The following is a 55,243-nucleotide window of genomic DNA, read 5'->3' on the forward strand; positions in this document are numbered from 1 at the left end:
GGGCTGAATGTGCCGGCTACGGTCCGCACATCCAGCCCGTCCGGCGTTTGAGGACCGGGGTCTGGGGCGGAGCCCCAGTTCGGGAAGGGGCGGGTCAGGGGAGGGAAACCCCCGCCACCACCTCCGCGGCGGCCACGCCGCAAACCCGCGCCGCACCATGCGTGGCCACATGCAACGCCCCCACCGGCGGCGCCACGTTCAGGCCCATCTCGACCACGACCGTGTCCGGCCGCGCGGCGACCAGTTCGGCGAGCGCCTTCGCCATCCACCCGTGCCGGTGCACGTCGCGCACCACGGCCACGATCCGCCGGGAGCCCGCGTCCGCCAGGACGCGCCCGGCGCCCGCGTCGTACCCGTACGTGCCCGTCGAAGTCCCCGGCAGCAGCCGGGAGAGTTCGGCGGCGACACCCCACGGTGTCTCGTCGCCGACCGCGATGTTCGCGACGGGGGTGAGGGCGGCGACATGGGCGGGCCCGGTCAGGGGCTCGTACCCCGCCGACGCCGACGGAGTCACCCGCAGCGCGCGGCGGGCCGCCACGAGCCCCACTTCGGGCGCGGGGGCGGCGGCCTCCGGCCTCCGGGCCACGTCCCGCGCGAGCGCGCGTACCCGCGCCGCCGCGTCGGCGAGCCGCTCCTCGGCCAACTCCCCGGCGCGCACGGCGCCGACGAGCGCGTCGCGCAGCCGCAGCACGGTCTCCTCGTCGGCGAGCCCGCCTCCGACACAGATCGCGTCGGCGCCTGCGGCCAGCGCCATGACGCTGCCGCGTTCGATGCCGTACGTCCCGGCGATGGCCCGCATCTCCATGCCGTCGGTGACGACGAGGCCGTCGAAGCCGAGGCCGCCCCGGGTGACGGGGGCGCGCAGCAGGCCGTGCAGGGCGGCCGGGCTGAGGGTGGCGGGGAGGGCGGGGTCGAGCGCGGGCAGCAGGATGTGCGCGCTCATCACGGCCTTGGTGCCCGCGGCGACGGCCGCCCGGAAGGGCACCAACTCCCGTACGTGGAGCGTCGCGAGGTCCGCGTCGATGCGCGGCAGGTCGTGGTGGGAGTCGACGGCGGTGTCCCCGTGGCCGGGGAAGTGCTTGGTGCAGGCGGCGACGCCCGCGGCCTGCATGCCCTCGACGTAGGCGGCCGTGTGCCGGGCGACGAGGGCCGGGCCGGCGCCGAAGGAGCGGACGCCGATGACCGGGTTGTCGGGGTCGGAGTTGACGTCCGCGGAGGGCGCCCAGTTGAAGTTGACGCCGCAGGCGGCGAGTCGGCGCCCGAGCTCCAGCGCGACGGCCCGGGTGAGCGCGGTGTCGTCGACGGTGCCGAGCGCGAGGTTGCCGGGGAAGGAGGAGCCGGTGCGGACCTCCAGGCGGGTGACGTCGCCGCCCTCCTCGTCGATGGCCACCAGTACGTCGTCGCGCTCGGCACGCAGTTGCGCGGTGAGGGCGGCGAGCTGCTCCGGCGAGGCGATGTTGCGGCCGAACAGGCCGACCGACGCCAGCCCTTCGCCGAGTCTGCGCAGCAGCCAGCCGGGGGCGGAGGTGCCGGTGAATCCCGGCTGGAGGACCGTGAGGGCGTCCCGGGTGAGCGTGTCCATGATGGTAAGTGCTAGCCCTTCACTGCGCCGGACGTAAGGCCACCGACCGCCTTGCGCTGGAGGATGACGAACAGGACGAGGATCGGGAGGGCGAAGAGCGAGGACGCGGCCATGGTGGCACCCCAGTCGTCGCCGAAGGTGGAGCGGAAGCTGGTGAGCCACAGCGGGAGGGTCTGCGCGCCCGGGTCCTTGTTGAGGATCAGGACCATCGGGAACTCGTTCCAGACGGTGATGAAGCCGAACAGCGAGGTGGCCATCACGCCCGGTGCGAGCAGCGGGAAGATCACCCTGATGAAGGCCTGGGTGCGGGTGCACCCGTCGACCATCGCGGACTCCTCCAGCTCCTTCGGCACGGCGGCGACGTAGCCGCGGAGCGTCAGCACGGTGAAGGGCAGCACCATGACCGTGTAGATGGCGATGAGCGGCGGGAGGCTGTTCAGCATCTCGGCGTCGCGCACGATCATGTAGTACGCGATGACCATGACCTCCCAGGGGGCCATCTGGGCCATCATCATCACGAGGATGAAGCTCTTGCGGCCCTTGAAGCGCATCCGCGCGACGGCGAACGACGCGAGCAGCGCGATCACCAGCGACAGTCCGACGGCGACCAGCGTCACGGTGAGGGAGTTGCCGACCAGGGTCCAGAAGCCGTCCGCGTCCACCGCCTTGCGGAAGTGCTCGAACGTGGGGCTCGTCGGGAACCACTGGGGGGTGTCGCTGACGATGTCCTTGTTGGCCTTGAAGGCCGTGGAGAACATCCAGTAGACGGGGAACGCGAAGACGACGAAGAGGACGACGGCGGCCGCCCCCGGCCAGGTGCGGCCAAGAAGGGAGCGCTTCACAGCTCGTCCTCCTCTTGCTTGAGGACCAGGCGCAGGTAGTACGCCGTGAGGGCCAGCAGGATCACGATGGTGAGGATGGAGATCGCGGCGCCGACGCCGAAGTGCTGGTTGCCCATGCCCTCGACGAACGCGTAGACCGGCAGGGTCTCGGTGAGCCGGTCGGGCCCGCCCTCGTTGATCGCGAAGATCTGGGTGAACGACTTGAAGACCCAGATGACTTCGAGGAACGTCGTGGCGAGGAAGAACGGCTTGAGGAAGGGGTAGGTCACCGAGGTGAACTGCTTCCAGCTGCCCGCACCGTCCAGCGAGGCGGCCTCGTAGAGCTCCTTGGGGATCGTGGTGGTGGCCGCGTAGAGGTTGATCGCCACGAAGGGGATCGACTGCCACACGATGAGCACGGTCACCACGAAGAAGGTGGAGAACTGGCCGCTGGTCCAGTTGTAGTCGGCCATGGAGTGCCAGCCGAGCTGGTCCAGCACGTAGTTGACGACACCGAACCGCTGGGCGAACAGCCACTGGAAGACGGTGGTCGCGGCCACGACGGGCATCGCCCAGGCGAGGACGAGACCGAGCGACAGCAGCAGTCGCAGCTTGGTGCCGAGGCGGGCGAGCAGCAGTCCGATCAGACAGCCCAGGAGCATGATCAGGACGACATTGGCGGCGGTGAAGACCACCGAGCGGGCGGTGACCTTCCAGAAGTCGGAACTGCCCAGCTGCTCGCTGTAGTTGTCGAAGCCGATCCATTCGGTGACGTGCCGGATCAGCTGCCGCTTGTTGATGTCCTGGAAGGACAGCAGCCCGTTCTTGAGCATCGTCCAGCCGAGCAGCAGCACAGTGACGACGCCGGCCGGGAGGATCAGCAGATACGGGACGGCCGTCGTGGCGCGGTTGCGGCGGGGTGGCGGCGGCGCACCGCCCTTGCCGCCCCGGGCGGCGGATCCGGCCGCCGCCTCTTCGATCTGCGCTGACATCGTCGTCCGCCTTCTCCCGTGTCGAACCGTGGTGCGTTGCGCGCGGCGCGCGGCGTACCGGTGTGTTCGGCGCGCCGCGCGCCATGCGTGGTGTGTGACGCGCGTGGTGCGTCGCGTACGTGGCGCGTCGTGCACGATGTGCGGCTTACGCGGCGGTAGGGGGCCAGGCGTGGGCCCGGCCCCCTACGGCGTGGAGTGCCTGCCGCCGCTCAGGGCACCGCTTACTGCTTCTTGCTCAGGCGCTTGTTCATGTCGCCCTCGACCTGCTTGGCGGCCTCTTCGGGGGACTTGCCGTTGAGGACGGCCGTCATGTACGCCTTGATCGGGTTCGGGGCGTTCTCCACCTCGGCCCACTCGGGGATCAGCGGGGTGGTGCCACCGCCCTTGGCGGCGGGGGCGGCGGCCTCGGCGGCCGCGTTGCCCTTGACGTTGGTCAGCAGGGATTCCTTGTTGGGGATGTTGCCGACCTCCTTGGCCAGCGCGCCCTCGTTCTTGTCGGACAGTGCGATCTTCAGGAACTCCTTGGCGAGGTCCTGCTTCTTGCTGCCCTCGGCGATGGCCAGGTTGGAGCCGCCGAGGAAGACGCCCTCGGGCTTGTCGGCGGTCTCACCGGGGATGGTGAAGTAGCCGAGGTCCTTCTCGATGGCCGGGTTCGCCTTGATGGCGGTGGCCGCCTCCCAGCCCATGCCGATGAAGGCGCCGGTCTTGCCCTTGGCGAAGATGTCGGCCTGCTGCGGGGTGGCCTCGTCCTTGTCCTTGGGCGCCTTGCTGAAGGCCTGGTACTGCTTGTAGATGTCCATGGCCTTGGCGACCTTGGGGTCGGCGAGGTTGGAGACGTACTTGCTGCCGTCCTTCTTCACCAGGTCGGCGCCGGTGCCGATGGTCAGGCCGTCGAAGAAGTACCAGTTCTGGCCGGGCAGGTAGAGCGGCTCGGCGTCGCCCTTCTTCTGGATGGCGTCCAGGTCCTTGAAGAATTCGTCGCGGGTCTTCGGGACGTCCTTGATGCCCGCGTCCGCCCAGATCTTCTTGTTGTAGATGACGACGCGGTTGGCGGCGTACCACGGGGCGGCGTACTGCTTGCCCTCGAAGACGGACGGCTTGTTGAGGGACTCGGTCCAGTCCCCGCCGATCTCCTTCTTCAGGTCGCCGAGGTCGGCGAGGCCACCGGTCTGGGCGTACGAGGGAGTCTGGGTGTTGCCGACCTCGAAGACGTCCGGCGGGCTGGACTCGGAGAGGGCCGTGGTCAGCTTCTGCTGGATGCCGTCCCACTTCTGGATCCGGATGTTGAGCTTGGCGCCGGTCTTCTGCTCGAACTCGGCCTGCACCGACTTCGTCCAGCCCGCCGGGTTCGAGCCGTCCATGAACCAGACCGTGAGGCTCTTGTCCTTGGAACCGCTGTCGCCCGATCCCTTGTCACTGTCGCTGGACCCACAGGCAGCAACACTCACCAACATGGCCGCGACACCCGTCGCCGCTATGAGCCCACGCTTCACAGCACTCTCCTCAAGGACCGAAAGTGGTCTTTAATGGTTTAGACCAGTGCCCGCAGCTTGGCCTAGACCTTTTGGGGTGTCAAGGGTGTATAAGAGTCGCTGTCGGCTCCGTTACCGGACCGACACCTCGAGGTCGACCTGGGCGTCTCCGGGCTCCTCGGGCTCTGCCCGTGCCACGATGTGACCGCGACAGACGGAGGAGCCGGTGACAGCAGCAGGATCGGAGTCGGGAAGGCCCACGATGGTGACCGACGGTGGTACAGCGGGTACGACGGAGAGCGGCAGCGCGTCGGGCGGCGCGCGGACCGCGCGCGTCCCCAAGTACTACCGCCTGAAACGCCACTTGCTGGAAATGACCGAAACCATGCCCCCGGGCACCCCGGTCCCGCCGGAGCGGACCCTGGCCGCGGAGTTCGACACTTCCCGTACGACCGTCCGCCAGGCCCTCCAGGAACTGGTCGTCGAGGGCCGGCTGGAGCGTATCCAGGGCAAGGGGACATTCGTCGCGAAACCGAAGGTCTCGCAGGCGCTGCAACTCACCTCCTACACGGAGGACATGCGCGCCCAGGGCCTCGAACCCACCTCGCAGCTCCTCGACATCGGCTACGTCACCGCCGACGACCGCCTCGCCTCACTCCTCGACATCACCACCGGCGGCCGCGTCCTGCGCATCGAACGCCTGCGGCTCGCGAGCGGTGAGCCGATGGCCATCGAAACCACCCATTTGTCCGCGAAGCGGTTCCCGGCGCTACGCCGGAGCCTGGTGAAGTACACCTCCCTCTACACCGCCCTGGCCGAGGTCTACGACGTCCGCCTGGCGGAGGCAGAGGAAACCATCGAGACGTCCCTGGCCACCCCGCGGGAGGCCGGCCTGCTCGGCACGGACGTGGGCCTGCCCATGCTGATGCTGTCGCGCCACTCCCTGGACGCCCAGGGCGAGCCGGTGGAGTGGGTGCGGTCGGTGTACCGGGGCGACCGCTACAAGTTCGTGGCACGGCTGCAGCGGCCGGCGGAGTAGCGGGCGGTTCGGCCTATCGGCCGCGGCATGTAATAATTCATGTCGCGCGCCGCTAGCTCAGTTGGTTAGAGCAGCTGACTCTTAATCAGCGGGTCCGGGGTTCGAGTCCCTGGCGGCGCACCTGACGAAGGCCCTCATCGAGCGATCGGTGGGGGCCTTTTTCATGCCCACCGGGGTGGGTCGGATGCAATCCTTGCCCTTGAGCCGACCCGCAACTACCGGGAGGGGAGCGCGTCCATGCTTCTCGTGGGTGACGACTTCAACCAGCTGTTCCAGAGCTTCGTGTCGTCGGCCTTCAAGATGGAGACGAGGGACCGGTACGACGTCGAGGGCGAGCGCGAAGAGTTCGCCTCCTTCATGGCCGGTGGCGACATGCCCGAAGAGTGGGAGGACAGCCCCTGGGTCCGCTCCATGGCGGACGCCGGCAAGAGCCTCCGAAGGGTTCACATCCTGCGCTCCCCACTGAGCGACTACCTCCGCTTCGAACTCGGCTGGGGGTACGTCGGCAACGCCAGGGCCGGGGAGGACATCCGGATCGTCGACCTCGCGTCGCACCAGAAGACCGAGGAGCTACCGGATCACGACTTCTGGCTCTTCGACGACGCGAGGGTCTACCGGATGCACTACACCGAGGACGATCAATTCCTCGGAGCTGAACCGCTGAGCGAGGAGGTACTGCCGCGGTACCGCGCCTATCGCGATGTGTCGTGGCGGGACGCGGTTCCCTATGTGGACTACTACAGCCGACAGGGGGATATGGGGTGAGCCCCGCAGGCCTTACGGACGGCCGCCAGCTATTGCTCATCACCCAATAGCCCGGTTTCAAGAAGGAATTGTCGAGCGCGCCGCCTCGACTCCTCGGCAGTTCGCCGTGCCCGCTCTCGTACTCCGCCACCAGCTCACGCGCGGCAGCGCGGCTCTGGGTATGAAGGACGGCGATCCGCGCCTTCTCGACAGCCACCTCGGGCGGCACTGAGGACGACGGCTTCGGTGCGGTCACGCATCCACAGTAGAGCGCGGCAGGAAGGCATCCCTACCGTTCCCGGCGCCCCTGCGTGCGCAACCGCAGCAACCCGGAGAACGATCGTCCACTTCATGACCGTTTCATGAGCATTGCGCAAACATGCGTACGACGGGAGGCCCGATGTCAGTGCCTCCCCATAGCCTGGGGCCATGTCACGTAACACGGTCCTCGACGAGCTGAACGAGGAGATCCGCACGTTCCTCGCCGTCCGGCGCGGGCGCGCTCTGACGGTCGCGGAGCGCAGGGTCTACGAGCGGCTGCGCTCGGAGTGGCTGGCGGCCGGGCGGCGGGCGCGATACGGCACGGCCGGCTGCTCCGGCCGCATACGCTCGTCGGTATGACACTCCCCGACCACGCCGTGGTGACGACGACCACCGACGCCGAGGAGGCGGCCCGCACCCTGGCCGCCGAGCTGATCGACGAACGCCTCGCCGCCTGTGCCCAGGTCTACCCGATCTCCTCCGTCTACCGATGGGAGGGCAAGGTCGAGCAGGCACAGGAGTGGCGCGTCGACTTCAAGACCCGCGGCGACCTGGTGAACCAACTCGCCGCGCGCATCGGCGAACTGCACGCGTACGAGACACCGGAGATCATCGCGGTCCCGGTCGTAGCCGGGAGTGCGGCGTATCTGTCCTGGGTCACGGACGAGACCCGGGGCTAGGGCGCATACGGGGAGATCGACGCGGTGGCACGGCCAAGGATCACCAGGGGGTTCCGGCAGACATCGTGGCCCGCTCTGCGGGAAGCCCGAACTCGCCACCCACGTCGTCGTGCAGAGCGAGAAGGCCCCGCCAGATCGGCGGGGCCCAACACCTCAAACGTTTGAGATGCCTCGGTGATCCACCCACGCCTGAGACGCATCCGCCATGGCCCTGAGCCACGCCTGATCGGGACGCTGGGCGGCGACAGCCCGGTACATACGCAGATCGGCCGCAGCGAACACGTCGATCGCTTCAGGGTCCGCGTTCGCCCACGCTGTACAGCGTGCCGCCCACCTTTCAGCAGACTCCGGGCTGTGGCCGGCTGACACCAGCTGCACGACGAAACAGGCCGGATCGATGAACGCTGCCCCACGTGTGGGCCATGACCAGTCGATAAGCCACGAGCCCGCATCCCCCACCCTTATATTGGACGGGTTGATGTCGGTGTGAAGCAGAGCATCACCACGGAAGAACGCCAACTCGTCTTCACTGCTCGCGTAGGCATCCCACCGGTCTTCCCGCCAGTCCCGTGCGACGTCAGGCAACCCCAGGCTCGAAGCCCGGTTGAGGAGGTCCACGGCAATGTGGAGATCTGACGAGCCCGGCTCGAAGTCCAGGCCGCGCGCGTCGATGACTTCGAACCCGAGGATGATCCACCCGGCGTCGTCTCCGTCAACGCTCCACAGCAGCCGAGGCGAGAGCGACTGTACGTAGGGGTTGATCGCTCGCTCCCGAAGGATGGAGTCCCGTCGTCCTCCTGGCCGGTTGAACATGGCCTTGACGAAGAACGACCCCTTCTCGCTGTCGATGATCGCAGCGAATTCCGTAGTGAACCCCTGCTTCGGAACGTGTACTTGAGCGACTTCGCCAGTGTACGGACGGACCAGTTCGCGGAAGTGCCCGTCGGGCAGTTCGGTCATCAGTTCCTTTCGGACACGCTATACCCTGGGATTGCAAGTAGTTGGCGTTCCCGGACGGCACGCATCGTTCGGTTCGCACCTCGGGTCGCACGGGTTCTTCGGGACGCAGTCAGGGTTGCAAGGCTGGTTCTGACCCTGGTCGCTGTCCTTGTCCTTGCCTTTACCCCACCCCCATACCTCTCGGAGGGAGTCAACGGCCCCCGACAGCGCGGGACCGCTCAGGATAGAGGCCAGCGAATCCTCGCGGACGTTACCGACACCCATCCAGGTGGAGAGGACGCAGGGCGAGACGTTACCGCTTGGGTCGATCGAGGCCCTGCCGTCGCCACACCCGCCACACAGATTGGATGCGTCCGGCTTCTGGCCGCAGGAGGCCCGTCCGAACTCCCTGATGTGGTCAGTTCCGATCCGAGTGACGCCGATCGACTTCAGGTCCGTCTTCGCCGCCTCAATGACCTGCTCGTTGTCTCCAACGATTCCGGCTCGGATCGGGACACCGAGCTCGATGGCCTTGATGACGTTGGCGCGAGTCCTGGCGTGACTCGGGCGGCCGGTGATCTTGTTGTGCTCCGTGGCCTTGTTCGAGTAGTACGACGTGGCGAGGGACATTCCCTCGCGCTGGAGCAGTGTCCACCATGTGTCCGTCACGTGAACGAGATTGCTGTAGACCTCCACCCTGATGCCGAGTGCCAGAGCGTGGTCCGCGATCTCGATCGTGTGCGGGTACATCATCGGCTCTCCACCGATGAGGGTGACGTTCTCAACGCCCACCTTGGCCGCCTGGTCCAAGACCTCGACCCAGTCGTCCCGGGACATCGCGCCGTGGCCACCTTGCGGCCCTGACCCGTTGTAGCAGTGCGTGCATTCGAGCTGACACTTCCGCGTCATGTCCAACCACAGGTAATGAGTGGTGGTCCGCTCGGCGGGCAATGCGGTCGCCATGCTGTTCCCTTTCACTCGTTGATGTGGATCGACGTGCACTTGCTGACCCGCCCGGCCATCGACAGCCACGAGGACAACCGGGCGGGGCGTCTGAGCCTGCCCCCGGGCATCGGGGGACGACCGAGCCGGGAGCCGCGAACCAGCGGCCGAACTGTTCTGTCCACGCCAGGTAGAGGGCGTGCGGACCTGCCTGCATCTCGCGTTCGATGATGAGGCGGTGCGGGCGGTCCGACAGATCGGGAACACGGAAGGGCCCGCTGTTCATGGCGGTGCTCCACTCTGCATGAAGGGCCAGGACCGCGATCACCGTAAGGGGTCGCACCCGCGCCGGGTCGAAGACACTGAGCCTGGCACCAGTTGATCCACCGGACAGCCCGTAGTCCCAGCCGACCCCGGGTCCTGAGCACGCAACACGGCGGCTACTACCGTCGACTGCTCTCCCGCACGCAGTCGAGGCAGACCCATCCTTTTCGGGCAACCAGCCGGGTGCGTTCCTTCGGGTGCCTGCCGCACCACTCGGAGGCGCCCGCCCTGTCGGGCAGATCCCGCTTGATCAGTAGCCCGATCATGAAGCGGTTGCTCGGCGGCTGTTCGTCCGAGGCAGGGGTGTCGGTCATTGTCGTCAGGCTGCGGCGACCAGGCCGCGTGCCCGCTCGTCGAAGTCGGCCACGAGGCGGTGGTGGCCGAAGGGCCTCATTCGGCGTTGCACCTCCTGCACGGCTTCGACGCACCGGGACGATTTCACCTGCCGCGCAAGCGACAACGTGCGCAGGCCCGCCGAGTAGGCCGATTCGAGGTCTCGGCGTTGCAGATGTGATGCGGCGAGTGCGGCCTGGGACATCGCGCCTCGGCGGGCGCGCTTTTGCCGGGTGGCGATGTCGATCGAGCGCCTCGCGTGATCCTCCGTGTTTTTCGCGTCGTCCAGGTCGCGGAAGGTGTTGGCGTGTTCGCCGTTCAGATAGGCGCCGTCGATGAACTTCGCCCATTCCTGTTCTTCGTCGGTGCGTACGCGCCCGAAGTTCTCCTCCGATTTCGCCACCGCTTGCGCGGCTTCCCGCTTTTCGCCGAGCCGGGCCAGTGCCCGTACTTCCAGGCACCACAGGTCGGCCATGCATGCCGGGGACGTTGCTTTGCCCAGTCCCTGCCTGCCGGCTTGCGCCAGCCGACGGCCTTCCGCGGGATTTCCGAGCAGGGTCGCCTGGTCTGCCATGCCCGCCAGGACATGGGCCCCGAGCGCCGCGTTGCGCGACTCCTCGGCGAGCCGTAGCGACTGGATCAAGTAGCGCTGGGCGGTGCCGTGCTCGCCGCTGTCGTAGGCCATCCAGCCGAGGAGATAGGTCTGTTCGGCCGCCGCCTCGCAGAGTGCGTACCGCACCTTGTCCGTATGCGTCCGGCGGAGCAGTGGGAAGACGTGCTCGTTCATATAGGCCGTGAGGGCAAGGCGTCCGGAGCCGCCGCCCTGGAAGATGTCCATCTGCTGGAACGCGCCGAACATGTTCTTCACCGCTGCGACATCTTCGAAGCGCACGCGCGGCCCCGCTTCAGGGGTCTGGTCGAGAGTGTTCAGCAACCAGTCACGGGAAGGACCAACTCCTGCGAAGGCGGCGAACGGTGCTGCTGCAAGGAACTTCCGTCGGTCCACGTCGGCTCTCCCCAAATCGGCAACCGTCTCCACGGTAGCCGCGTATGCCGAGTTGTACATGAGGTAGCCGTCGGCGGCGGCGCCCTCGCCGAGCCCGAGATCGTACGTTGTGACGCGGTATCCGAAGTGGTCCGAGAAGACATCAGCGAGGATGTCGGGGATCGGATGCCGCGGCGACTCGCCCGCGAGCCAGCGCCGGATGCCGGTGCAGTCGGGGGCGACGTGGGGTTGCCCCCACTCGCGGGCCTTGCTCCTGACACGCCTGGCCAGTTCCCCGCGGCTCATGCCGGACCGGTGCAGCCATTCCGCGAGCTCGTCGTTCGTTTTCCGCATCCCTCACGACCTTCTGCTACGGGCTGTAGCGAAAGCGACACCATCCGACACCCTTGATGACGGTACCTCCGAACGGTCGGCGCGTGTTGCCTGGACGTACGAAATGACCAGCCGACGCGGGGAGTGCGTGACGATGGTGGACAGTGCGGTGCACGGCGAGAGCCTGATCAACCTCCGGCGCATTGAAGCCGTACGGGCGTTCCCCCGGAAGCCCGCCTCCGTACAGGCCGCCCGCGCCTTCATCCGCAGGGTGTTGGGCACGGTCGAGACCGGGTCGCTCGACGAGATCCTCCTGTGTGCCTCGGAGCTGGCGACCAACTCCGTGCGGCACAGCGCGCCCGAGGCCGGACGGTTCCTGCTCAGGGTGGATGCCGACGCCAACCGTGTACGCGTCGAGGTCCACGATCGTGAGCTGCGGAATCCCCGGCTGCGCAACCCGAAGCCCTATGAGGGCACCGGCCGTGGGCTGCTGATCGTCGCCGGTCTCGCCAGCCGCTGGGGAGTTGCGAAGCAGCCCTTCGGTAAGTACGTATGGTTCGAACTCGACCGACAACTCCCCATCGTGAGCGGATGAATCATCCCGTTGGAGGATCTCCTTGCGTCATGAAGAAGGCCGCACCTTTCGCGAAGCGTGGATCGCCGGAGTCAAGAAGTACTACCCGGGTGAGCCCAAGCCCGGCTATATCGCCCCGTGGGACGAGACCCCGGAGTGGGAGCGGCAGGCTGCCGCCGCCGTGTACGAGCAGGTCGCCGGCTTCGTCGAGGTCAGTGGTGGCAGTACGGCCAAGCTCACCCGGGAGCAGAAGGGGCGGTTCGTCGCGTTGTGCTGGATCGCGCAGATCCATAAGCACATCGAGGAGCCGAAGCCCGGTTACGTCGCCGATTGGGAGAGCCTGCCCGAATGGCAGCGCGAGACCGACTCCGACATCTTCGAGGCCATCGAGCGCGACCACCGTCATAGCGGGACCACAGCCCCGGCAACGGGCCTATAGCCCATCGAAGGGACTCCGGTGGCCAAAACGCACAACTCGCCGTAAAAATCCTGAAGTTCCCGCTCGGCGCGCTACCGTTGCGCTGAAACGTGAGCGACCCCCGACGCCGGCGGCAACCGGCGACCGGGGGTCTACACCCACTAGGGAATCGGACTCCCCAAGAATGCTCAGGCATGTTATCGCCCCTACGGGCTTCTTCTCGCAGATCTCGAACGAGATCCTTCGTCATCCGCGGCTGTCCTCCGACGCCGTCCGCCTGTTGACCTGGCAGTTGTCCCTGCCGGACGGGGTGGACGAGCCGCTGTCGAAGACCGCACAGCAGGCCGGGATCAAGAAGACCGCGCTCACCCGGGCGAAGCGGGAGCTCGCCGCCGAGGGGTACTTCCACGAGTGGCGGCAGCAAGGGTCCGACGGGCTGTGGACCACCCGGCAGTTGATCTCCAGCGTGCGGCTGACGGCCGACCAGGCCGTGGCCGTACGGGACGGTGGCGACCTGCCGGCAGAACCCGAGCCCGAGGCCGGAGAACCGGCGGTCAGCCCACCGGCCGTCGGTCCGCCGACAGGTCGGAGCGTCGGTCGTTCCCATGAAAACACTGAGGGGGAAACAACCTCCCACCCTCCCCACCCGCTCGCCGAGCGTGGCGCGCAGGCGCTCGCCGCCGTGTGTCACACCGAACGGCGCCTGCGTCGGATCTCCGGGCGGGACGTCACGCGGCTCGCGCCGCTCGTCGGGGAGTGGCTGCTGCGGGGCGCGACCCTGCGGGATCTCCGGGAGGCGCTCACCGACGGGCTTCCCGAGCGCATCCATCACCCCGCCGGGATCCTCCGCGACCGCCTCACCCGCAAGATGCCCGACCCCGTACCGGAACGGCTGCCGCAACCGCTCCCCCAGCCGCTGCGCGCCTGTTCAGGCGGGTGCGGCCGGATGTTCCGGCCCGTCGCCGACGAGGGTCGCTGCCGTGGCTGCCGTACGGGGGCGGCCGCGGCGGCCCATGACACGTCCGGGGCGATCGCGGCCACCAGGCGCGGCGTGAACGCCGTCCGCGAGGCCATGTACGGCGCCGTCAGCCCACAGCGATCCTGAAGTGGCTCCCGTTGAAGGGACCCAGCGCCGCCCGCGCCCGGAGCCGCGGAACCGAGTCGTCCGCCGTGAACTCCTTACGGCCCAGCCCCAGTCGCGCCCTGCGCTGGCCCCGGTAGCGGAAGTACACGGCCATCTCGTGGGGGCCGGTCCCTACGGGGATTTCCGTCGTGCCCCAGCGTGCCTCCGACTCGACACCGTCGATCTCCACCAGCGGCCTGGTGAAGAGGAGATGGAAGGGGCGCGCCACCAGCGAGGGGCGTATGTCGACGAGCAACTTCATCATCATCGGATCCTTGAACTTACCTGCGCGCGGCGCAAGTTATTTTACGGCCGTTGCCATACCGATATGCGGACAGGGGGTGACGCCCGCCACTCCCCTGACCTAGATTTCCTGCGCATCACGTAGTGATCATCTAGGGGGGAGTCGCCGTCATGACAGAACCACCGATGGAGCCGCCGGAGAGCGGCCGCAGGGCCGCTGTCGTCACCGTGCCGCTGGTCGTGGCGGGGATATGCCTGGCCATACCCTTCGTCGCGATGTTGTGGGTCGGCTCCTACAACCGGCTCACGCCCGCGTTCATCGGGATTCCGTTCTTCTACTGGTACCAGATGGCGTGGGTCTTCGTGTCCACCGCCCTCACCACGATCGCGTATGTGATCGTGCGCCGGCAGGAGCGCATCCGCAGGGCGGGTGAGCAGCGGTGAAGAACGGCGTGAACGGCGTGGCACTCGCCGTGTTCATCTTCTTCTTCCTCGTCGTCACGGTCATGGGGTTCGTGGCCTCGAAGTGGCGGCGCGCGGAGAACGCGGACAATCTTGATGAATGGGGACTGGGCGGGCGCTCGTTCGGTACCTGGATCACCTGGTTCCTGCTGGGCGGCGACCTCTATACCGCGTACACCTTCGTCGCCGTGCCGGCGGCCATCTACGCGGGCGGTGCGGCGGGCTTCTTCGCGGTGCCGTACACGATTCTCTGTTATCCGCTGGTGTTCACCTTTCTGCCGCGTCTGTGGTCGGTCGCGCACAAGCACGGCTATGTGACGTCCTCGGACTTCGTCCGCGGCCGGTTCGGGTCGAAGGGGCTGTCGCTGGCGCTCGCGCTGACCGGGCTGCTCGCGACGATGCCGTACATCGCGCTCCAGCTCGTCGGCATCCAGGCCGTGCTGGACGTACTGGGGGTCGGTGGCGGATCCAACTGGTTCATGAAGGACCTGCCGCTGCTCATCGCGTTCGGCGTGCTCGCGGCATACACCTATTCCGCGGGGCTGCGGGCGCCCGCGATGATCGCGTTCGTCAAGGACGCACTCGTCTACATCGTGATCATCGTGGCCGTCATCTACATCCCCATCAAACTCGGCGGCTTCGACCACATCTTCGCCAAGTCGGCCGAGGCCTTTGCGGTCAAGAACCCCGAGACGGGAAAGCCGCGCGGTTCTCTGGTGGCCGGCGCGGACGCGCAATGGGCGTACGCGACGCTGGCCATGGGCTCGGCGATGGCGCTGTTCCTCTATCCGCATTCGGTGACCGCGGTGCTCTCCAGCAAGAGCCGCAACGTGATCCGCCGGAACACCACGATCCTGCCGCTGTACTCGCTGATGCTGGGCCTGCTGGCCATGCTCGGCTTCATGGCGATCGCCGCCGGGGTCAAGGTGAAGAACGGCCAGCTGGCCATTCCGCAGCTCTTCGCGGACATGTTCCCCGACTGGTTCACGGGCGTGGCCTTCGCGGCGATCGGAATCGGCGCGCTGGTGCCCGCGGCCATCATGTCCATTGCTGCCGCGAATCTCTTCACGCGCAACATCTACAAGGACTTCATCAGGCCGGACGCCTCGCCCGAGCGCGAGGCGAAGGTCTCCAAGCTGGCCTCGCTGCTGGTGAAGGTCGGCGCGCTGGTCTTCGTCCTCACCATGGACAAGACGGTCGCGATCAATTTCCAGCTGCTCGGCGGCATCTGGATCCTGCAGACCGTTCCGGCGCTCGTCGGCGGGCTCTTCACCCGCTGGTTCCACCGGTGGGCGCTGCTGGCCGGCTGGGCGGTGGGCATGGCGTACGGGACATGGCGGTCGTATGACACGCCGAGTGCCACGCAGGATCATTTCGGGAATACCAACCTGATCCCCTTTATCGGGGAGAAGGGGTATATCGGGCTTACCGCCTTTGTTCTCAATGTGGTCGTGGCTGTGGTGCTGACGTTCGCCTTCAAGGCGTTCCGGGTGCCGGACGGTGTCGACGAGACGTCGGCCTCGGACTACACGGCGGATGCCGGCGATGCCGGCGTTCGGGGCGATCTGCCTACGGCGGGGCATTAGCCCCGGGGCCGGGCCCCGGGCCGGGCCCGGACCCGGTGCCGCTTCCGTCCGGCGGCCCGGCGGCCCGCCGTCGCGCGCTGCGCCGAAGCGCCGTTCGGCCGCGGCGCGGGTCGGCGACTGCGGGTCGTCTGCGGTTGCTCGCGCCCACGCGGCGGAGCCGCATATCGATACAGCCCCGCGCCCCTTACGGGGCGCCCCGGCACCGTCGACAGCCCGGCGGCCGCGGCCCGTCAGCGGTTGCTCGCGCCCACGCGGCGGAGCCGCATATCGACGCAGCCCCGCGCCCCTTGCGGGGCGCCCCGGCGCTGTCGGCACCCGTCCTCCCGACGGGGCGCCCCGGCACCGTCGCCCCCGAAGCCACCCTCCGGGGCCCCCGCAGCCCCTCCCGCGGGCCGTCGGGCACCGAGGGTCTCCCAGGGCCGCCACGCCCCCGACAGGGGCGCGGCGGCCCTTCGCCGCGCCCTCGCCATCCCCCGTACCCCCAGGCCCCGTTAGCACATTTCGACTCGCTCGATTACCGCGCGACACAACATGTGGTGGTGCATGCGACGGCCAGCACTAGATGTATGCTCGTCCTCGCTGTCGTCGCAGGGGAATCCGGTGGAAATCCGGAACTGTCCCGCAACGGTGCATGTATGCCGTAATGACGCATGCAGGAGTCCGAGTACCTGCCGACAGCACGCCCACCGCTGAGCCGTCCCGGCCCCGCACGGGCGTTTTGTATTCGTCCGGGCCTCGCGGGTTGGGTCGATGGACGCTACGAGCATGCCCTGGTGCTGTCAGGCATGCCCGTACGCGCCCGTCGCGCGCCACCCGCCCGGCCCTCTGCCGAGCGAGGGAGAGCCTCAGTGACCATCGCGCCCGCCGATCCGGTCTCAACGTCCGCGGAAGCGACCGGCGGCCCCGGGACCGCGCTGCTGCGCACCCTGACCGACCTCACCGCCGATCTGCCCGCCACCGACCCCGGGAAGGTCGCCGCCGCCGCGCTGCGCGGCCGCAGCGCGGGTTCGGACGAGGCCGAACTGCGGTCCCTGGCCACCGAGGCCGCCGCCGGTCTCATCGCCGAGGAGCCCGAGTACTCCAAGCTCGCGGCCCGGCTGCTCACCCTCGCCATCGCCGAGGAGGCCGCCGGACAGGGCGCCACCTCCTTCGCCGCCTCCGTCGCGACGGGCCACCGCGAGGGCCTGATCGCCGACGACACCGCGGCCTTCGTGCGGACCCACGCCGAGCGGCTGGACGCGCTCGTCGACACGGCCCTCCTCGACGGCGCCGACGACCGCTTCGGCTACTTCGGCCTGCGCACCCTGCACAGCCGCTACCTGCTGCGCCACCCGATCACCCGGCAGGTCATCGAGACCCCGCAGCACTTCCTGCTGCGCGTGGCCTGCGGCCTCGCCGAGGACCACTCGGAGCGCGCCCTGGCGGAGGTCGCCGAGCTCTACGGGCTGACGAGCACCCTCTCGTACCTGCCCTCCTCCCCCACACTGTTCAACTCCGGCACCCGCCACCCGCAGATGTCGTCCTGCTACCTGCTGGACTCGCCGCTGGACGAGCTGGACTCGATCTACGACCGCTACCACCAGGTGGCGCGCCTGTCGAAGCACGCGGGCGGCATCGGCCTCTCCTACTCCCGCATCCGCTCGCGCGGCTCGCTGATCCGCGGCACCAACGGGCACTCCAACGGCATCGTGCCGTTCCTGCGCACGCTCGACGCCTCCGTCGCGGCCGTCAACCAGGGCGGCCGGCGCAAGGGCGCGGCCTGTGTCTACCTGGAGACCTGGCACGCGGACATCGAGGAGTTCCTGGAGCTCCGCGACAACACCGGTGAGGAGGCCCGCCGCACGCACAACCTCAACACCGCGCACTGGATCCCGGACGAGTTCATGCGCCGCGTCGAGGCGGACGCCGACTGGTCGCTGTTCTCCCCGGCCGACACGCCCGACCTGGTCGACCTGTACGGCGACGAGTTCGACGCCGCGTACCGCCGCTACGAGGCCGAGGGCAAGGCCGTCAAGCAGATCCCGGCGCGCGTGCTGTACTCCCGGATGATGCGCACCCTCGCGCAGACCGGCAACGGCTGGATGACCTTCAAGGACGCGTCCAACCGCACCGCGAACCAGACCGCCGAGCCCGGCAAGGTCGTCCACTCCTCGAACCTCTGCACCGAGATCCTCGAGGTCACCGACGACGGCGAGACGGCCGTCTGCAACCTCGGCTCGGTCAACCTGGCCCAGCACCTGGGCGCCGACGGCGAGATGGACTGGGAGAAGCTCGACCGTACGGTCCGTACGGCCGTGACCTTCCTCGACCGTGTCGTGGACATCAACTTCTACCCGACCGAGCAGGCCGGGAACTCCAACAGCCGCTGGCGTCCGGTCGGCCTGGGCCTGATGGGTCTCCAGGACGTCTTCTTCCGGCTCCGCCTGCCCTTCGACTCCCCCGAGGCGAAGGAGCTGTCCACCCGGATCTCCGAGCGGATCATGCTCGCGGCGTACGAGGCGTCCGCCGACCTCGCCGAGCGGCACGGCCCGCACCCGGCCTGGTCCGCGACCCGCACCGCGCGCGGCGTGCTGCACCCCGACCACTACCCCAACGCCGAGCAGGCGTGGGCGGACCGCTGGGCCGCGCTGCGCGCCCGCATCGCCGAGGTCGGCATGCGCAACTCGCTGCTGCTGGCCATCGCGCCGACGGCCACCATCGCGTCCATCGCGGGCGTCTACGAGTGCATCGAGCCGCAGGTGTCCAACCTGTTCAAGCGCGAGACCCTCAGCGGTGAGTTCCTCCAGGTCAACACCTACCTGGTGGAGGACCTCAAGCAGCTCGGCGTGTGGGACCGCACCACGCGGGACGCGATGACCGACGCCAACGGCTCGATCCAGGACATGCAGTGGATCCCCAAGGAGGTCCGCGACCTCTACCGCACCGCCTGGGAGATCCCGCAGCGCGCCCTGATCGACATGGCCGCGGCCCGTACGCCGTACCTGGACCAGAGCCAGTCGCTGAACCTCTTCATGGCCTCGCCCACCATCGGCAAGCTCAGCTCGATGTACGCGTACGCCTGGAAGCAGGGCATCAAGACGACGTACTACCTGCGTTCGCGCCCGGCCACCCGCATCGCGCGCTCCGCCGGTGCCGCCGCCACCGTCCCCGTGCAGCAGGCCGTGCCCGACGCCGACGCCGTCGCCTGCTCCCTTGAGAACCCCGAGTCCTGCGAGGCCTGCCAGTAATGCCCGCCCGCCGCCCGACCACCACCCCTGAAGGACAGCACTCCGTGCCGGAAGCTTCAATTCAGAAGAACCTGCTGGACCCGGGTTTCGAGCTCACGCTGCGCCCGATGCGGTACCCGGACTTCTACGACCGCTACCGCGACGCGATCAAGAACACGTGGACCGTCGAGGAGGTCGACCTCCACTCCGATGTCGCCGACCTGGCGAAGCTGTCCCCGGGCGAGCAGCACATGATCGGCCGCCTGGTCGCGTTCTTCGCGACCGGTGACTCGATCGTGGCCAACAACCTCGTGCTGACCCTGTACAAGCACATCAACTCCCCCGAGGCGCGGCTGTACCTGTCGCGGCAGCTCTTCGAGGAGGCCGTGCACGTCCAGTTCTATCTGACGCTGCTGGACACCTACCTGCCCGACCCGGACGACCGCGCCGCCGCCTTCGACGCGGTGGAGAACATCCCGTCCATCCGCGAGAAGGCCCAGTTCTGCTTCAAGTGGATCAACGAGGTCGAGAAGCTGGAGCGGCTGGAGACGAAGGCCGACCGCCGTCGCTTCCTGCTCAACCTGATCTGCTTCGCGGCGTGCATCGAGGGCCTGTTCTTCTACGGCGCCTTCGCGTATGTCTACTGGTTCCGGTCCCGCGGCCTGCTGCACGGCCTGGCGACCGGCACCAACTGGGTGTTCCGTGACGAGACCATGCACATGAACTTCGCGTTCGAGGTCGTGGACACCGTCCGCCAGGAGGAGCCCGAGCTCTTCGACGACGAGCTCCAGCAGCAGGTCACCGACATGCTGAAGGAGGCCGTCGAGGCGGAGCTGCAGTTCGGCCGCGACCTGTGCGGCGAGGGCCTGCCGGGCATGAACACCGAGTCCATGCGCGAGTACCTCCAGTGCGTCGCCGACCAGCGCCTCCAGCGCCTCGGCTTCGCCCCGGTCTACGGCTCGGAGAACCCGTTCTCCTTCATGGAGCTCCAGAACGTCCAGGAGCTGACCAACTTCTTCGAGCGCCGCGCCTCCGCGTACCAGGTGGCGGTCGAGGGCACCGTCGGCTTCGACGAGGAGTTCTAGCAGCAGCGCGAAGGGCCCGTACGGAGCGATCCGTACGGGCCCTTCGGCGTTCCCTCAAGCCGCGTGCCGCGGTCAGTCGTTGGCGACGACCGGGTAGCGCGGAGTGCCCTCCGCCATCTGCCGGAGGGCGTCCTTGCGGTCGCGCTTCGAGAGGCGGTCGATGTAGAGGTAGCCGTAGAGGTGGTCCGTCTCGTGCTGGAGGCAGCGGGCGAAGTAGCCGGTGCCCTCGATCACGACGGGGTTGCCCTTGGCGTCCTGGCCGCGGACGACCGCGTAGTCCGGGCGGGCCAGCTCGGCGTAGGCCGTCGGGACGGACAGGCAGCCCTCGTTGGAGTCGTCGAGGACGCGGCGGTCGGCCGGGAGCTCGTCCAGGACGGGGTTGCAGACGGCGCCCACGTGGCGCACGCCCTCGTCGTCCATGCAGTCGTAGACGAAGACCTTGAGGTCGACACCGATCTGGTTGGCGGCCAGGCCGACGCCCTCGGCGGTGCGCTGGCTCGCGAACATGTCGTCGATGAGCTGCGCGAGCCCGTCGTCGAACTCGGTGACGTCCTTGCACTCCTTGTGCAACACGGGGTTGCCGACGACGGTGATCGGACGGGACGTGCCACGCTCGCGGTGCGCGAGCTCGCGCTCCTCGCAGTCCTCGGTGTCCACGATGAATTCGGTGGTCACCGACTGATCGGTCTCTTGCTGCGCCATGCCGCGGTTACGCCTCTCTCAAATGCCCGAAAAGGATGCCTGTACAGGGTACGGGGGCCACGGACGGACCTCAGCAGACTTCTTCCAGATCCCGCCACTCGCGGGTCTCCGGGCTGTCCGCGACCCAGCCGTCGAGCAGGCCACGGACCAGCCCGGCGGGGGCCGCGATGCCGCATTCGCGCTCGGGGACCCAGAGGGAGCCGGAGCCTGCCGTGCGGTGGCCCAGGGGCCCGGGGTGGCCGGGCTCGCTGTGGTCGTGCGGGTCGAGGTGCTCGCCGTCGCCCTCGTCGCTGGGCATCCGGCTCTCGGAGCACGTGCGGCACAGCAGCCGCACGGACGAGGACCAGTCCTCGGCGGCGAACCCGGCGTCGGCGGCGAGCCGCTCCAGGGCGTCCCGGTCGGCCTCGGTGGCGGCCTCCAGGAGGACCACCCAGGTCGGCACGGGCGACGGGGCCCACAGCTCGATCTCGTCGAAGACCGGGTAGGAGGGCCCGGCGGCGGTGACCCGCTCGCCGTGCGGGACACCGTCGTGCAGCACGACCTCGCCCCAGCGCCGCCCGGACGACGGCAGCGGGATGGAGAGGACCTCCATCCGGGCCGGGTCGAGACGGCGGCCCCAGACGACCTCGGCCTCGCCCTCCGGGGAGAGCCGCACGGCCGCGCTGCCCAGTTCCATGCCGACCGGCTCACCGGCCGGGGCGGCCTCGCCGGGCACCCGCAGGCCGTACGCCTGCCAGGCACGGCGGGCCAGCGGCCAGTCCTGGAGGGCGGTGGCGGCGATGCCCACGTTCCACCAGTCGGGGGCGCCCGCCTCGCGGTCCAGCAGGGCGACGGCCCGCAGCCCCGCGGCGCGGGCCTGCTCCCAGTCGTGCCGGAACTTGTGCAGCAGGGCGAGGTTGAACCACGACTCGGACAGCCACGGCTCCATGTCGGCGGCACGGGTCAGCAGCGCGCCCGCGTCCTCGTACCGGCCGTCGCCGATCAAAGTGAAAGCACGGTCGGTGGCCTGCCGCCACGAGGCGGAAGGCCGATGCCGTACCTTGCCGAAGATCCTCACGATTCCCGCCTGCCGGTTTCTGCGTGCGACCACGCCGGATGACCCAGGTGACGGCCGCCGTCCTCCCTGACGACAACCTGCCACATCTCTCTTGCTCCGGGAAGCCGCGGCCGCCACTCGTCGATGGCGACGCACGCGACACCCCCCGTAGTCGGTGCTCTGTGTGTCGTTTTCTTCTCTTCGCATCCAACCATGCCCCTTTGGACGCCCGCTCATTACCCGTGGGTTCAGCGGCTCACTCCGGCTTTGCCCGGACTCTTACGGGTCCGGGCGGCCGGCTCCCCGGCCCCGGGCAGGGCGCCCGCGCCAGGACGCGCGCCAGCGCCTCCACGACGCGCGGGTCGTGCTCGTGGGCGGTGGCCAGCCGGAGCCGCTCCAGGGCGCGCAGCGGGCCGCAGGCGGCGGCCCCGGCGAAGTCCTCGTAGGCGTTGGCCGTGCGGACGATCCGGGCGGTGACGGGCTGCTCACGGAACGGGTCCGCCTGCCGCTCCACGACCACCGCGACCTCGGCGGGGACCCCGGCCTGCCGGACCACGGCGCCGCCCAGCAGGGCGATACGGCGGCGCTCCGCGGACGGCAGCGGCTCGGTCGCCCCGGCGGGCAGCGGGTCCAGGAGCGAGAGCTGGCCGATGTCGTGCATCAGGGCCGCGTACTCCAGAACGGTGAGGTCCGCCTCGGCGAGGCCCAGCTCGCGGCCGGTGGCACGGCTGAGGGCGGCGACCCGGCGGGCGTGCCCGGCCGGGGTGTGGCCCGCGATCTCCGTGCAGCGGGCCAGCGAGGCGATCGTCTGGCGCCGGGTGGCGCGCACGGCCGTGTAGCGGCGGAAGGACAGCTGGGCGAGCAGCAGCGGCAGGCAGAAGACCGGCAGGGCCCACAGTCCGGCGACGGCCACGGCGAGGGCCATGACCACACCGGTCGCGCAGATCGCCGTGCCGATGCCGGGCAGGGCGCGCAGTTCGTCGCGGAGGGCCGGGCCGTACGGGCCGCCCGTACGGGCTCGGGTCAGGGCCGCGGCCAGGACGGCGTCGCACAGGGCGGTGAGGGCCAGGAGCAGCAGCAGGAACGGCACGTAGGACGGGCTGTGGCCGGGCCAGTGGCCGAGGGCGGTGGTGTGCAGGGGCTGGAAGCAGACGGCGGCGAAGCCGGTGGTCAGCAGGCGGCGGGCGAGGTGGTCGCGGGCGGGCGGGCGCCCGAGGGCGCCGGCGAGCGTGGCGGCGAGGACGACGGCGACGACCTGGGCCGGGCCGTGCGTGGCGGGCCGCCCGCCGACCTCGCCGAGCAGGGCGTACGCGAGGGCCCCGGCGGCCCCCACGGGCGCCGGCTCGCGGGCTTCGGCGCAGGCCGCGGGGCGGCGCCGGACGGCCTCGCCGACCGTGATCAACACCCCGTACGCGAGGGCCACTTGGGGCTGTTCGAGGCCGTGCCGGGCGGTCCGGAGGAGCCCGGCGAGGGCGACGGCCGCGGCGGCGGCGTGCGTCCAGCGGACGACCAGGGCGGCGTTCAGGTGTACGGCCCGTGCGGTGCGGACGGAGCGTGCGGCCGGGGCGATGCGGGCCGATGCGGTGTGCGCGGTGGGTGCGGTCATCCCTCGCCGCCGTGACGGGTCGCTCCGGTGACCGGATCACACGCAGAAGGGACGTTTCCGCTGGGCAGAATTATGCATTCGGTGAGCGGGGAGCCCGGAGGGCCGTCCGAGGTGACGGCGGGGTGCCAGCCGTGGCGTTCGAGCGCGGCCTCCAGCGCCTCGACCATCAGGGGGTCGAACTGGGTGCCGGAGCAGCGGTGCAGTTCGGCCATCGCGACCCCTACGGGCCGGGCGCGGCTGTAGCTGCGGGTGGAGGTCATCGCGTCGAAGGCGTCGGCGACCGCCACGATCCGCGCGAACTGCGGGATCTGCCGGCCGCTGAGCCCGTACGGGTAGCCGCTGCCGTCCAGCCGTTCGTGGTGGTGGAGGATCGCGGCGCGGGCCTCGTCGAGGAAGCCGATGCCGCGGACCATCTCGTGTCCGTACTCGGGGTGGAGTTCGATGATGCGCCGCTCCTCCGGGGTGAGGGGGCCGTCCTTGCGCAACAGCCGGGTGGGGATGCCGAGTTTGCCGATGTCGTGCAGGATGCCCGCGAAGCGCAGGGCCTCCAGCCGTTCGCCCGCCATGCCCAGTTCGCGGGCGATCAGCACCGAGGCCCGGCCGACGCGTTCGCTGTGGCCGCGCGTGTAGCGGTCCTTGAGGTCGACGGCCTGCACCAGGGCGCGGACGGTGGCCTGGTGGGCGGCGCGCTCGCGCTCGCAGCGGTCCAGGAACCAGGACGAGACGGACATCGGCAGCAGGACGAGGAGCGCGGCGGGCGGGCCGTACGCACTGCGCCAGAGCACCGCCGTCATCAGGCCCGTCGGCCCGTGCACCAGCGCGGGCAGCAGGGGGGCGGGCAGCAGCCCGCGCCAGACGGCCCGGGGTGAACGGCCCTCCGCGGCCACCCTGATGACGCCGTCGAGGGCGGCGGCGACGAGGGACAGGACGAGGGCGGCGGCGAGCGCGGGCGGCAGCGCGGCGGTGAACCGGTCGGCGGACGCGGCGCCGAGGGCGAAGACGTACGAGGCGGCGCAGGTGGCGAGCGAGAGCTGGGCGGCGTGCCAGCAGCGCCGCACCCACTCGGGGCGCCGGTCGACGCGTCCGGCGAACGCCCCGGGCACCGCGACGAGCGCGGCGGCGGCCGGGGGCAGCAGGAAGGCCCCGGCCAGCAGTACGGGGAGCGTGAGGGTGCGGCGGGGCAGCCGCTCGCAGGCCGCACAGACCGCGGCGAGCAGGGCGACCACGGTCCAGGGCACCGGGGCCGCGGCCCGCGTGACGGGCGCGGCGCAGAGGGCAGTGGCGACCAGGGCGCACACGACACAGCCGCGCGCCGCCGCCGGAAGTGACCGCATGGCGCATCCTCCCCGTCCCGTACGAAGCCGACCAGCTTGCCGTCAGGATGGGGAGAATAGGCTGAGGGGACGCCGCGGAACGGCGCATTCGAGTATTACCCCGGCCGAGCCGACCGGTTGCACACCTTCGGGTGATGTTCCCCGGGCAGGGCGTTTGTCCTGGGGACGGGGTGGATCCGGACCTCCGGCACGGCCGGACACGGATCGGTCCTGGTCGGCCCCTGGGTCGGCCCCGGTCAGTCCTGGGCGACCTTGCGGGCGGCCTCCGCCGCCTTCGCCTCGGTCACGACGTCCTGTTCGGGCACGGCCTGTCCGGCGCGGATCAGCTCGATGCGGCCCATGACCTTGGAGCGGAGGTCGGCGGGGACGTCGTCGTGGCCGCAGCAGCGCTTGACGAGTTTCTTCACCGCCTGTTCCAGGCCGTACTTCTCCAGGCACGGGGAGCACTCGTCGATGTGCACCTCGAACTTGGCGCAATCGCCGTCGGGCATCTCGTGGTCGAGGAACTCGTAGAGATGGCCGAGGACTTCAGAGCAGTCCGTCTCGTGCGGGTCTCCGCAGCTCATGAGTCCGAGCCTTTCCGATTGTGCGACTCGTCGGAACCGTTCGGCGCCGGGGCCGTGCCCGCCGGGACCAGACCGCGCTCGCGGGCGTAATCCTCCAGCATTCCGCGCAGCTGGCGGCGGCCCCGGTGCAGCCGGGACATGACCGTGCCGATGGGCGTACCCATGATGTCCGCGATCTCCTTGTAGGCAAAGCCCTCCACGTCCGCGAGGTAGACCGCGATGCGGAATTCCTCGGGAATGGCCTGGAGGGCCTCCTTGACATCGGAGTCGGGGAGGTGGTCCAGCGCCTGGGACTCGGCGGACCGCAGGCCGGTCGACATGTGCGACTCGGCACGGGCCAGCTGCCAGTCCTCGATCTCCTCCGACGCGCTGCGCAGGGGCTCACGCTGCTTCTTGCGGTAGGAGTTGATGAACGTGTTCGTCAGGATGCGGTACAGCCACGCCTTGAGGTTCGTACCGTCACGGAACTGGTGGAAGGACGCGTACGCCTTGGCGTACGTCTCCTGGACCAGGTCCTCCGCGTCTGCGGGATTGCGCGTCATGCGCAGGGCGGCCGAGTACATCTGGTCGAGGAAGGTCAGCGCGTCCCGCTCGAAACGGGCATTGCGTTCTGCGGCGCTTTCGGTGGCGGATTCGACACCGACGCCGTCATCGGTCGTCCCCTCGTCGGTCCCAGTGACCGGACCCACCTCCTCCAACACCCTGGCGGAACCGGAAACAGGTCCGCTCGAATCGGAGAATAGACGACGATCCGGTCCGTCCGCCGCTCCAGCCGGGGCGGGCTCCGCCACATGCAGAACGGACCATCCCAGGTCAGCGCTCTGCGGGCGGGACAGGCAAGCGGTCGAACCCATGCGACGAGCTCCCATTCCTCTGTCGTGCCGGTGTCGTGGTGACGTTGTGCACAACAGCGGTATCCGGTCGCGCATTCCCGGAATGCGGGACGGTTTCGACCGGGTCGGCCGAACGGGTCAGCCGGGCAGTCCGGCCGCCCACGCCGCGACCGCCTCGGTGATCACGGCGAGCGCGCCGTCCTGGCCGATCGCCGCCTTCTTCGGCACGGCGAATCCGTGATCGCCGTCCGGTACGGGGACGATTCCGGTGCCCGCCGGGAATTCCCCGGGACGCCCGAAGGGGTCCTTGGCGCCCTGGACGACGAGGGTGGGCAGCGGCCCGGCGGCGGCCAGTTCGTCCGCGCGGGACTTCTCCGGCCTGCCCGGCGGGTGCAGCGGGAAGCTCAGCGCGAGGACGCCGACCGCGCCGAGCTCCTTCGCCGTGCGGCAGGCGACGCGGGCCCCCGCGCTGCGGCCGCCCGCGACGACGGGCAGCCCCCGTGCCACCAGCGCGGGCCAGAGGGCGGTCCAGGCGGCGTCCAGGGTCCTGGGCGCGGGGGCGACCTTCTTCCCCGCGACGCGCCAGGGTTGTTCGACGAGGGCCACGGTGATGCCGTGCGGCGGCAGGGCGGTGGCGAGCGCCTGGAGGTCGCGGGCCTCGATGCCACCGCCGGCGCCGTGGCCCAGGGCGAGGGTGAGGCGCGGCTTCTTGGCGGGGTACCAGTGGATTCTGGCTTCGCCGGTGGGGGTGGGCACTGTCTCGATCACGGGTCCATCTTCCCTCGGGATCGTGTCCGGCCGCGGGCCGGTTCGCACGGGGCTGCGCCCCGGACCCCGCAACACGGCTTCGCCGCGTTGTCCTCAAACGCCGGACGGGCTGAATTTCGCGGACCGTAGTCCGCACACTGCGGCCCCGCAGGCTCAAGACCACGGCCGGCAAAACCAGCCCGTCCGGCGTTTGAGGACGCGGCCGCAGGCCGCTCCCGCCGCAGGCGGCGAACGACCCGCACCAGGGCCCCGGTCAGAACAAGGTCGCCTCCTCCGGAGCTTCGAGCTCCGTCAAGAGTTCCGGGCCGTTGTTGCGGACGTCGCTGACCGCCGTCGTCACCGGGTAGGCCCGGACGGAGTCCCCCGGCGGGGACAGGAGCGGCAGCAGGTCGGGGGGCGGGACGCGGGACGGGTCCAGCCAGTCGTCCCACCGGTCCGGTGGGAGGACGAGCGGCATGCGGGGGTGGATGTCCGCCAGGGCCCGCGGCCCCTCGCCGCCCGCATGGGCGAACGGTTGCGAGGACGCCTCCGTGGTGATCACGGAGCAGGTCGCCCACCACGCCCGCGGATGGTCCGGCGGCAGCCCCGGGTCGCGCCAGAACTCGTAGAGCCCGGCCATCGCCATCACCGACCCGTCCGCCGGGGTGACGAAGTACGGCTGCTTGCGGGTGCGCTTCCTGCGGCCCTGTTCCTCCAGTTCGCGCTCCGCCGCGCCGGTGACCCACTCGTAGTAGCCGTCGGCGGGTATGAGGCAGCGGCGGGCCTCGAAGGCCCGCCGGAACGACGGCTTCTCGTGCACCGTCTCCGCCCGAGCGTTGATCATCTTCGCCGCGCCCTCGGGGGATTTCGCCCAGGACGGAACCAATCCCCACCGCAGCGCACGGAGCTGGCGAACCGGACCGCGTTCCCTGGCGTCTTTCAGAGGACGTTCGAGCACCGCGTACACGCTCTTCGTCGGCGCGACGTTCCAGTCCGGAGCGAGCGTCTCCGCCGGTTCCCATTTCTCGACGCCGAAGAGTCCCACGAGATCCTCGGGACTCCGGCCCGCCGCAAATCGACCGCACATGTCCGCCACCTTGCCACGTACCTCCGAGGAGCCGCGCCCCCATGGACACCAGCAACACCAGTGCCACCGCCCTCTGGGACCGGGTGATCTCGACGCAGCCCGATCCCACGCTGTGGCTGGTGATCGCCACCGGGGTGGTCGCGCTCGCCGCGGTCGTCCCGCGCGGTGTGTGGCTGATCACCCGTAACGCGATCACCATCGCGCACGAGGGCGGGCACGGGCTGATGGCCCTGCTCAGCGGGCGCCGGCTGGACGGCATCCGGCTGCACTCCGACACCTCGGGCCTGACCGTCTCCCGAGGCAGGCCCACCGGCCTCGGCATGATCCTCACCGCCGCCGCGGGCTACACCGCCCCCTCGCTGCTCGGGCTCGGCGGCGCCTGGCTGCTCGCCTCCGGGCACATCACGGCACTGCTGTGGGGCGCCACGGCGCTGCTCGCCGCGCTGCTGGTGATGGTCCGCAACGCCTTCGGGGTGCTGACCGTGGTGGTCACCGGCGCCGTGTTCGTGCTGGTGTCGTGGCTGACGGGCCCGGCCGTGCAGGCGCTGTTCGCGTACGGGGTCGTCTGGTTCCTGCTGCTGGGCGGGGTCCGGCCCGCGTTCGAGCTGCAGGCCAAGCGGCGCCGCGGCGGGGCCGGGGACTCCGACGCGGACCAGCTGGCGCGGCTGACCAGCCTGCCCGCGGTGGTGTGGCTGCTGTTCTTCCACGTCGTGTCGCTGTGCTCGCTGACCGGAGGGGGCCGCTGGCTGCTCGGGCTGTGACCCGGGACGAGCCACTAAGGTAAAGACATGACCGAGAGCCCCGCGCACACCGACCTCTGGCCTGCCCCCTTCGCGACGGGAGCGGTCGACGCGACCGTCACCGTGCCCGGATCGAAATCGGTCACCAACCGTGCCCTGGTCCTGGCCGCCCTCGCCGCCGAGCCCGGCTGGGTGCGCCGTCCGCTGCGGTCCCGGGACACCCTGCTGATGGCGGAGGCGCTGCGCGCCCTGGGCGTGGGCATCGAGGAGACCGTCTCGTCGAGCTCGGCCGGCGCGGGTCCGGGCGGCGGGGCGTGGCGGGTGATCCCGGCCCGGCTGCACGGCCCGGCCACCGTCGACGTGGGCAACGCGGGCACCGTCATGCGCTTCCTGCCGCCCGTCGCCGCGCTCGCCGACGGCCCGATCCGTTTCGATGGCGACCCGCGCAGCCACGAACGGCCGCTGCACGGCGTGATCGACGCGCTGCGCGCCCTGGGCGCCCGCATCGACGACAACGAGCGGGGCGCGCTGCCCCTGACCGTGCACGGCGGCGGGGCGCTGGACGGCGGCACGGTCGAGATCGACGCGTCCTCGTCCTCCCAGTTCGTGAGCGCGCTGCTGCTGTCCGCGCCGCGCTTCAACCAGGGCGTCGAGGTCCGGCACACCGGTGCCGTGCTGCCCTCGATGCCGCACATCCGGATGACCGTGGACATGCTGCGCATGGCGGGCGCCCAGGTCGACACCCCGGAGTCCGGCGGCGAGGCCAATGTGTGGCGGGTCTCCCCCAGTGCCCTCCTCGGGCGCGATCTCGTCGTCGAGCCCGACCTGTCGAACGCGGCGCCGTTCCTGGCGGCGGCCCTGGTCACCGGTGGCCGGGTCACCATCCCCGACTGGCCCGAGCGCACCACCCAGCCGGGCGACGCGCTGCGGGAGATCTTCACGGCCATGGGCGGCAGCTGCGAGCTGACCGACGCCGGGCTGACCTTCACCGGCACGGGCCGGATCACCGGCATCGAGGCCGACCTGAACGAGGTCGGCGAGCTGACCCCGGTGATCGCGGCGGTCGCGGCGCTCGCCGACTCGGAGTCCGTGCTGAGCGGCATCGCCCACCTGCGGCTGCACGAGACGGACCGGCTGGCCGCGCTCGCCAAGGAGATCAACGAGCTCGGCGGCGACGTCACCGAGACCGAGGACGGCCTGCGCATCCGCCCGCGCCCGCTGCACGGCGGCGTCTTCCACACCTACGAGGACCACCGGCTCGCCACCGCGGCCGCCGTCATCGGCCTGGCCGTCGAGGGCGTCCAGGTGGAGAACGTCGCGACGACCGCCAAGACCCTGCCCGACTTCCCGGAGCTGTGGACGGGGATGCTCGGGCCCGTCGCCGGGGCGACGACGGTGACGAGAGTCTGAGAAGAGCGGAAGAGCACCATGCGCCGCTACGGCAAGAACCCCGACGAGGACGACATCCGCGTCCGCCCCAACCGCAAGGGCAACCGGCCCCGTACCAACATCCGTCCGAAGCACGAGGACGCGGCCGAGGGCTTCGTCCTCACCGTCGACCGGGGGCGGCTCCACGTCCTCGTCGAGGACCGCACCATCGTCGCGATGAAGGCGCGTGAGCTGGGGCGCAAGGGGGCGGTGGTCGGGGACCGGGTCGCGGTCGTCGGTGACCTGAGCGGCGCCAAGGACACCCTGGCGCGGATCGTCCGCGTCGAGGAGCGCTCCTCCGTGCTGCGGCGCACGGCCGATGACGACGACCCCTTCGAGCGGGTCGTCGTCGCCAACGCCGACCAGCTCGCGATCGTCACCGCCCTCGCCGACCCCGAGCCGCGGCCGCGCCTGATCGACCGCTGCCTGGTGGCGGCGTACGACGCGGGCCTGGAGCCGCTGCTCGTGCTGACCAAGTCGGACCTCGCCTCGGCGGACAAGCTGCTGGAGTCGTACGGCGCGCTGGGCGTGCCCTATGTGGTGACCAGCCGCGAGGAGCTGGCGAGCGGAGGGGCCGCCGACCGGGTCCGCGAGCGGCTCACCGGCCGGGTCACCGCCTTCGTCGGCCACTCCGGCGTCGGCAAGACCACCCTGGTCAACGCGCTGGTCCCGGACCGGCAGCGGGCCACCGGCCATGTCAACGCGGTCACCGGCCGCGGCCGCCACACCACCACCTCCGCGCTGGCGCTGCCGCTGCCCGGCGGTTCCGGCTGGGTGATCGACACCCCGGGTGTGCGGTCCTTCGGTCTGCACCACGTGGACCCCGCACGGGTGATCCACGCGTTCCCGGACCTGGAGCCCGGCACGGAGGACTGCCCGCGTGCCTGCAGTCACGACGAGCCGGACTGCGCGCTGGACCAGTGGGTGGCCGACGGGCATGCCGATCCGCAGCGGCTCTACTCCCTGCGACGGCTGCTTGCCACGAGGGAGCGGCGCGAAGGCGATTGATCGCCTACGTTTGCGAGTGACCGTCGGTGGCAAGTGCAACAAGCACACCGGGACGGACGGCGGTCACCGAGACACGGGAGGCAAACTGATGGCGTGGCTGCTGGTCGTGGTCGCCGGTCTGCTGGAGACCGGCTTCGCCGTCTGTCTCAAGCTCTCGCACGGTTTCACCCGGCTGTGGCCCACGATCGCGTTCGCGTGTTTCGCGCTGGGCAGCTTCGGTCTGCTGACGCTCTCCCTGAAGAAGCTGGACGTGGGCCCGGCCTACGCGGTGTGGACGGGCATCGGCGCGGCGGGCACGGCGATCTACGGCATGATCTTCCTGGGCGACCTCGTGTCCACCTTGAAGCTGGTGTCCATCTGCCTCGTCATCCTGGGCGTCATCGGCTTGCAGCTCTCCGGCTCGGCGCACTGAGGGCTCCGCCTCGGCCCGGGTCCGAAGACCCGGGCTGGGGAAAATGACACGCCACCACCCCCACCGGCCGCTCCCGCTCGCAGCGGACCCGCTCGTCCGCGCCCAGCTCCGCGTACACCGGGCAGCGCCCCACGAACCCGCACCCCTCCGCCCGTACCACCGGACTCGGCGGATCCCCCGCCAGCAGGATCCGTTCCCGGGCCCGCTCCCGTGCGGGGTCCGGCACCGGCACCGCCGAGAGCAGCGCCCGCGTATAAGGGTGCCGGGGCCGCTCGAAGACCTCCTCGACGGTGCCCGTCTCGACCGTGCGCCCGAGGTACATCACGCTCACCCGGTCCGCGATGTGCCGGACGACGGACAGGTCGTGGGAGACGAAGAGGTAGGCCAGCCCCAGTTCCTCCTTCAGTTCGCGCAGCAGGTTGAGGACCCCGGCCTGCACGGAGACGTCCAGCGCGGACACCGGCTCGTCCAGCACCAGCAGCCGCGGCCGTACGGCGAGCGCCCGCGCGATGCCGATCCGCTGCCGCTGGCCGCCGGAGAACTCGTGCGGGAAGCGGGCCGCGTGCGCCGCCTCCAGCCCGACCAGCCGCAGCAGTTCGGGTATCCGGCGGGCCACCTCGCCCCGGTCGGCGCCCTGCGCGCGCAGCGGCTCGGCGACGATGTCGCCGACCGGCATCCTGGGGTCGAGGCTGGCCATCGGGTCCTGGAAGACGAGCTGCGCGGAGCCGCGCAGCTCCTTCACCTGACGTTTCGTCAATTTGCTGGTGTCGTGGCCCAGCAGTTCGACCTCGCCCGCCTCGGGAGCGGCCGCCCGCAGGATCTCCAGCAGCGTGGTGGACTTGCCCGACCCGGACTCCCCCACCAGGCCGAGCGTCTCGCCGCGCCGGATGTCGAGGTCCACGCCGTCCACCGCGTGGACGCTGCCGACCCGGCGCCTGAACACGGTGCCCTTGAGCACGGGAAAGGTCTTGGCGAGCCCCGTCACGCGCAGGACGGACGGGAGTTCGTCGCGGGGCACGCCGGCGCGTACGGGCGCGGGCCCGGCCACCGGGTAGAGCTCGGTGGCGGTCAGGCCGCGCGCCGTGACCTCCGGCGCCTTGACGCAGGCCGCCCGGTGGCCCCCGGCGCCGTCGAGCCGTGGTTCCGCGGCGCGGCAGGCGTCGTCGGCGAGCGGGCAGCGGGGCGCGAACGGGCAGCCGCGCGGCAGCAGTCGGAGCTCGGGCGGCGCGCCGGGGACCGGGGTGAGCACCCGCGCCCCGGGCCGGGGCACCGCGCCCAGGAGGCCCATGGTGTACGGCATGCGGGGCGCGGCGAACAGCTCCGGCGCGGGCGCGCTCTCCACGACCCGGCCTGCGTACATCACCGCGACCCGGTCGGCCATGCCCGCGATCACGCCGAGGTCGTGGCTGACGAGCAGCAGGGCGGCGCCGGTCTCCCGCTGCGCGGTCCGCAGCACGTCGAGGATCTGCGCCTGCACGGTGACGTCGAGGGCGGTGGTGGGCTCGTCGGCGAGGATGACGTCGGGGTCGTTGGCGACGGCCATGGCGATCACCGCGCGCTGGCGCATGCCGCCGGAGAACTCGTGCGGGTAGGCCCGGGACCGGTGTTCCGGGTCGGGGATGCCGACGAGGTCGAGGAGTTCGACGGCGCGGCGGCGGGCCCGGTCGCGGGTCGTGCCCTGGTGGATCCGTACGGCCTCGGCGATCTGGTCGCCCACGCGGTGGACGGGGGTGAGCGCGGACAGCGGGTCCTGGAAGACCATGGCCATGCGGCGGCCGCGCAGCCGGGACAGCTCGCGCTCGCCCGCCCCGAGCACCTCGTCGCCGCCGACGCGCACCGAGCCGCGTACGTGTGCGGTGCGCGGCAGCAGGCCCATGGCGGCGAGGGCGACGGTGGACTTGCCGGAGCCCGACTCGCCGACCAGGCCGAGGACTTCGCCGCGGCGCAGCGCGAGGTCCACGCCCCGTACGGCGGGGGCTCCGTCGAAGTCGACGTGCAGGCCGGTGATGCCGAGGACCGGGGGTTCCGCGTCAGTGTGCGGCGCGGTCATGGGTGGTTCCCTTCCGGCGCGTGCGGCGCCTGTGCTGTCCTGAGGTGGGGTCCAGCGCGTCGCGCAGGCCGTCGCCGAGGAAGTTCACGGCGAGGACGAACAGCACGAGCAGTCCGGCGGCGAAGAAGAACATCCACGGGTAGGTGAGGGCGGCGCCGGAGCCGTCGGCGATGAGCGTGCCGAGGGAGACGTCGGGCGGCTGCACGCCGAAGCCGAAGTACGACAGCCCGGTCTCGCTCATCACGGCGCCGCCGACGGCGATGGTGGCGTCGACGATGAGGAAGGACGAGACGTTCGGCAGGATGTGCCGGAAGACGATCCGCAGCGGGTGCACCCCCATGAGCCGGGCGGCGCGGACGAAGTCGCGCTCCTTGAGGGAGCGGGTCGTCGAGCGCACCACCCGGGCCGTGATCATCCAGCCGAAGACGGCGAGGAGGCCGACGAAGGCGAGCCAGCCGGTGTCGCGCAGCCGGGGCGAGACGATGGCGATGATCAGGAACGCGGGGAAGACGAGCAGCAGGTCGATGCAGAAGGTGACGATCCGGTCGGCCCAGCCGCCGAAGTAGCCCGCGCAGGCGCCGACGACGGAGGCGAGGACGGTCGCGAACAGGGCGGTCAGCAGCCCGATGAGCAGCGACTTCTGGAGGCCGTGCAGCACCTGCGCGTAGACGTCCTGTCCGATGCGGTTGGTGCCCCACCAGTGGGTCGCGGAGGGGGCCTGGCGGAGCGCGGTGTAGTCGATGTCCGTGTGGTTCCAGGGGGTCAGGTACGGGCCGACGAAGGCGAGCAGGAAGAGCAGGAGGAGGACGGCGGCGCCGACGACGGCGTTGGGGCCGGCGGCGAAGCGGCGCAGGGCGACGCGGCCCCGGCCGGGGGCGGGCAGCGCGTCGGAAATGGTGGTCATGGGGTTCCTAGCTGGTGCGGACACGGGGGTCGAGCGCGGCGTGGAGCACGTCGGCCAGGAAGCCGGAGAGCAGCACCATCACGGCGGCGAACACGTTGACGGCGACGACGGAGTTGACGTCGCTCTTGCCGATGGCGTCGATGAACCAGGAGCCCATGCCGTGCCAGCCGAAGATCTTCTCCGTGAAGGCGGCGCCGGTGAACAGCGCGAGGAAGCCGTAGGCGAAGAACGTCGACATGGGGACGAGGGCGGTGCGCAGCCCGTGTGTGAGGACCGCCTTGCGGTGGGTGAGTCCCTTGGCGCGGGCGGTGCGCAGGAAGTCGGAGCCGAGGACGTCGAGCATGGTGCCGCGCTGGTAGCGGCTGTACGCGGCGGCGGTGCCCAGCGCGATGGACAGGGTGGGCAGCAGCAGGTGGACGGCGCGGTCGCCGAGGAGGCCGGCGGCGGAGCCGGTGAGTCCGGGGGTCTTCTCGCCGGTGAAGGCGATGAGTTCGCTGCCCGTGGCCTGGTTGACCTTCATCGCGCCGAGCTTGAGGAGGACGGCGAGGAGGAAGGTGGGGGTGGAGAGCAGCAGGAACGCGAAGAGGGTGACCGCCCGGTCGGAGAAGCGGTACTGCCGTACGGCTCCCCAGGCGCCGAGGAGGATGCCCGCCGCCGTGCCGAGGACGGTGCCCGCGAGGAGCAGCCGCAGGCTGACCCCGATCCTCCGTCCGAACTCCTCGCCCACGCTGCCGCTGTCGATGGTGCGGCCGAAGTCGCCGCGGAGGGCGTGCGAGGCCCAGGTGGCGAAGCGGTCCAGGAGCGGGGTGTGGTCGTTGATGCCGAGCGCGGTCAGCTGCGCCTCCACCGAGGAGGCGGGCGGGGGCGGCTGGCGGCCCTCGAAGTAGCCGCGCGGGGACAGCGCGAGCGAGGAGAGCACGTAGGACAGGAAGACTGCCACGGCGAGGAGAACGGCGTAGTAGCCCAGCCGTTTGGTCAGGTAGGCGAGCACGGTGCGTGACGCTATCCAGCGGATTCGACGGCCCTGTTGCGCCATGTGACGGCTCTGTGGCGGCTGGGATAAATGCACTGGCCCGGGGCTTGAGTGCCTGTCGGGGCGCGTGGGGACGTGCGTACGGTGACCGGGCTCCGTCCGACGCTTCGCCCGATGTTCGTCCGACGTTCCGTCCGACGCTTCGTCCGACCAACGCACGTACCCCGAGAGGAAATCCGTCATGATCAAGGCTGCCAGAGCCGCCGCCGTCGTCGCCGCGACCGTCTCCGCCGCCCTGGTGCTCACCGCTTGTGGCGGCGGCGGGGACGGTTCCTCCGGCGACGACGGCGCGCGGGGCGAGGCGGCCCCGGCGGTCGGCGCGCAGGACCTCAACCCGCACCCGGTGGGCGACCTCAAGCAGGGCGGCGTCCACAAGGTGTCGATCGAGCAGTGGATCAACCAGTTCAACCCCAACCAGACGGACGGCACCCAGGGCGACGCCTCGGCGATCACGCAGCTGGTCGAGCCCGACCTGTTCACCTTCGACGCCAAGGGCGTGCCGCAGGCCAACCCGGACTTCCTGGCCTCGGCCCGGGTGACCTCGACGGACCCGCAGGTCGTGACGTACGAGCTGAACCCGAAGGCGAAGTGGTCCGACGGGAAGCCGCTGGGCGTCGCGGACTTCGAGGCGCAGTGGAAGGCGCTCAACGGTACGGACGACCGCTTCCAGGTGGCGAGCACCAGCGGCTACGACCAGATCGACAAGGTCGAGCAGGGCAAGGACGCCCACGAGGTGCGCGTCACCTTCAAGGCGCCGTACGCCGACTGGCAGGGCCTCTTCGACCCGCTGCTGCCCGCCTCGCTCGACGCGACCCCGGAGAGCTTCAACACGGGCTGGACCGGGAAGATCCCGGTGACCGCCAACGCCTGGAGGATCGGCGAGTACGACAGGACGGCGAAGACCATCACCGCGGTGCCGGACCCCGCCTGGTGGGGCGAGAAGCCGAGGCTGGACAAGTACATCTTCTGGGCCATGGACGGCACGGCCAAGGTCGACGCGTACCTCAACCGGGAGATCGACGACACCAGCGCCGCCTCCCCGGAGGCGTACCAGCGGCTGAGGAAGGACAAGGACACCGACTTCCGCGTCGGCGCCCGCTGGGACCAGGTCACGCTCAGCCTCAACGGCGGGCGGGGGCCGCTGCAGGACGTCAAGGTACGGCAGGCGGTGACCCTCGGTGTGGACCGCGAGGCGCTGGCGAAGGTCGCGGGCAAGGACCTGCCGTTCCAGCCCAAGGTCGTCGGCAACCACTTCTTCATGCCGAACCAGGAGGGCTACCGCGACAACGCGGGGAGCTTCGCCAGGCGGGATGTGGAGCGCGCGAAGAAGCTGCTGGAGGAGGCGGGCTGGAAAGAGGCGGGCGCGGACCGGCCCCGCACCAAGGACAGCAAGCCGCTCACCCTCGACTACGTGATGCCCTCCGACGCCGCCGGCCTCGCCGAGGACCAGGCCAAGCTGACGCAGCAGATGCTCGGCGAGATCGGCGTCAAGGTGGAGCTGCGCAAGGTGCCCGGCGACGACTACTTCGACAAGTACGTCCACCGGGGCAACTACGACCTGACGCAGTTCCGGCAGGTCGACCGGATCTACCGGTCCAGTGCCTACCAGGACTACCGCATGCCGCAGGGCAAGAACTCCTTCGGCAACTACGGCCGGGTCAGCTCGCCCGAGGTGGACAGGCTGATGGTGGAGGCCGCCCGGACCACCGACGCGCGGAAGCAGATCGAGCTGTACAACGAGGCCGACGCCAAGGTGTGGGAGCTCGGGCACTCGCTGCCGCTCTACCAGCGCCCGCAGATCATCGCGATCCGCAAGGGGCTGGCGAACACCGGCGCCCCCGGCCTGGGCGATGAGAACCCCATCCGGATCGGCTGGCTCAAGTGACGCGGTTCAAGTGACGCAGCCGTCCTGCTCCGGGAGTTCGCCCGCGTCCTGCCGCGGGCCGTATCCGTCGCCCAGAAGGGCGCGGACCAGACGGGCGACTTGTCCGGCCGCCTCCTCGGACGAGGCGGCCGGGGCGATCACGTAGGACAGCGTCAGCCGGACGGCCGCCTCGCAGGCCCGCAGCACCGTGTCCGAAACGGGCACTTCCGGCGCCGGTGCGGTGTGGCCGGCGCCGCCGGTCACGGCTCTGGCCGCGCGGTCGCGGATGGCGTCGGCCAGCGCCCAGGGCGTGGGGGTGCCCCGCACCGGCGGGGGCCCGGAAGGCCCGCGCGGGGCCGGGAGGGCGGGTGCGGCGACGACGGGGAGCCGCTCGCCGCGGCAGCCGGTGAGCGCGGCCCGTACGAGCGGGTTGGTGCGGGCCGCGCGCAGGATCCAGCCGGTCGCGGCGGCGCAGCGGGCACCGGCGTCCGCGTCGGCGCCCGCGTCCGCGAGGGCGCGGTCGACCCCGGTGAGCAGGGCCTCCGTCTCGCGGCGCACCAGCGCGCGGGCGAGACCCGCCTTGCTGCCGAACTCGTTGTAGAGCGTCTGCCGGGAGACCCCGGCCGCGGCCGCGACGTCGACCATGCGGACCCCGTTCCAGGGCCGTCTGTCGAGCGCCGCGTAGGCCGCGTCCAGCAGGAGTTCTCGTGCCGCGGGCATCGTCGCCTCCCCGGCCGTGCGGCCGCACGGCGGTAGTGGCCACAGAATTGACGGGCCGCCGGACGGTGTCAAGAGTCCCGGGCGGGCCGCCGGTGCCCCACGGGTGCCCACAGGTACTGTTCAGCCATGTCCGACTACCACGATGATCTGCGCCTTGCCCACGTCCTGGCGGACGCCGCCGACGCGGCGACCATGGACCGGTTCAGGGCCCTCGACCTCAAGGTCGAGACCAAACCGGACATGACTCCGGTGTCCGAGGCGGACAAGGCCGCCGAGGAGCTGATCCGCGGCCATCTCCAGCGCGCGCGGCCGCGCGACGCGGTGCTGGGCGAGGAGTTCGGCAGCGAGGGCACCGGCCCGCGCCGCTGGGTCATCGACCCCATCGACGGCACCAAGAACTATGTGCGCGGGGTGCCGGTGTGGGCCACCCTGATCTCCCTGACGGTGCAGGTCGAGGGCGGCTTCGAGCCCGTCGTCGGCGTGGTGTCGGCGCCCGCTCTGGGCCGTCGCTGGTGGGCGGCGAAGGGCTCGGGCGCGTTCACCGGGCGCAGCCTGCTGTCGGCGCAGCGGCTCCAGGTGTCGCGGGTCGGCCGGATCGAGGACGCGTCGTTCGCGTACTCCTCGCTGACCGGCTGGGAGGAGCGCGGGCTGCTGCCCGGCTTCCTGGACCTCACGCGGGACTGCTGGCGCACCCGTGGCTACGGCGACTTCTGGCCGTACATGATGGTCGCCGAGGGCTCGGTGGACATCTGCGCGGAGCCGGAGCTGTCCCTGTGGGACATGGCGGCGAACGTGGTCGTCGTCGAGGAGGCGGGCGGCCGCTTCACCGGACTGGACGGACGGCCGGGCCCGCACAGCGGTGACGCCGCGGCCTCGAACGGGCTGCTCCACGACGAGCTGCTGGGCTATCTGCGCTCGTAGCGGTCGCACTGCCCGGTCGTGCTGCCCGGTCGCGCTGTTCGTTCGCGCTGCCCGGTCGCGTTCCCCTCTGACGTTAAGACGCGCCGTCGGTTCAAACATGGCCACCGGAGCACGCGGAAGCGGAAGTCGGGCTCCGCACGCCCCTTGTTGTGCCCGCGTGGACGTGTGACGATGAGAGGCCCCACGCTTGTGAACTTGTGAATCCCCCTGTGGAGTTCACGGCGGAGTTCACAATCGCCAAGGAGGTGGCTCCGACCATGCTCGTCCGCGACGCCATGAGCACGGTGGTCCTCACCATCGGCCCCGCACACACCCTCCGACAGGCAGCGCGGCTGATGTCCGCGCGCAGGATAGGCGCGGCCGTCGTGCTCGACCCCGACACCTGCGGGATCGGCATCCTCACCGAGCGCGACATCCTCAACTCCGTCGGCGCGGGCCAGGACCCGGACCGGGAGACGGCCCACGCCCACACCACCACCGACGTCGTCTTCGCGGCGCCCGAGTGGACGCTGGACGAGGCCGCGGCCGCCATGGCGAACGGCGGCTTCCGGCACCTGATCGTCCTCGACGGGCAGGGGCCGGTGGGGGTGGTGTCGGTGCGCGACATCATCCGCTGCTGGGCGCCGGTGCGGGCCCGCGCGGGCGCGTTGTCGTACTGACGGCCCGTCGTCGTACCGACGGCCCGTCCGGTCCGGTACGCAGCCGGAGAGGCCGGAGCCCTCTGGCATCCGGCCTCTCCGGTGTGGGTACGGCAAGCGGCTGGTTGGGACAACCCCCGGTGGGGGCTAGCCGCGCAGGGCCTGGACCGCGGCTTCCAGCCGCTTGCCGTAGTCGGGGTCCGCCTTGCGGAAGTTGCCGATCGCGCGCTCGGCGATGTCGTCGCGCGACACCTTGGCGATGAAGCCGGCGAGGTTGTCGATCAGACGGCCCTTCTCCTCCTCCGACATCAGCCGGTAGAGGTTGCCCGCCTGGACGAAGTCGTCGTCCTCGGCGTGCGAGGGGGCCTCGGTGCTGCCCGTGACGCCGGAGACGGCGAGAGGCTGCCACAGCGGCCGGCCGGTCTCGGTCGGGCCGCCGAAGCTGTTGGGCTCGTAGTTCTTGGCACGGCCGTGGCGGCCGTCGTACGCGTAGCCGTCGCGGTTGTTCGTCCGCGCCTCGGTGGCGTGCGGGCGGTTCACCGGGAGGTGGTCGGCGTTGATGCCGACGCGGTAGCGGTGGGCGTCGCCGTAGGCGAAGAGGCGGCCCTGGAGCATCTTGTCGGGCGACGGGCCGATGCCCGGGACGAAGTGCGCGGGCGAGAAGATCGACTGCTCGACCTCGGCGAAGATGTTGTCGGGGTTGCGGTTGAGCTCCAGCCTGCCGATCTCGATCGGCGGGTAGTCCTCGTGCGGCCACACCTTGGTGAGGTCGAACGGGTTGAAGCGGTACGTGGCCGCGTCGGCCGCCGGCATGATCTGCACCTGCACGGTCCAGCTCGGGAAGTCACCGCGCTCGATGGCCTCGCGGAGGTCGCGCTGGTGGCTGTCGGGGTCCTTGCCCGCGAGGACCTCGGCCTCCTGGGCGGTGAGGCTCTTGATGCCCTGGTCGGTCTTGAAGTGGTACTTGACCCAGAAGACCTCGCCCGCCTCGTTGTTCCACTGGTAGGTGTGCGAGCCGTAGCCGTTCATGTGGCGGTACGAGGCCGGGATGCCACGGTCGCCGAACAGCCAGGTCACCTGGTGCGTGGACTCCGGCGACAGCCCCCAGAAGTCCCAGACGTTGTCCGCCTCCTGCGAGCCGGTGTACGGGTCGCGCTTCTGGGTGTGGATGAAGTCGGGGAACTTGATGGCGTCCTGGATGAAGAACACCGGGGTGTTGTTGCCGACGAGGTCGTAGTTGCCCTCCTCGGTGTAGAACTTCAGCGCGAAGCCGCGGGGGTCGCGCACCGCGTCGGGCGAGCCGAGGTTGCCCGCGACCGTGGAGAACCGCAGGAACGTCTCGGTCTGCTTGCCGACCTCGGAGAGGAACTCGGCCCGCGTCCACCGCGACACGTCGCGGGTCAGCGTGAAGGTGCCGTACGCGCCGGCGCCGCGGGCGTGCACGACGCGCTCCGGGATGCGCTCGCGGTTGAAGTGCGCGAGCTTCTCCAGCAGCAGCTGGTCCTGGACCAGGACGGGGCCGCCGACGCCCGCGGTCTCGCTGTTCTGGTTGTCCGCGACCGGAGCTCCGGACTCCGTGGTCAGCGGGCCCGTCTTCGTCCTGGCCTCGCCCTGAACCGACACGTTCGCCTCCGTCTGATCGTCCTGCCAACCTTGGCCTCAACCTTGGCCTGAGCCGAGCTCGATCCTACATTGGACTCTGTCTAAGTCAAGATGAAAGCAATGGCGATATCGGATCCAGGGGTGGACGGGACTCGCTGCTACGCTGGTCCTATCTGACTGATAGGTGAATGGCATGAGTGACCTGCTGGAACGGCTCCGGGGACGCGGCTGGCGACTGACCGCGCAGCGACGCGTCGTCGCCGAGGTCCTCGACGGGGACCACGTGCACTACACGGCGGACGAAGTGCACGCCAAGGCGGCCGGCCTCCTGCCGGAGATCTCGCGCGCGACGGTGTACAACACCCTCGGGGAGCTGGTCTCCCTGGGCGAGATCCTGGAGGTGAGCACGGACGGGCGCGCCAAGCGCTACGACCCGAACGCCCACCACGCGCACCAGCACCTGGTGTGCTCCCAGTGCGGCACGATCCGGGACGTCCACCCGTCCGGCGACCTCCTCGCGGAGCTCCCCGCGGAGGAGCGCTTCGGCTTCCAGGTCGCCGCGGTCGAGGTCACCTACCGGGGCATCTGCCCGAACTGCGCGGCGAGCTGAACGACGAAGGCCCGGATCCTGAGGATCCGGGCCTTCGTCTTCAAGTAGCGGGGACAGGATTTGAACCTGCGACCTCTGGGTTATGAGCCCAGCGAGCTACCGAGCTGCTCCACCCCGCGTCGGTAAAACCAACTCTAACCCGCCGGTCACCCCAGAAGCAAACGGCCCCATGGGGGCCGGGCGACCCACGGACCCTCGGGCCCTGGCAGGCCGGGGTCCGGGGCGGAGCCCCGAGGTGGGGGCTCGGGCACGGCTCCTCGCTCCGAGCCCGGCGGTACCCCGGAGCGGGGGCCGGGGGTGCAGCCCCCGGTTTCGGGAAGGGGTGGGGTGGGGAACAGGCTCGCCGCAGGCGACAACGGCAACCCCGTCGAGCGGCCCAGGCCCACGGGCCGACGGCTACGCCGTGAGTTCCTGCTGGAGCGCGTCCCGCAACCGCGCCGCCCGCTCCGAGACCTCGGCAGGCCCCAGCCGGACGGCGCAATCGCACCAGTGCCGCCCCTCGGTCAGATCCCCCCGCCGAGCCGCCAGCAGGGCGAGCCGCAGCGCGGCACGCCCGTGCCCGGACTCCGCGGCCCGCGCCCACCAGAGCGCGGCTTCCGGTTCACTGCCCTCGCGGGCCAGCAGCAGCCCGAGGTTGAAGGCACCGTTGCGGCTGCCCGCCTCCGCCGCCTCGCGGTACCAGTGCGCGGCCTCGACCACGTCGCCGCGCTCGGCGACGAGCATGCCGAGCCGCACCTGGGCACGCCGGTGCCCCTGCCGGGCGGCGAGCCCGTACCACTCCTCGCACTCCTCGCGCGCCTCGTCGTCGCGGTCGAGCAGCGCGCCCAGCCGGAACGCGGCCTCCGCGTTGCCGCCCCGCACGGCGACCCGCAGATGGCGCTCCGCGGCCTCCTCGTCGCCGTCCCGCAGCAGGGCCATGGCGACCTGGAGGGCGGCGTCGGTGTGCCCGGCGGTGGCCGCCCGCTCGTACCACTGGAAGGCCATGCGCTCCTCGTCGCGCCCGGCGTAGAGGATGCCCAGGTTGAACGCGGCGTCGACGCTGCCCGCCTCGGCGGCCTTGGAGAACCAGGGCTCCGCGCCCGCCGCGTCGCCGCCCTGGAGCAGCAGCACGGCCAGCGCGTTGGCGGCCTCGCGGTGCCCCGCGTAGGCGGCGCGGCGGTACCACTGCTCCGCCTGCGCCGTGCGGCCCTGCTCGGCGCAGAGCAGCCCGAGGTTGTACGCGCCGTTCACGTCCCCGTGGTCGAGCGCCTGCCGGTACCAGCGCTCCGCCTCGCCGGACTCGCCGCGGTCGGCGTGCAGGGCGCCCAGGGCGTTGGCGGCGTTGCCGTCGCCGTCCTGGGCGGCGCGGCGCCACCAGACGGCGGCGCTCTCGGAGTCACCGGCGTCGCGCAGCAGGAAGCCGAGCGCGCAGGCGGCGCGCGACTCGCCGTCCTTGGCGGACGTCAGGTACCAGCGCGCGGCCTCCTGGGTCTCGCCGCGGCCCTCCAGCAGCGTGCCGAGGTGCAGGGCGGCCCGGCGGTGGCCCCGGGCCGCGGCCTGCCGGTACCACTGTTCCGCCTCGCGGGCCGCGCCGCCGTCGCGGCCGTCCGCGGCGGCGGCCCGCAGCTCGCGGACCGAGGTCTCCACGCCGCCGGGGCCGAGACCGGCGCCGGGCCCGCCGGGGCGGGTGCGCGGCGCCCGGCCGCCCAGGATGCGCGCCAGGCGGTACGCGGCCTCCCGGTGCCCCCGCTCGGCGGCGGCCCGGAACCAGCGTTCGGCGCCGACGTCGCTGCGGTGCTCCAGCAGGTCGGCGAGGGCGTAGGCGCCCAGCGCGTGACCGGATTCGGCCGACTGCCGCAGCCAGTACTCGGCGGCGGGCTCGTCGCCCCGTTCGCGGTGGTAGCGGCCGAGGGCGTGCGCGGCGGCGGCGGAGCCGGCGACGGCGGCGATCCGCCACCAGCCCGCGGCCTCGTCGCCGTAGCCGCGCTGGTGCAGCAGTACGCCGAGGTTGTTGGCCGCGGAGCGGTCCCCGTCGGCGGTGGCGGCCCGCAGGTGGCGCTCGGCGCCGTCGAGGTCGCCGCGGCGCAGCAGCAGCGCGCCGAGCATGCTCAGGGCGGCGGGGTCCCCCGACTCCGCGGCCCGGCGGCGGGCGGTCTCCAATTCGAGGTCGGCGGGGTCGCCGGCGTCGGCGGTCGCCGCCGCCACCGGCTCATACGCCGTCAGATCCTGTTCGCTCCCGTCACCGGGAGCCTCTACAAGCCGACGTGTCTCCCACAGCCTCGTCCTGTCCCCCATAAGCCCCATCGTCGCACCACCCGCAACCCGCGTACACCTGGTATGCCGCAGCCAGTGAGGTCACTTCAGCGTTTTGTCGACTTCCCGACTTCCCGACACGACGGGGCTCCAAACTCTCCACAGAAGCCCCGCACACAACCCGCACACGCCGCGTCCTCCCGGACACCTCGCGGTCGACCGACCGTCCGGGTCCGGGTGCACGACAAGGCCCGGAGTCCGAGGACTCCGGGCCTTGTCTTTAAGTAGCGGGGACAGGATTTGAACCTGCGACCTCTGGGTTATGAGCCCAGCGAGCTACCGAGCTGCTCCACCCCGCGCCGTTGTGTGACAACCGTACCACGGCGCGGGGCCGGTCCTTCCGGACCGTCCGTCAGCTGCCCGGCCTGCCGCCCTTGTCGCCGCCGTTGCCCTCCGCCTTGAGGAAGCGCTCAGCGGCCTCCCTGAGGGCGTCCTGGGCCTTGGCGTAGGCCGCCAGGTCCTTGTTCTCCAGGGCCTTCTGGCCGGCCTCGTAGGCGTCCTTGATGTCCTTCGCGGCCTGGTCGGCCGTGGGGTTCTTGGACGGCTGCTGGGTGCCCGTGTTGCCGCCGCTCGGCGGTGGGGTGCCACCCGGGGCCTTCCCGCCGAAGACCTCGTCGAGGGCCTCGTCGAGCGTGTCCTTGAACGCGATCTTCTCGCCGTAATTGACGAGCACCTTCTTGAGCAGCGGGTAATTCGTGCCCGCGCCGCGCAGATAGACCGGTTCGACGTAGAGCAGCCCGCCGTCCAGTGGCACGGTCAGCAGATTGCCGTACTCGACCTCGGAGTCGCCCTTCTTCCAGATGTTGATGGCATTGGCGACGGCCGCGTCACTGTTGAATTTGCTCTGTGCCTGCTGCGGGCCCCAGACCGTGGTCTCGGACGGCAGTTTGAGGACTCTGATGGCGCCGTAGTCCGGGCTCTTGGCATCGGCGTCGACGGCCATGAAAGCACCGAGGTTCGGCCGGCTCTTGGGCGTGAAGGTCGTGGTCAGCGAGAAGGTCTGCTTCTGCTGGTCCGGCATCTTCATGCTCAGGTAGTACGGCGGGACCGCATTGCCCTCCTTGGTGGTCGGGTCGTCCGGCACCTGCCAGCGCTCGCTGCCCGTGTAGAACGTGCCCGGGTCGGTCACGTGATAGCGGGTCAGCAGCTCGCGCTGCACCTTGAAGAGATCCTGCGGATAGCGCAGGTGGTCCATCAGCGCCGGGCTGATCTCGCTCTTGGCCTTCACCGTGCCGGGGAACGACTTCATCCAGGTCTTGAGCACCGGGTCCTTGGTGTCCCACTGGTACAGCTTGACCGTGCCGTCATAGGCGTCCACGGTCGCCTTCACGGAATTGCGGATGTAGTTGACCTGGTTCTGCTGGGCCACCACCGCCCGCTGTCCGGTCGTCAGCGAATCCGCCGTCGAGTCCCCGAGCGTGGTGCGGGAGGCGTACGGATAGCCGTTCGTCGTGGTGTACGCGTCGACGATCCACTGGATACGGCCGTCCACCACCGCCGGATAGGCGTCGCCGTCGATGGTCAGCCACGGGGCGACCGCCTCGACGCGCTCCTTGGGCGTGCGGTTGTAGAGAATGCGCGAACCCTCGCCGATGGCGCCCGCGTAGAGCATCTTCGGCTCGCCGAACGCCACGGCGTACGCGGCGCGGTTGAGCGGGTTCGCGAGGTTCACACCGCTCTTGCCCTGATAGCTGTAGCTCTTCTCGCCCTGGTCGCTGGAGTAGTCCAGCTCCTTCTGCGGGCCGCCCACGATCGAGTACTGGGTGGTCTTCTCGCCGTAGTAGACCCGCTGCTCGTACTTTCCGAGCATGCCCTCGGTGGGCAGGTTCTTCTCGGTGAAGTCCGGCTCGCCCTCACCGGTGATGGAGGTGCCGTTCGCGGTGATGGCGCCGTAGCCGTGGGTGTACTTGAAGTGGTCGTTGATCCAGTTGCGCTCGGGAATTCCCTTGATGTTCAGCTCGCGCAGACCGATGACCGTGTCCTGCTCCTTGCCGTCCTTCTTGTAACGGTCGACATCGAGCGTGGACGGGAACTGGTAGTAGCCACGGACCTGCTGTTGCTGCTGGAACGTGGGCGAGACGATATTCGGGTCCAGCAGGCGCAGGCTGGCCGTCGTGTTCACGTCGGCGCGCAGCTTGTCCTTGTCCTTCGGATCGCCCTTGCCCGCGTAGTCCTTCACGGAGGTGCCGTCGATCCCGTAGGCCTCGCGCGTCGCCGTGATGTTCTTCTTGATGTACGGCGCTTCCTTGGCCTGCTCATTGGGCTGGACCTGGAACTTCTGCACGATCGCCGGGTAGAGCCCGCCGATCAGCACCGCCGAGAGCACCATCAGGCCGAACCCGATCACCGGCAGCTGCCAGGTGCGGCGCCACAGCGTCGCGAAGAACAGCACGGCGCAGATCAGCGCGATGATGAAGAGGATCGTCTTGGCCGGCAGATACGCGTTGGCGTCCACGTACCGCAGCCCGGTCCAGCCGTCGGTCGACTTCAGCCCGCTGGACTTCACGGCCAGGCCGTAGCGGTCCAGCCAGTAGGCGATGGCCTTCAGGCCCACGAAGAGGCCCAGCAGCACGGACAGGTGCCCGGTGGCCGCGGCGGTGGCCCGGTGGCCCGGACTGGTGAGCCGCAGTCCGCCGTAGAGGTAGTGCACCAGGGCGGCGGCGATCAGCGAGAGCACGACGGCGGCGAAGCCGAAGCTCAGCAGGAACCGGTACCAGGGCAGGTCGAAGGTGTAGAACGAGATGTCCTTGTGGAACTGCGGGTCCTTCTGCCCGAAGGACACCCCGTTGACCCACTGGAGCCACGTACGCCACTGCCCGGCCGCGGACGCCCCCGAGACGAGCCCGACGAGCGTGGAGACCGCGAGCAGCGCCCACCTCTTGTACGGCGCGACGCGCATCCGGTAGCGGTCGAGGTTCTGCTGTTCCATCGACATCGCGCTGAGCGGCGGCCGCAGCCGGTGCGCCAGCCAGATGTTGATCCCCACGGCGAGGGCCATCAGTACCCCGAAGACGGCGAAAAGGCCGACCTTCGTGCCGAGGGTGGTGGTGAAGACGGACGAGTACTTCACCGACCGGTACCAGAGCCAGTCCGTCCAGAACCCGGCGAACATCACGAATGCCATGACCAGCGCGGCCAGCACGCCCAGGGTCATCAGCAGGGTCCGGATCCGCCGGGACGGGCGGCCGACTCTGATCCGTGGCCCTGTCGGGCCTCCGCCGCGGTCCGGCATCTGGAAAGCCAAGGTGCGCACCTCGAAGTTCGCTGTCAGTGGAGCTGTCGATCAGGGCCCAGCGATCCTAGGGCCCAAGGTGGCAACTTACCGAGGCTTTACTCAGTTCCCATTTTTGGTCACTCTCAGGGCACGATATTGAGCATGTCCAGCACTTCCAGCATTCCCGACCCCGACGGCTCCTCCGGGCCCGCGCTGCCCAATACCCCCATGGCGGCCAGCCCGCTCACCCGCGCCGTGCTCGAAATCGACGAGTACGCGTCCACCCTCGGCTGGGACCAGCCCGCCCGGCTCTTCGCCCTGGTCGACACCGCCAAGCTGCGCTCCCAGGAGCCCGGCCTGGCCGCCCAGCTCGGTCTCGACGGCGACTCCCCGCAGTCCTCGCTCACCCCGATCGAGCAGGACGAGGTGCCCGCGGGCACGGCCCTGGACAAGTTCCTCGGCACCATCGCCTGGCCGGACGCGGTGGCCGGCTGCGCCCTGACCGTGGAGCGGCTGATGCTGCCGCCGTCCGCCGAGGGCACCGTGCCCAACGGGCTGAGCGAGAAGCAGCTCGCCAAGTGGGTCGCGGCGCACCCGGAGCGGCAGGAGGTGCGGATGACGGTCGCGGTCCTGCGCGACGGCGCGCGCGAGTCCGCCGTGCGACTGCGCGAGAAGGACTCCCCCACCGAGGTCCTCACGGGCGCCGACCTCGTCCCCAACCTCGCCGAGGCCCTGGCGGCGACGTTCGAGGACTGATCCTCGGTCCTCCCCTGGTCCTTCCCTGATCCTTCCCCGATCCTCAAGGGCCGGGCGTGCTGGATTCCCCAGCCCGCCCTGCCCTTGAGGACACCGCGTGCCCCGGCCGCTTCCCGGCTATTTCACGGTGCACTGCGGCAGCGCCGCCGTGTCACCCTTACGAATCTTCTCCAGCGCCGACAGCGCGTCGCCTATCGAGTCCACCTTCACCAAGGTCAGCCCCGAGGGCCGGTCCTTCGCCGCGGAGGCGCAGTTGTCCTTGGGGGTCAGGAAGTACTGGGCCCCCTTCGACCGGGCGCCCACCGTCTTCATCTCGACGCCGCCGATCGGCCCGACCTTGCCGTTGTCGTCGATCGTGCCCGTACCGGCGACGAACTTGCCCCCGGTCAGATCGTCCGGCGTGAGCTTGTCGACTATCCCGAGGGCGAACATCAGCCCGGCGCTGGGGCCGCCGACGTCCGCCAGCTTGATGTTGATCGAGAACGGGAAGGTGTGGTCGGTCCCCGCCTGGATGCCGACGACGGCCCGCTTGTCGTCGGTGGCCTTGGTGGTGGTGAGGGTGACGGTCTCCGTCCCCTTGGGCTCCCGTTTCTCCTTCTCCGCGGCCGCCGCCTCCTTGGCCGGGACGATCTCGAAGGAGACCTGCTCGCCCGGCTTGTGCTTGGTGACCAGCTTGGCGACGTCGCCGGGCTGCTTGATCTCCGTGCCGTCGACGGCCTTGATCACGTCGCCCGCGTGCAGCCGTCCCTCCGCGGGGCTGCCCTTGACGACGGACGACACGACGACGCGGGTGCCCACGGGGATCTTCAGCTCCTTGAGCGCCGCGACCTTGGCGCTCTCCTGGGACTGGCTGAACTCCTCGGCGGTCTCCTGGTTGAGCTGGTCGGGGCTCTTGTCGTCCGGGTAGAGCGTGCTGTGCGGGACCACCAGGCTGTCGTGCCCGAGCCAGCCGACGACCGCCTCGACCAGGTTCATCCGGTACTGCGAGCCGGTGACCCGGACCGTCGTCATATTGAGGTTGCCGGTGGTCGGATAGGTCTTGTGCCCGGCGATCTGCAGCACCGGCTCACCGCCGTGCTCACCAAGGGTGTTGACCGTGGGCCCCGGCGACATCTCGGAGTACGGCACGGGGATCAGCACGCCCGCGCAGAGCAGCGCGATCAGCATCAGGAGGGACGCGAGCATCGTCGCGGTGCGGCGGGGCATGGAACGACAGTACGGGACGGGTCCGACAGTCCACCTTCGGGGCGGTCCGTCCGGGGAAGCAGAGAGGGGCGCGTACCTTCACGGCCGGGCGCCCGTGGTCGATCGGGCGCGACTTCGCACGGCGCTAGGAGACCCCGCTGCCGGTGTCCGAGCGCTCCATCGCCTCCCGGAAGCGCGCGTACCCGGCGAGTTCGGCGACGTCCCCCGACTTGCGGTTGCGGGACGCCCAGGCTGCCCAACTGCCCCACAGGACGGCGACAACGGCCGCGAGGACAGGAATCAGCAACCACACGAGCGCTGCCATGCCACCCTCCCGGCCCCATGCACCACCATGACTGACTGATGAGCAGATTAATCTTCCGTTGCCTCAACGCTTACGTCAGGGGCTCGGTTACGCAACTGGGGCCAGTCCGTCAGGGGTGGCGGATGTGACGGAAGAAAAACGAGTGACGCACTACGGGGCGGCGCACCGACACCCGGGAGCGCACCCCAGCGCCCAAGGGCATGAAACGGCGCCCGAGCAGGCGCCTACGCCCCCGGCTTTCCTGCTCGACGGCGCTACGCGCCGACCCTCCCCCAGCTACCGCTGGGAGGTACCCCCAGTTTTCCTGCTCGACGCTGCTACGCGCCCACCCACTCTTCTGTCCCGTCCGAGAACCGCTGGTGCTTCCAGATCGGCACCTCGCGCTTGAGGTCGTCGATCAGCCGTCGGCAGGCCTCGAACGCCTCCGCCCGGTGCGGGCAGGACACGGCGACCACGACCGCCAGGTCACCGACGGAGAGCTCGCCCACGCGATGGACGGCCGCCAGCGCGCGCACGGGGAAGTCCGCCACGACCTTCGCGGCGATCCGCCGCATCTCCGCCTCCGCCGAGGGATGCGCGGAATAACCGAGCCCGGCGACGTCCGCGCCACCGTCGTGGTCCCGCACGGTGCCCACGAACAGCGCGGTCCCGCCCGCGGCATCGTCACCCGCAGCGGCGAAGACCTCGTCCACGGACAGCGGGGTGTCACGGATCGCCAGCAGACGGATCGGATCCGGGGCGGCGAGCTCGCCGGGGTGCTCGTACATGGGGGGCATGCGGCCCATCGTGCCGCATCCGGCCGCGCGCCGGAGCGGGGGCGTGACCAACCGCACGAACGCCCGTACGGACGCTCCTACGGCCGTACGCGCGCCTCCGGGTCCGCATGAGCCTCCCGGGCGCGCAGACGGTCCGTACAGGCCGCTACAGCCTGCGGCGGGCCTTGCGGGCGCGGCGGACCAGGGCGGCGGTGCCGAGCAGTGCCACGGTCGCCCCCGCGGCGCCCGCGGCGGTGGCGTCCTTGCGCCCGAGCCTGCGGCCCGCGACGGTGTGGCGCCCCGCGACTTCCTCCAGCAGCTCCGCGAGGACCTCCTCGTTGGTCCACAGGGGCCGCCAGCCCGCGTCGTGCAGCCGGCTGCCGCTGACGACCCACGGGTGCATCGTGTACTCCAGGTCGCCCGCGGGCGACGGGGTCAGACCGAGGCGGTGCAGCCGGGAGGCCGCGCCCAGTGCGACCGCCGAGGGCAGCTCCATGCGCCGGATACCGCTGAGCTCCTCGACCTCCTCCTGCTCCAGCCAGCCGTCGCAGCCCACCGCCAGCTCGCCCTCCGCTTTCTCCAGGGCGGCGAACTCCAGCGCGCTCACGAGGTCCTCGACGTGGCAGAACTGCCACGTCGGCCGGGACCCGGCGACCACCAGGAGGCGGGGCGACTCGAAGTAGCGCGTCAGGGCCGTGTCGGTGCCGCCGACCAGGACGGCGGGCCGCAGCACCGTGACGTTCAGCCCGGGATGCGCGCGCGGCGCACGCCGGGCGAGCCGCTCTATCTCCAGCAGGTCGCCCACACAGGTCGCCTCCGCTGTCGCGCGCAGTTCCGCGTCCTCGGCGAGCGGGACGTCGTTGTCCGGCAGCGCGCCGTAGACCATCGCGGAGGTGCACAGCACCACGCGGTGCACCCCGGCCGCCGCGGCGGCCGTCAGCACGGTCTGGGTGCCGCGCACGTTGTAGGCGGTGCGGGCGGCCGGGTCGCTCTCCAGGTCGAGGTCGAGCGCGAGGTGCACGACGACATCGGCGCCCCGCAGCTTGTCGGCGATCACCGGGTCCCGTACGTCCAGGACGTGCCACTGCGCCTCGGTCACGTCGCCGCGGCGCTCGTCGATGGCGACGACCTGCTTGACCTCCTCGGAGGCCGCGAGGCGCCGCGTGAGCAGCGCGCCGACCCCGCGTGCGGCGCCGGTGACCGCGACGACTGGCCGCCTGCGGGCATGCGGGCTCGTACTGTCACGCGCGGAACCGTTTCGCGCTGCGCGAACTTCTCGGTCAGGGGAACTCACCGGGCATCTCCAGCGGTTGTCTTCAGTACGTACGGGTCATGACACGTACGTACCAGGTGACGTCCATCCTGCCGCAGGCCCAGGGTCGGCGAAGCACCAAGCCCGGATACGGGGCGGGGTGTCTACGCTGGGTGGTGTTGTCGGGCATTCGCCGCCGGTCCCGCGCCGGTGGCCCTACGAGCCGAGGAAACCCGTGAGTGACACCCCATTCGGATTCGGTCTGCCGCCGGAGGAGCCGGAGAACGGCGGCGACGGCAAGAAGAAGGGCGATGGCCAGGGCGGCCAGGGGCCCGCGAATCCGTTCGGGTTCGGCGGCCCCGCAGGCGCGGGGGACAACCCCTTCGCCGCGATGTTCGGTTCCCTGAACCCGAACGACCTGGGCGCGGCCTTCCAGCAGCTCGGGCAGATGCTCTCCTACGAGGGCGGCCCGGTGAACTGGGACATGGCCAAGGACATCGCCCGCCAGACCGTCGCCCAGGGCACGGCCGACGGCACGAAGGACGCCAGCGTGACGTCCGGCGAGCGCGCCGCGGTCGAGGAGGCCGTGCGCCTGGCCGACCTGTGGCTGGACGGCGTGACGTCGCTGCCGTCCGGCTCGGGCACGGCGGTCGCCTGGAGCCGCGCGGAGTGGGTCGAGGCGACCCTGCCCGTGTGGAAGGACCTGGTCGACCCGGTCGCCGAGCGTGTCGGCGCGGCCATGGGCGATGTGCTGCCCGAGGAGATGCAGGCCATGGCGGGCCCGCTGCTCGGCATGATGCGGTCCATGGGCGGCGCCATGTTCGGCACGCAGATCGGCCAGGCCGTGGGCGTGCTGGCGGGCGAGGTCGTCGGTTCCACCGACATCGGCCTGCCGCTCGGCCCCGCGGGCAAGGCCGCGCTGCTGCCGCTGAACGTCGCGGCCCTCGGCGCCGGCCTCGGCGTGCCGCAGGACGAGGTCCGGCTGTACCTGGCCCTGCGCGAGGCCGCGCACCAGCGGCTCTTCGCCCACGTGCCGTGGCTGCGCTCGCACCTCTTCGGCGCCGTCGAGGGCTACGCCCGGGGCATCAAGGTCGACACCTCCAAACTGGAGGACGTGGTCGGCCAGCTCGACCCCTCGCACCCCGAGCAGCTGCAGGACGCCCTCCAGCAGGGCATGTTCCAGCCGGAGGACAGCCCGGAGCAGAAGGCCGCGCTGGCCCGCCTGGAGACCGCCCTGGCCCTGGTCGAAGGCTGGGTGGACGCGGTGGTGCACGCCGCCGCGGCCCCGCACCTGCCGTCGGCCGACGCCCTGCGCGAGACGCTGCGCAGGCGGCGCGCTTCCGGCGGCCCGGCGGAGCAGACGTTCGCCACGCTGATCGGCCTGGAGCTGCGCCCGCGTCGGCTGCGCGACGCCTCCCGCCTGTGGGCGTCGCTGACGGACGCGCGCGGCCTGGAGGGCCGTGACGCCCTCTGGGAGCACCCGGACATGCTGCCGACCGCCGCCGACCTGGACGACCCGGACGGCTTCGTCCACCGTGAGCACCTGGACTTCTCCGAGCTCGACAAGATGCTGGGCGAGGCCGCGAGCGGCACGGCGAAGCCGGACCTGACGAAGGACTCCGGCGAGGACTCCGGCACCGACGGCGAGCCCGGCGGCTCCGACAGCGGCAAGGACGACGACAAGAAGTGAGCCTGCACGAGAACGCCGTCCGCGTGCTGGAGCAGTACGAGGACCAGCGGGAGCTCCGCGGGCTCTATCTGGAGCACCTCGGCCGGCACCCGGACGGGATGTGGAAGGCGTGCGACGCCGGGCACCTCACGGCGAGCGCGCTGGTGATCGATCCGGCGCGCGGCCAGGTGCTGCTCACGCTGCACCGCAAGCTGCGGATGTGGCTCCAGATGGGCGGCCACTGCGAGCCCGGCGACGGCACGCTCACCGAGGCGGCACTGCGGGAGGCCACGGAGGAGTCGGGGATCACGGGCCTGACGCTCCTCCCGGGCGGCCCGGTGCGCCTCGACCGGCACCCGATCCCGGCACCCTGCCACTGGCACCTCGACGTGCAGTACGCGGCGCTGGTCCCGGCGGGCGCGGTGGCGGCCATCAGCGACGAGTCGCTGGACCTGCGCTGGTTCCCGTACGACGAGGTGGCCGACGTGGCGGACGACTCGGTCGTCCAGTTGCTGAAGCGGACGCTGGCGCGGCTGTAGCGAACTGATGCATGGGTAAGGGGCGGCCGCCATGGCGACCGCCCCTTACCCATGGGTTCAGCGGTTGGACCAGGTGTTGCCCTGGTTCTGCCCGTGCGCGCCGTTCTGGCCGAGGCCGTACTGGGCCATGACCCCCTGGCCGATCTCCGCGCCCTGCGGCGGGAGCAACTCGCTGGGCTGGACGAGCGCGTAGCCGTGTCCCTGGAAGTTGAGCTCCCAGCCCTCGCCCGTGCTGCCGCGCCGCCGCCAGACGCCCGACGAGGAGGTGGGTGCCTGCATCTGGACGACCAGCGAGGTCGACCAGGCGACGACGGCGTCCGCGTCGGCGTTGACGTACTTGTCGGGGGTGACCTGGAGCATCAGCGGCAGGCCGGAGGTCATCAGGGCGACCTTGCCCTGGCCGCTGATGACGAGGTTGTACGCGCCGGTGCCGGAGATGCCGAACTGGCTGTCCACGGCGATGGTCTCCCAGTGCAGCGCGGAGTCCAGTGCGAGGACGTAGGCGCTGTCCACGGTGAGGCCGTTGTGGTCCACGTCGACCACGTGGACGTGCTGGGCAAGGTTCGCGAAGTAGACGGTGCCTTGTCCCGAGCAGCGCATCAGGTCCAGGCCCTCGCCGGTGTGGGTCCGGGAGTCGCGCTGTCCGCTGGTCCGGTACTCCCCGTCGAACTCCACCATCCCCTGGTAGGCGACCATGGAGCCCTTGCGGGCGAGGACGTCGTCGTGCCCCGTGAGGGAGACCCGCAGCAGCTGCGGGTTCTGCAGGGCGTAGCGGTCCTGCGTCTGTGCCTCGGTGTGGGCGAAAAGCGGGCTCTGCATGCTGTTCTCGTTCCCCCTCAGCCCCGCGCCCGGAGCCGGTCGGTGCTGTCCTCGCTGGGCTGGACGACCACGAATCCCTGGCCGGAGAAGCCCAGTTGGTACGCCTCGCCGCTGCCCCGGCCGATCAGGGAGGACGCCTTGAAGCTGCTCCTGCCCTTCATCCTGAGACCGGTGGACCAGGCGACGAGCGCGTCGGGGTCCACGTAGGTCTCGTCGTCGCCGCGGCCGCAGTCGACGACGACGGGGGTGCCGCGGGAGGTCAGGGCGACCCAGCCGGTGCCGGAGACGGCCACGTTGAACAGGCCCTGGCCCGCGAACTTCGCCATGCCCTTCACCCGCTGCACGCCCCACTGCAGGTGGGCGTCGAAGGCGAGGACGTTGGTGCCGTTGACGGAGAGCGAGTCCCCGTCGAGCTGGAGGCAGACGATGTCCGCGCCGTAGTCGGCGAGGTA

The 55,243-nt window shown here is 70.6% G+C and carries 52 protein-coding genes, 3 tRNA genes and 1 riboswitch (1 of these 56 cut by a window edge); of the genes, 23 read left to right on the plus strand and 32 right to left on the minus strand.

Features of this window, described 5'->3' with window-relative positions:
* Positions 1-94 precede the first annotated feature (94 nt).
* The 4 genes from ACWD4A_RS10575 to ACWD4A_RS10590 all read right to left on the minus strand — a co-directional run bounded on the left by ACWD4A_RS10575 (position 95) and on the right by ACWD4A_RS10590 (position 4,888).
* Positions 95-1,582 (minus strand): glycoside hydrolase family 3 protein, encoded by a 1,488-nt coding sequence (locus ACWD4A_RS10575; RefSeq protein WP_451192034.1) that lies wholly within the window; start codon positions 1,580-1,582, stop codon positions 95-97.
* Between the two features lie 11 nt (positions 1,583-1,593).
* Positions 1,594-2,424 (minus strand): carbohydrate ABC transporter permease, encoded by an 831-nt coding sequence (locus ACWD4A_RS10580; protein WP_451192037.1) that lies wholly within the window; start codon positions 2,422-2,424, stop codon positions 1,594-1,596.
* Positions 2,421-3,395 carry a carbohydrate ABC transporter permease gene (locus tag ACWD4A_RS10585; RefSeq protein WP_451192038.1) on the minus strand — a complete coding sequence of 325 codons (975 nt, stop codon included), beginning with the start codon at positions 3,393-3,395 and terminating at the stop codon, positions 2,421-2,423. The genes ACWD4A_RS10580 and ACWD4A_RS10585 overlap by 4 nt, the downstream gene beginning before the upstream one ends.
* 221 nt (positions 3,396-3,616) lie before the next feature.
* Positions 3,617-4,888, minus strand: a complete 1,272-nt coding sequence (locus ACWD4A_RS10590) for an extracellular solute-binding protein (RefSeq protein WP_451192040.1) — start codon at positions 4,886-4,888, stop codon at positions 3,617-3,619.
* A 241-nt stretch (positions 4,889-5,129) separates the two neighbouring features.
* Between ACWD4A_RS10590 and ACWD4A_RS10595 the strand changes: the two genes are divergently transcribed.
* From ACWD4A_RS10595 to cutA, 5 genes are all read left to right on the plus strand, one after another.
* On the plus strand, positions 5,130-5,906 hold the full coding sequence (locus tag ACWD4A_RS10595) for a GntR family transcriptional regulator (RefSeq protein ID WP_451192196.1): 777 nt from the start codon (positions 5,130-5,132) through the stop codon (positions 5,904-5,906).
* A 46-nt stretch (positions 5,907-5,952) separates the two neighbouring features.
* A tRNA-Lys gene (locus ACWD4A_RS10600) sits at positions 5,953-6,026 on the plus strand.
* A 117-nt stretch (positions 6,027-6,143) separates the two neighbouring features.
* Positions 6,144-6,671: a DUF6879 family protein gene (locus tag ACWD4A_RS10605; protein WP_451192042.1), complete on the plus strand. Its 528-nt coding sequence runs from the start codon at positions 6,144-6,146 to the stop codon at positions 6,669-6,671.
* Between the two features lie 408 nt (positions 6,672-7,079).
* Complete coding sequence (locus ACWD4A_RS10610; protein WP_451192044.1) at positions 7,080-7,271, plus strand: hypothetical protein; 192 nt, start codon at positions 7,080-7,082, stop codon at positions 7,269-7,271.
* Entirely contained in the window at positions 7,268-7,591 is a 324-nt protein-coding gene (gene cutA / locus ACWD4A_RS10615) for a divalent-cation tolerance protein CutA (RefSeq protein ID WP_451192046.1), read from the plus strand. Before ACWD4A_RS10610 ends, cutA begins: the two co-directional genes overlap by 4 nt.
* 153 nt (positions 7,592-7,744) lie before the next feature.
* Here cutA and ACWD4A_RS10620 read toward each other — a convergent pair whose 3' ends face one another.
* The 4 genes from ACWD4A_RS10620 to ACWD4A_RS10635 form a co-directional block, all read right to left on the minus strand.
* On the minus strand, positions 7,745-8,551 hold the full coding sequence (locus ACWD4A_RS10620) for a protein kinase (RefSeq protein WP_451192048.1): 807 nt from the start codon (positions 8,549-8,551) through the stop codon (positions 7,745-7,747).
* Between the two features lie 18 nt (positions 8,552-8,569).
* The gene (locus tag ACWD4A_RS10625) at positions 8,570-9,493 is read right to left on the minus strand and encodes a radical SAM/SPASM domain-containing protein (RefSeq protein WP_451192050.1); all 924 of its coding nucleotides are present in this window, start codon (positions 9,491-9,493) and stop codon (positions 8,570-8,572) included.
* A 422-nt stretch (positions 9,494-9,915) separates the two neighbouring features.
* Positions 9,916-10,110, minus strand: a complete 195-nt coding sequence (locus tag ACWD4A_RS10630; RefSeq protein WP_451192053.1) for a hypothetical protein — start codon at positions 10,108-10,110, stop codon at positions 9,916-9,918.
* 5 nt (positions 10,111-10,115) lie between these two features.
* Positions 10,116-11,468, minus strand: coding sequence for a transcriptional regulator (locus tag ACWD4A_RS10635; protein WP_451192055.1), 1,353 nt, complete (start codon positions 11,466-11,468; stop codon positions 10,116-10,118).
* A gap of 103 nt (positions 11,469-11,571) precedes the next feature.
* On the opposite strand from ACWD4A_RS10635, the gene ACWD4A_RS10640 reads away from it, so the two are divergent.
* The 3 genes from ACWD4A_RS10640 (at position 11,572) to ACWD4A_RS10650 (ending at position 13,544) form a co-directional block, all read left to right on the plus strand.
* Positions 11,572-12,042 carry an ATP-binding protein gene (locus ACWD4A_RS10640; RefSeq protein ID WP_451192057.1) on the plus strand — a complete coding sequence of 157 codons (471 nt, stop codon included), beginning with the start codon at positions 11,572-11,574 and terminating at the stop codon, positions 12,040-12,042.
* 22 nt (positions 12,043-12,064) lie between these two features.
* Complete coding sequence (locus ACWD4A_RS10645) at positions 12,065-12,460, plus strand: hypothetical protein (RefSeq protein WP_451192059.1); 396 nt, start codon at positions 12,065-12,067, stop codon at positions 12,458-12,460.
* A gap of 163 nt (positions 12,461-12,623) precedes the next feature.
* Entirely contained in the window at positions 12,624-13,544 is a 921-nt protein-coding gene (locus tag ACWD4A_RS10650; RefSeq protein ID WP_451192061.1) for a hypothetical protein, read from the plus strand.
* On the opposite strand, the gene ACWD4A_RS10655 is transcribed toward ACWD4A_RS10650, so the two are convergent.
* The gene (locus ACWD4A_RS10655; RefSeq protein ID WP_451192063.1) at positions 13,525-13,830 is read right to left on the minus strand and encodes a hypothetical protein; all 306 of its coding nucleotides are present in this window, start codon (positions 13,828-13,830) and stop codon (positions 13,525-13,527) included. The two genes, ACWD4A_RS10650 and ACWD4A_RS10655, sit on opposite strands and share 20 nt — an antisense overlap.
* 146 nt (positions 13,831-13,976) lie before the next feature.
* Between ACWD4A_RS10655 and ACWD4A_RS10660 the strand changes: the two genes are divergently transcribed.
* From ACWD4A_RS10660 to ACWD4A_RS10675, 4 genes are all read left to right on the plus strand, one after another.
* A complete protein-coding gene (locus ACWD4A_RS10660) occupies positions 13,977-14,249 on the plus strand; it encodes a DUF3311 domain-containing protein (protein ID WP_451192066.1) in 273 nt (90 codons plus the stop codon).
* Entirely contained in the window at positions 14,246-15,853 is a 1,608-nt protein-coding gene (mctP, locus tag ACWD4A_RS10665) for a monocarboxylate uptake permease MctP (RefSeq protein ID WP_451192067.1), read from the plus strand. The genes ACWD4A_RS10660 and mctP overlap by 4 nt, the downstream gene beginning before the upstream one ends.
* 579 nt (positions 15,854-16,432) lie before the next feature.
* Positions 16,433-16,531: riboswitch (adenosylcobalamin-variant (AdoCbl-variant) riboswitch) on the plus strand.
* Between the two features lie 170 nt (positions 16,532-16,701).
* Positions 16,702-19,080 carry a ribonucleoside-diphosphate reductase subunit alpha gene (locus ACWD4A_RS10670; RefSeq protein ID WP_451192069.1) on the plus strand — a complete coding sequence of 793 codons (2,379 nt, stop codon included), beginning with the start codon at positions 16,702-16,704 and terminating at the stop codon, positions 19,078-19,080.
* A gap of 107 nt (positions 19,081-19,187) precedes the next feature.
* Positions 19,188-20,144 carry a ribonucleotide-diphosphate reductase subunit beta gene (locus ACWD4A_RS10675; protein ID WP_451192198.1) on the plus strand — a complete coding sequence of 319 codons (957 nt, stop codon included), beginning with the start codon at positions 19,188-19,190 and terminating at the stop codon, positions 20,142-20,144.
* Between the two features lie 72 nt (positions 20,145-20,216).
* Here ACWD4A_RS10675 and def read toward each other — a convergent pair whose 3' ends face one another.
* From def to ACWD4A_RS10715, 8 genes are all read right to left on the minus strand, one after another.
* Positions 20,217-20,846 (minus strand): peptide deformylase, encoded by a 630-nt coding sequence (gene def, locus ACWD4A_RS10680; protein WP_451192071.1) that lies wholly within the window; start codon positions 20,844-20,846, stop codon positions 20,217-20,219.
* Positions 20,847-20,916: 70 nt separating this feature from the next.
* Positions 20,917-21,903: a tetratricopeptide repeat protein gene (locus ACWD4A_RS10685; protein ID WP_451192073.1), complete on the minus strand. Its 987-nt coding sequence runs from the start codon at positions 21,901-21,903 to the stop codon at positions 20,917-20,919.
* Positions 21,904-22,138: 235 nt separating this feature from the next.
* Positions 22,139-23,488 (minus strand): HD-GYP domain-containing protein, encoded by a 1,350-nt coding sequence (locus tag ACWD4A_RS10690; RefSeq protein ID WP_451192075.1) that lies wholly within the window; start codon positions 23,486-23,488, stop codon positions 22,139-22,141.
* On the minus strand, positions 23,485-24,822 hold the full coding sequence (locus ACWD4A_RS10695) for an HD-GYP domain-containing protein (protein ID WP_451192078.1): 1,338 nt from the start codon (positions 24,820-24,822) through the stop codon (positions 23,485-23,487). Before ACWD4A_RS10695 ends, ACWD4A_RS10690 begins: the two co-directional genes overlap by 4 nt.
* 236 nt (positions 24,823-25,058) lie before the next feature.
* On the minus strand, positions 25,059-25,388 hold the full coding sequence (rsrA, locus tag ACWD4A_RS10700) for a mycothiol system anti-sigma-R factor (RefSeq protein ID WP_451192080.1): 330 nt from the start codon (positions 25,386-25,388) through the stop codon (positions 25,059-25,061).
* Positions 25,385-26,077, minus strand: coding sequence for a sigma-70 family RNA polymerase sigma factor (locus tag ACWD4A_RS10705; protein WP_451192082.1), 693 nt, complete (start codon positions 26,075-26,077; stop codon positions 25,385-25,387). The genes rsrA and ACWD4A_RS10705 overlap by 4 nt, the downstream gene beginning before the upstream one ends.
* A gap of 282 nt (positions 26,078-26,359) precedes the next feature.
* The gene (locus tag ACWD4A_RS10710) at positions 26,360-26,989 is read right to left on the minus strand and encodes an alpha/beta hydrolase family protein (RefSeq protein ID WP_451192084.1); all 630 of its coding nucleotides are present in this window, start codon (positions 26,987-26,989) and stop codon (positions 26,360-26,362) included.
* 253 nt (positions 26,990-27,242) lie between these two features.
* Positions 27,243-28,055, minus strand: a complete 813-nt coding sequence (locus ACWD4A_RS10715; RefSeq protein ID WP_451192085.1) for an SOS response-associated peptidase — start codon at positions 28,053-28,055, stop codon at positions 27,243-27,245.
* Positions 28,056-28,096: 41 nt separating this feature from the next.
* Between ACWD4A_RS10715 and ACWD4A_RS10720 the strand changes: the two genes are divergently transcribed.
* The 4 genes from ACWD4A_RS10720 to ACWD4A_RS10735 all read left to right on the plus strand — a co-directional run bounded on the left by ACWD4A_RS10720 (position 28,097) and on the right by ACWD4A_RS10735 (position 31,643).
* Positions 28,097-28,816 carry a M50 family metallopeptidase gene (locus ACWD4A_RS10720; RefSeq protein ID WP_451192087.1) on the plus strand — a complete coding sequence of 240 codons (720 nt, stop codon included), beginning with the start codon at positions 28,097-28,099 and terminating at the stop codon, positions 28,814-28,816.
* Positions 28,817-28,843: 27 nt separating this feature from the next.
* Entirely contained in the window at positions 28,844-30,205 is a 1,362-nt protein-coding gene (aroA, locus tag ACWD4A_RS10725; protein WP_451192089.1) for a 3-phosphoshikimate 1-carboxyvinyltransferase, read from the plus strand.
* An 18-nt stretch (positions 30,206-30,223) separates the two neighbouring features.
* Entirely contained in the window at positions 30,224-31,231 is a 1,008-nt protein-coding gene (gene rsgA / locus ACWD4A_RS10730) for a ribosome small subunit-dependent GTPase A (RefSeq protein WP_451192091.1), read from the plus strand.
* A gap of 88 nt (positions 31,232-31,319) precedes the next feature.
* On the plus strand, positions 31,320-31,643 hold the full coding sequence (locus tag ACWD4A_RS10735) for a DMT family transporter (RefSeq protein WP_451192093.1): 324 nt from the start codon (positions 31,320-31,322) through the stop codon (positions 31,641-31,643).
* Here ACWD4A_RS10735 and ACWD4A_RS10740 read toward each other — a convergent pair.
* The 3 genes from ACWD4A_RS10740 to ACWD4A_RS10750 are packed head-to-tail and all read right to left on the minus strand — an operon-like array spanning position 31,609 to position 35,588.
* Positions 31,609-33,693, minus strand: a complete 2,085-nt coding sequence (locus tag ACWD4A_RS10740) for a dipeptide ABC transporter ATP-binding protein (RefSeq protein WP_451192095.1) — start codon at positions 33,691-33,693, stop codon at positions 31,609-31,611. The genes ACWD4A_RS10735 and ACWD4A_RS10740 overlap by 35 nt on opposite strands.
* Positions 33,674-34,597 (minus strand): ABC transporter permease, encoded by a 924-nt coding sequence (locus tag ACWD4A_RS10745; protein ID WP_451192097.1) that lies wholly within the window; start codon positions 34,595-34,597, stop codon positions 33,674-33,676. Before ACWD4A_RS10745 ends, ACWD4A_RS10740 begins: the two co-directional genes overlap by 20 nt.
* A gap of 7 nt (positions 34,598-34,604) precedes the next feature.
* Entirely contained in the window at positions 34,605-35,588 is a 984-nt protein-coding gene (locus ACWD4A_RS10750; RefSeq protein WP_451192100.1) for an ABC transporter permease, read from the minus strand.
* Positions 35,589-35,811: 223 nt separating this feature from the next.
* Here ACWD4A_RS10750 and ACWD4A_RS10755 point away from each other — a divergent pair, with 223 nt between their 5' ends.
* Positions 35,812-37,515 carry an ABC transporter family substrate-binding protein gene (locus ACWD4A_RS10755; protein WP_451192102.1) on the plus strand — a complete coding sequence of 568 codons (1,704 nt, stop codon included), beginning with the start codon at positions 35,812-35,814 and terminating at the stop codon, positions 37,513-37,515.
* Between the two features lie 6 nt (positions 37,516-37,521).
* Here the strand turns inward: ACWD4A_RS10755 and ACWD4A_RS10760 are convergent, their stop codons facing one another.
* Positions 37,522-38,214 (minus strand): TetR/AcrR family transcriptional regulator, encoded by a 693-nt coding sequence (locus ACWD4A_RS10760; protein WP_451192103.1) that lies wholly within the window; start codon positions 38,212-38,214, stop codon positions 37,522-37,524.
* Positions 38,215-38,340: 126 nt separating this feature from the next.
* Between ACWD4A_RS10760 and hisN the strand changes: the two genes are divergently transcribed.
* Both hisN and ACWD4A_RS10770 read left to right on the plus strand, forming a co-directional pair.
* Positions 38,341-39,135: a histidinol-phosphatase gene (gene hisN / locus ACWD4A_RS10765; RefSeq protein WP_451192105.1), complete on the plus strand. Its 795-nt coding sequence runs from the start codon at positions 38,341-38,343 to the stop codon at positions 39,133-39,135.
* 257 nt (positions 39,136-39,392) lie between these two features.
* Positions 39,393-39,794, plus strand: a complete 402-nt coding sequence (locus tag ACWD4A_RS10770; RefSeq protein ID WP_451192107.1) for a CBS domain-containing protein — start codon at positions 39,393-39,395, stop codon at positions 39,792-39,794.
* Positions 39,795-39,920: 126 nt separating this feature from the next.
* On the opposite strand, the gene ACWD4A_RS10775 is transcribed toward ACWD4A_RS10770, so the two are convergent.
* On the minus strand, positions 39,921-41,396 hold the full coding sequence (locus ACWD4A_RS10775) for a catalase (protein ID WP_451192109.1): 1,476 nt from the start codon (positions 41,394-41,396) through the stop codon (positions 39,921-39,923).
* Positions 41,397-41,568: 172 nt separating this feature from the next.
* Between ACWD4A_RS10775 and ACWD4A_RS10780 the strand changes: the two genes are divergently transcribed.
* The gene (locus tag ACWD4A_RS10780) at positions 41,569-41,985 is read left to right on the plus strand and encodes a Fur family transcriptional regulator (protein ID WP_451192110.1); all 417 of its coding nucleotides are present in this window, start codon (positions 41,569-41,571) and stop codon (positions 41,983-41,985) included.
* A gap of 45 nt (positions 41,986-42,030) precedes the next feature.
* Here ACWD4A_RS10780 and ACWD4A_RS10785 read toward each other — a convergent pair.
* The 4 genes from ACWD4A_RS10785 to ACWD4A_RS10800 all read right to left on the minus strand — a co-directional run bounded on the left by ACWD4A_RS10785 (position 42,031) and on the right by ACWD4A_RS10800 (position 47,509).
* Positions 42,031-42,104: transfer RNA gene (locus tag ACWD4A_RS10785), tRNA-Met, on the minus strand.
* A 277-nt stretch (positions 42,105-42,381) separates the two neighbouring features.
* Positions 42,382-44,268: a tetratricopeptide repeat protein gene (locus tag ACWD4A_RS10790; protein ID WP_451192112.1), complete on the minus strand. Its 1,887-nt coding sequence runs from the start codon at positions 44,266-44,268 to the stop codon at positions 42,382-42,384.
* 234 nt (positions 44,269-44,502) lie between these two features.
* Positions 44,503-44,576: transfer RNA gene (locus tag ACWD4A_RS10795), tRNA-Met, on the minus strand.
* A gap of 53 nt (positions 44,577-44,629) precedes the next feature.
* On the minus strand, positions 44,630-47,509 hold the full coding sequence (locus ACWD4A_RS10800; RefSeq protein WP_451192200.1) for a UPF0182 family membrane protein: 2,880 nt from the start codon (positions 47,507-47,509) through the stop codon (positions 44,630-44,632).
* Between the two features lie 144 nt (positions 47,510-47,653).
* Here ACWD4A_RS10800 and ACWD4A_RS10805 point away from each other — a divergent pair, with 144 nt between their 5' ends.
* Positions 47,654-48,247: a PPA1309 family protein gene (locus ACWD4A_RS10805; protein ID WP_451192114.1), complete on the plus strand. Its 594-nt coding sequence runs from the start codon at positions 47,654-47,656 to the stop codon at positions 48,245-48,247.
* Between the two features lie 117 nt (positions 48,248-48,364).
* Here ACWD4A_RS10805 and ACWD4A_RS10810 read toward each other — a convergent pair whose 3' ends face one another.
* The 4 genes from ACWD4A_RS10810 to ACWD4A_RS10825 all read right to left on the minus strand — a co-directional run bounded on the left by ACWD4A_RS10810 (position 48,365) and on the right by ACWD4A_RS10825 (position 51,806).
* Positions 48,365-49,453: a YlbL family protein gene (locus ACWD4A_RS10810; RefSeq protein WP_451192116.1), complete on the minus strand. Its 1,089-nt coding sequence runs from the start codon at positions 49,451-49,453 to the stop codon at positions 48,365-48,367.
* Positions 49,454-49,577: 124 nt separating this feature from the next.
* The gene (locus ACWD4A_RS10815) at positions 49,578-49,757 is read right to left on the minus strand and encodes a hypothetical protein (RefSeq protein WP_451192118.1); all 180 of its coding nucleotides are present in this window, start codon (positions 49,755-49,757) and stop codon (positions 49,578-49,580) included.
* Positions 49,758-50,074: 317 nt separating this feature from the next.
* Positions 50,075-50,533 carry a molybdenum cofactor biosynthesis protein MoaE gene (locus ACWD4A_RS10820; RefSeq protein WP_451192121.1) on the minus strand — a complete coding sequence of 153 codons (459 nt, stop codon included), beginning with the start codon at positions 50,531-50,533 and terminating at the stop codon, positions 50,075-50,077.
* A 145-nt stretch (positions 50,534-50,678) separates the two neighbouring features.
* The gene (locus ACWD4A_RS10825) at positions 50,679-51,806 is read right to left on the minus strand and encodes an SDR family oxidoreductase (protein ID WP_451192123.1); all 1,128 of its coding nucleotides are present in this window, start codon (positions 51,804-51,806) and stop codon (positions 50,679-50,681) included.
* Positions 51,807-51,999: 193 nt separating this feature from the next.
* On the opposite strand from ACWD4A_RS10825, the gene ACWD4A_RS10830 reads away from it, so the two are divergent.
* Positions 52,000-53,454 (plus strand): zinc-dependent metalloprotease, encoded by a 1,455-nt coding sequence (locus ACWD4A_RS10830; protein ID WP_451192124.1) that lies wholly within the window; start codon positions 52,000-52,002, stop codon positions 53,452-53,454.
* On the plus strand, positions 53,451-53,972 hold the full coding sequence (locus tag ACWD4A_RS10835; protein ID WP_451192125.1) for an NUDIX hydrolase: 522 nt from the start codon (positions 53,451-53,453) through the stop codon (positions 53,970-53,972). The genes ACWD4A_RS10830 and ACWD4A_RS10835 overlap by 4 nt, the downstream gene beginning before the upstream one ends.
* A gap of 57 nt (positions 53,973-54,029) precedes the next feature.
* Here the strand turns inward: ACWD4A_RS10835 and ACWD4A_RS10840 are convergent, their stop codons facing one another.
* Positions 54,030-54,791 carry an AIM24 family protein gene (locus tag ACWD4A_RS10840; RefSeq protein ID WP_451192127.1) on the minus strand — a complete coding sequence of 254 codons (762 nt, stop codon included), beginning with the start codon at positions 54,789-54,791 and terminating at the stop codon, positions 54,030-54,032.
* A 17-nt stretch (positions 54,792-54,808) separates the two neighbouring features.
* Positions 54,809-55,243: the 3' portion of an AIM24 family protein gene (locus ACWD4A_RS10845; protein ID WP_451192202.1), read on the minus strand. It continues 249 nt past the right edge of the window; 435 of the gene's 684 nt are visible here — the last part of the coding sequence; the start codon falls outside the window, past its right edge — the gene reads right to left on this strand; its stop codon occupies positions 54,809-54,811.

The sequence above is a fragment of the Streptomyces sp. NPDC002537 genome, from assembly GCF_053594975.1.

What these genes read in the sequence shown, in the direction of transcription:
- ACWD4A_RS10605 (WP_451192042.1), top strand. Translation starts at nt 6,144, where the DNA reads ATGCTTCTCGTGGGTGACGACTTCAACCAGCTGTTCCAGAGCTTCGTG.
- ACWD4A_RS10720 (WP_451192087.1), top strand. Translation starts at nt 28,097, where the DNA reads ATGGACACCAGCAACACCAGTGCCACCGCCCTCTGGGACCGGGTGATC.
- ACWD4A_RS10810 (WP_451192116.1), bottom strand. Translation starts at nt 49,453, where the DNA reads ATGCCCCGCCGCACCGCGACGATGCTCGCGTCCCTCCTGATGCTGATC.
- hisN (WP_451192105.1), top strand. Translation starts at nt 38,341, where the DNA reads ATGTCCGACTACCACGATGATCTGCGCCTTGCCCACGTCCTGGCGGAC.
- ACWD4A_RS10635 (WP_451192055.1), bottom strand. Translation starts at nt 11,468, where the DNA reads ATGCGGAAAACGAACGACGAGCTCGCGGAATGGCTGCACCGGTCCGGC.
- ACWD4A_RS10770 (WP_451192107.1), top strand. Translation starts at nt 39,393, where the DNA reads ATGCTCGTCCGCGACGCCATGAGCACGGTGGTCCTCACCATCGGCCCC.
- rsrA (WP_451192080.1), bottom strand. Translation starts at nt 25,388, where the DNA reads ATGAGCTGCGGAGACCCGCACGAGACGGACTGCTCTGAAGTCCTCGGC.
- ACWD4A_RS10815 (WP_451192118.1), bottom strand. Translation starts at nt 49,757, where the DNA reads ATGGCAGCGCTCGTGTGGTTGCTGATTCCTGTCCTCGCGGCCGTTGTC.
- ACWD4A_RS10790 (WP_451192112.1), bottom strand. Translation starts at nt 44,268, where the DNA reads ATGGGGCTTATGGGGGACAGGACGAGGCTGTGGGAGACACGTCGGCTT.
- ACWD4A_RS10675 (WP_451192198.1), top strand. Translation starts at nt 19,188, where the DNA reads ATGCGGTACCCGGACTTCTACGACCGCTACCGCGACGCGATCAAGAAC.
- ACWD4A_RS10585 (WP_451192038.1), bottom strand. Translation starts at nt 3,395, where the DNA reads ATGTCAGCGCAGATCGAAGAGGCGGCGGCCGGATCCGCCGCCCGGGGC.
- ACWD4A_RS10755 (WP_451192102.1), top strand. Translation starts at nt 35,812, where the DNA reads ATGATCAAGGCTGCCAGAGCCGCCGCCGTCGTCGCCGCGACCGTCTCC.
- ACWD4A_RS10745 (WP_451192097.1), bottom strand. Translation starts at nt 34,597, where the DNA reads ATGACCACCATTTCCGACGCGCTGCCCGCCCCCGGCCGGGGCCGCGTC.
- ACWD4A_RS10800 (WP_451192200.1), bottom strand. Translation starts at nt 47,509, where the DNA reads ATGCCGGACCGCGGCGGAGGCCCGACAGGGCCACGGATCAGAGTCGGC.
- ACWD4A_RS10660 (WP_451192066.1), top strand. Translation starts at nt 13,977, where the DNA reads ATGACAGAACCACCGATGGAGCCGCCGGAGAGCGGCCGCAGGGCCGCT.
- ACWD4A_RS10760 (WP_451192103.1), bottom strand. Translation starts at nt 38,214, where the DNA reads ATGCCCGCGGCACGAGAACTCCTGCTGGACGCGGCCTACGCGGCGCTC.
- ACWD4A_RS10630 (WP_451192053.1), bottom strand. Translation starts at nt 10,110, where the DNA reads ATGACCGACACCCCTGCCTCGGACGAACAGCCGCCGAGCAACCGCTTC.
- ACWD4A_RS10640 (WP_451192057.1), top strand. Translation starts at nt 11,572, where the DNA reads ATGACCAGCCGACGCGGGGAGTGCGTGACGATGGTGGACAGTGCGGTG.
- rsgA (WP_451192091.1), top strand. Translation starts at nt 30,224, where the DNA reads ATGCGCCGCTACGGCAAGAACCCCGACGAGGACGACATCCGCGTCCGC.
- ACWD4A_RS10610 (WP_451192044.1), top strand. Translation starts at nt 7,080, where the DNA reads ATGTCACGTAACACGGTCCTCGACGAGCTGAACGAGGAGATCCGCACG.
- ACWD4A_RS10695 (WP_451192078.1), bottom strand. Translation starts at nt 24,822, where the DNA reads ATGCGGTCACTTCCGGCGGCGGCGCGCGGCTGTGTCGTGTGCGCCCTG.
- ACWD4A_RS10595 (WP_451192196.1), top strand. Translation starts at nt 5,130, where the DNA reads ATGGTGACCGACGGTGGTACAGCGGGTACGACGGAGAGCGGCAGCGCG.
- ACWD4A_RS10820 (WP_451192121.1), bottom strand. Translation starts at nt 50,533, where the DNA reads ATGCCCCCCATGTACGAGCACCCCGGCGAGCTCGCCGCCCCGGATCCG.
- ACWD4A_RS10740 (WP_451192095.1), bottom strand. Translation starts at nt 33,693, where the DNA reads ATGACCGCGCCGCACACTGACGCGGAACCCCCGGTCCTCGGCATCACC.
- ACWD4A_RS10780 (WP_451192110.1), top strand. Translation starts at nt 41,569, where the DNA reads ATGAGTGACCTGCTGGAACGGCTCCGGGGACGCGGCTGGCGACTGACC.
- ACWD4A_RS10735 (WP_451192093.1), top strand. Translation starts at nt 31,320, where the DNA reads ATGGCGTGGCTGCTGGTCGTGGTCGCCGGTCTGCTGGAGACCGGCTTC.
- def (WP_451192071.1), bottom strand. Translation starts at nt 20,846, where the DNA reads ATGGCGCAGCAAGAGACCGATCAGTCGGTGACCACCGAATTCATCGTG.
- ACWD4A_RS10805 (WP_451192114.1), top strand. Translation starts at nt 47,654, where the DNA reads ATGTCCAGCACTTCCAGCATTCCCGACCCCGACGGCTCCTCCGGGCCC.
- aroA (WP_451192089.1), top strand. Translation starts at nt 28,844, where the DNA reads ATGACCGAGAGCCCCGCGCACACCGACCTCTGGCCTGCCCCCTTCGCG.
- ACWD4A_RS10650 (WP_451192061.1), top strand. Translation starts at nt 12,624, where the DNA reads ATGCTCAGGCATGTTATCGCCCCTACGGGCTTCTTCTCGCAGATCTCG.
- ACWD4A_RS10715 (WP_451192085.1), bottom strand. Translation starts at nt 28,055, where the DNA reads ATGTGCGGTCGATTTGCGGCGGGCCGGAGTCCCGAGGATCTCGTGGGA.
- ACWD4A_RS10620 (WP_451192048.1), bottom strand. Translation starts at nt 8,551, where the DNA reads ATGACCGAACTGCCCGACGGGCACTTCCGCGAACTGGTCCGTCCGTAC.
- ACWD4A_RS10575 (WP_451192034.1), bottom strand. Translation starts at nt 1,582, where the DNA reads ATGGACACGCTCACCCGGGACGCCCTCACGGTCCTCCAGCCGGGATTC.
- ACWD4A_RS10625 (WP_451192050.1), bottom strand. Translation starts at nt 9,493, where the DNA reads ATGGCGACCGCATTGCCCGCCGAGCGGACCACCACTCATTACCTGTGG.
- cutA (WP_451192046.1), top strand. Translation starts at nt 7,268, where the DNA reads ATGACACTCCCCGACCACGCCGTGGTGACGACGACCACCGACGCCGAG.
- ACWD4A_RS10655 (WP_451192063.1), bottom strand. Translation starts at nt 13,830, where the DNA reads ATGATGATGAAGTTGCTCGTCGACATACGCCCCTCGCTGGTGGCGCGC.
- ACWD4A_RS10840 (WP_451192127.1), bottom strand. Translation starts at nt 54,791, where the DNA reads ATGCAGAGCCCGCTTTTCGCCCACACCGAGGCACAGACGCAGGACCGC.
- ACWD4A_RS10690 (WP_451192075.1), bottom strand. Translation starts at nt 23,488, where the DNA reads ATGACCGCACCCACCGCGCACACCGCATCGGCCCGCATCGCCCCGGCC.